Consider the following 57671-nt stretch of genomic DNA (forward strand, 5'->3'; position numbering starts at 1 on the left):
TTATTGCATAGACTTGAAATAATTATGATCTCATGATATTTTGAGGTTTGATTATACAAATTAAGGGATTTATTCCTGCTGTTTTCTTGAAGAGAGGGATGCGATGCCAAGTTTTATATTCCAAGCTCACAGAAAACGTTAAAGTACAGTGTTTAATTTCCGCTTACATCTCAAAATTTTTCTGACCTCAGAATGAGCCAACGCCAAAATCAGATAGTAACATCTAAAAACTTCTAATTTCCTGTGTATTCACTCTCCAAGCCACTTCATGCTTCTGGGTTTAGAACATCTAAAACACTCTTCATAGCTTAAGACCGTGATAATATTTCGTCTCATTAAACAAACGATTTAAAATTAAAAAGGAGGTAGTTAGAAGTGAAAAAATTTATGAAAATAACAATTGGTATGTTACTAACTGTGTTTATGGTTAGTAATATCTATATTGGTGTGGATGCGTATGCAACTACAGGCTATGGTCTACCAAGCAAACATGAATTTTTGAATATGGTAAAAAATGATGCTCATTATATTCAATACAAAGATAAATTAATTACTGCTGTACCCAAAGTAGTGAATTACCTACGCGATGAAAATAATACACCGTACGGGTATATTGCTCAGTTCGAATTTGAGTATGGGTATAAAGTAAATGAAACAATCCAATTAGCTTCGTTATTGACATTTATTTATGATGAAAAGAAAAAGGAAATTGAAACTGTGGTTATTGATTATAGTAAAGCGTATTCGGATGGGAAAATATATATAAGAGACAATATCGGAAATGTCCTCTATTCTTACGTACTTAATGAAAATGATACTCTAAAAAAATACCTTTCCACACTTACTGAAGAAGTTGAGGAATTAAAAACAATGAAAGAAACAACTGGTTATGAATCTACCTTAGCAAATCGAATCTGTTGGACGTGTACAAAATATGAGAACCGCGGAGATGATTATGATAGTAAATGTTCTTTATTGATTGGAACAGCATGTTCATTCGGAGATAAAGTACCTATATATGGAAGAATTTTATGTGCTGGAGCCTTAATTGTAGGATGTTATATTCCACCATATAAGGTTTGTGTTGATGGATACTGGGGAGACATATGCCCCGAAACTGAACTGTAAAAATAACGATTAAGAATAAGTAGAAACAGATGTATTTTTATCTGTTTCTACTTATTCTGTATAATCCACTTATATGTATAAAGGAAGTGGGGATTTGATAAAAATCTTCTCAAAAAGGGAGAGCAACATGAATATTCGAGAAATGGTGCAGTCCATTGTTATCCACGGCTTTTTAGGTTATTTGTGGGTTCTTTTCATCACCCATATCGTAAACGTTGCGAATTCAATGGACTATATGATAGCACGTTCTCTTCTCATCCTGGCAGGTACACTTTTGTTTTGGTGGATCGTTAACCGGATTACTCCATTTCACAGTTATAAATTTACGCACCCTGCCAAAATCGCAGGTATTATCTCCTTTGTCTTGGTTGTCTTGCTGCAAGTGTTCGGACTCACTATTGTATAAACCGGCCGGAAAATCCTCAAAAAAAGAGACGATCGCACCAGATCGTCTCTTTGGCCGTCTTGGTGATCATACTGCATCCCGATTTCGATGTCATCAATGGATGCCGTGCCGCGAGCTCCTGAATTTTGGCGATAATGAGCGCTTCATCGTCTCCCTGGAGCGGAATGTCTTCCGTCGCATAGGCGGCCAGCTCCGGATGATGTCCGATCATGACCGCATGCCCGGCCGTCCGGAACATCGGGATATCATTCGCATCGTTGCCGAAGGCGATGTAGCGGCCTTCCTTGACGCCGAGGCGCTGGAGAGCGTTCCATTTATGAATATTCGGCGGGCTGAGATCGATGACGTCCTCGTGGCGGTGACGATGCACGACGACCCCGAGGCGGGACAGCTTTTCCGCCAGACCTTCCATATCGCGAGCGGATAGAATTAGAATTTTTACTATCGTCTTCAGCTCTTCGAGGGCAATGCAGCGCGCCAGCCGGGACGGGTCGAGATTGTTCCGAATCGGATGGTCGTCCGGACCGGTATAAGCATAGTCCCAGTCGCTATCGATGAGGTAGGCGGCTTCATGCTCGGCGATAAGCGCAAGCAGTGTCGAAGCTTGCTCTGCCGTGAAGGCTTCGGTGTGCACGACCCGGCCTTCCTTGGCAATCATGGAGCCGTTCCCCCCGATAAGCGAACCGCCGTGAAGAGATTCAGGCAGCACAGGCAGCATATCCCGAATCGGGCGGGCGGAGGCGAAGATGACTTCATGGCCCGCTTGGCGCAAGCCCTCCAGACATTGCACAATCGGCTCCGTCAGCGGCTTCCCGCGGAAGCATATGGTACCATCCAAATCAAACACGAATTGCAACAGGATCCCCTCATTTCCACAGATGTAAATCTAATATGATGATAGATGTAACATAACGTTTTCTTGAATTTCCCGCTTTCATCCAGTAGCATAATCATTATCGCAGAAAAGAGAGCTTCTCTCAATTCGTCGGCGACACGATGTGACGAGATTCTATCAATTACAACATTTTCTTCCTATTACGATAACTCCACAAGCTACAACCCGCAGCGTTCCCATCCATCTAGCGTTGCTTCCATAACGGCCGTTCCCCTCTGCATCTATCAGCGGCAAAGGGGGAGAATTCTCCTAGTCTGTTTCTATTCGTTCCTTAGTTTATATAGGTGTTTGGAGAAGTATCCCAGATTATACGGACAGACCGTAGAACGTTCGTTATTTGAATATAAGTAAATATTTGAAAATTTAAAGAAGGAATTGGCTCTCTTTTTGTAGAATTATTGCGAAATGGGGCAAATATGGCGAAACCAAGAGAAACGTGTAGGGGTGTGCGATGAGTGTGCGAAGATACATAACCGTTTTCTTCTTATTCCTGGTACTGTTCGGGTGGCTTGTGGACCCTGCCATCGCCCGAGCGGAGCCGGAGCCGCAGAGCATCAAGTTGCACGAATGGGAAGTGATGTGGGAGACGAGTCCTAGGACGTGGGAGGACATCGCTTCCGCCCGGGAGGGCTGGGAAAAGGTTGATAGCAGGATACTGGTTCCGAAGCTGCCGGAGGGCGTGAAATCGGCATGGATTCGGATTCAGTTGCCGGAATTGGATTTGAACTACACGACGTTATATTTTAAGAAGCTATATGCCAATTCGGTGGAAGTATGGGGAGATGATGGGAGAAGGCTATTTCACGATGCAAGAGAATACTTTTATGATGTTTACCATATCCTTCTGCCATTAGATCCGAACTGTAAAACGGTATACATTCATATGACCGCAAGCATTGATCGAATCGGCATACAGCTTCCGGTAGTTATAGGTGAATACCAACTAGTTCAAGCGGAGTATGCCAAAGAAGGAATTTTAGAAATCGTGCTAGGCAGTGCTATGATTCTTATTGCTCTCATAATGTTGCTATGCGCAATTTTTCTACGCGGAATTGAACTGCCGAGTTGGCTATCGCTGACACTTGTCATATTATCACTAGGCGTAATATCAATTACGTATTCCAAGTTTACTTATATGTTTTTTGATAATTTTGGACACATCAGCGTCATGTTATTTGATTTGGCGATGATGCTTTTGTTTCCTTGCCTGACATACTTTTTTATGAGATTTTTAGGAAACGGTCCTTACAAAATAATTTGGAAATTCTTTATTTTCCAGGTTGTCTTTTCTGGAGTTTGGCTCCTATTATTTTTGTATTTCTTTATTATCATAGAAGAGCCTGCCCATCCTTTATATGCCTTTTTTTCATTTGAAGTATTCAGTGTCTATATGATTATTCAATTTACTCTATTGATAATGTTCTCAATTAGCCGTGCCATTCGAAAGAACAAAGATGCTATTTTATTTGCAGTTGGTTTTAGCTTGTTCTCCATTATGACAGTTGCAGAAGTCATTTGGTATATTTTTGTTTCCCGTGATTACGAACTGTATTTATGGAAATGGGGCCTTCTCAGTTTTGTTATCTGTCTTATCCTTATACTGGGTCGTAAAATTGCGGAAAATCATCGCCGTGTCATCTCCTATGCCAAGGAGCTGGAGCTGTTCAACGGCAAGCTGCAGCAGTCCGAGAAGATGGAGATATTAAGCGAGCTGGCAGCATCGGTTGCGCACGAAGTAAGGAATCCGCTGCAGGTGACCCGTGGATTCCTGCAGTTGCTCGGTGGCAAGAGTGGAACGAAGGAACAAAAATATTTGAACCTCGCCTTGACCGAGCTGGATCGGGCCTCCGAAATCATTACCGATTTCTTAACGTTTGCGAAGCCGGAGCTGGATGAGATTCAAGTCCTCGATGTAGCTGATGAGTTGAGGCATATCGAAGGCATCTTGATGCCGATGGCGACAATGCATGGGGGCGCGATCGAACTGGATGCTGATCCGGATCTCCGGATTCAGGGAAACTCGTCCAAGTTCAAGCAAGCCTTTATTAATATGATTAAAAATAGCATTGAGGCATTTACCGAGAAAGGGTTGATTCGGATCGAGGCTTATGAGCGGGGAGGTCAGGTTATTATCCGGATTGAGGATAACGGCATCGGGATGGACGAAGAGGAGCTGAAGCGGCTTGGAGAGCCGTACTTCTCTAACAAGACGAAGGGAACTGGTCTCGGGCTGATGGTTACGTTCCGCATTATTGAAGTGATGCAAGGGAAGCTGCATTTCGCAAGCGAGAAGGGAGTAGGAACCGTTATTACCGTTTCTTTTCCCGCTATACCAATATAAATAAGGAAAGAAGAGGGCTTCAAAAAAGCGCCTCTTCTTTTTTCGAATCAATGCCACACGCCTTTTTTTGCTACTGGAGTATCTTTCACAACTTCGGATGGATTCGGAGGCAGGACCAGTACATACTGATTCAGCTTTTCTTCAATCGTGGTCAATTGAATATGGTCAGGGATAGAAATGCCTAATAATTCCTTGATAGCGGCCTTCGGATCAGCAAGCAGCTTCTCTTTGAACGTGGCGTCTTCCCATGCTCTTTGCACGATTTGGTTCATATGCATTTGATTTATAGACATAAAACGTATCCCTCCATATTTGTAGAATCAGATGATTATAGGATAGATTATCATTGATAGATTCCGACTTACCAGTTCTATTTTGCTAGATTAGACAATATATATGAAAATCCGCCCGACATCAGCTTATTTCTTTCTTCATATATGTACTCCGCTTCTTGCCTCAGACTATCAACCATCGCCTGATGGAAGGCGAGCAGGTGCGGGGAGGAGACAGACAGCCGCTGAAGACGGGCATGGTTCTCTGCCGCGATGGCAGCATAGCCCTGCAAGGCGTCGGATACCGTGATGGCCTGGCTCACCTCGTCGGGCGTTAGCGGAGCGTCCGACGGCCTGTTCATCATAGAGCGGACCCAGGACAATAGGGAATTGTAGCTTCCTTCCCGCAAATCCTTCTCCCAGTCCTCTGCATCATCGGACATTTGCAGTGTGACCAATACAATCTCAATCGCGTCCGTGATGTCGGTCAGCAAATGTTCCGTTCCCCCAAGATAAGCGGCTCCGACTGCGGACAGCTTGACGGGCGACGCTTTGTGCGCGATTTTAAGCCGCTCGTTCAGGAAGAAGTCCTTCTCCTGCTCCATGCTGACGGCCTCGGCCCATTCGGCGCTGCACCGGCTGAAGGCATGCCAGAACGGCGAGAAAGCAGGGAATAGTTCACGGTAAACCCTTTCATATTCGATGTAGCACAGATGTCCGAGCGCTAATGTCTTATGCCGTCCTCCATGCTGAGGGTTGTCCATGACATTGTCGAGCAAGCAATAATGCAGCATCATGAAGACGCCAGCCAGTCCCAATCGGCGGCACTCGCCTCGCTTTGCTCCGGTTGCCTCCTGCAGCCAGAACGGAAGCAAATAGCAGATATAGTTATTGGACTCGAACTTTTCCAAATAATGAAGCCCCATCTCCTGCAACGGTGCCGGGAACGATGAGATAAGGCACGCCGCCTCTGCAAATATCGCCTCCATTTCCTGCTTGTAATCGTCGAACCATTCCATATTACCGTCCTCCTGGGTCGTAATCGGACTTTTTGCTGGATCCTGCGACAAAATTCCTGCATTCTTAGTACCCCTATTATAGAAGCCATCGATCATCGGAGCAACAACATAAGAAACGGAATGTCGAAAAATAAAAGCCGGGGAAGGGATTCATGGCGGATAGAGCAGGAAATTAGCGATAACTGTCGAAATAGTGCCTGTGTAGGATTGCGGCTCACCATCGCATTATAAATTGGAACGGACAGAGGTGCCTCATGAGAACAATTTTTAAATATTCAACCGTGTCGTTCATGCTTCTCATGGCGGCCATTCTTCTGTACCCTTCTCTTCTGCGGGCGGAAGCGGAGCAGGGAGAACTGCGGGTGACGCAATGGCAGGTGCTGTGGGAAACGTCGGCCCGGGATTGGAAAGACATTTCCTCTACGGATGAGGGGTGGACAGATGTCGATATTCGCGAAGGTGTGCCCGGCAAGCCCGAAGGGGCTCAGTGGGCCTGGTTTCGTTTTAGGCTGCCGCCGCTGCAGTGGGACAAGCCCGGGCTCTGGATTGAACAGGTATACGCCTGCGAAGTAGAGGTATTATCGGAAGAAGGGCGAAGACTGTTCCGGTCTTCGCGGATGTTCTCCTTCGACATGAATCCGGTGCTTATTGCGCTGGATCGCAGCGCCGAGGAGCAGGTCATCTATATACACGTAAAGACGCCTTTCGAGCAGTTGGGCATTCACGATACGGTCCGGATCGGAGATTATCAAGAACTGCTTCCCGAGTATGTGAAAAAGGGACTCGTCAATGTCGTCATGGGGAGCGCCCTGATACTTATTGCGATTGTCATGCTCATTTGCACGCTGTTTCTCCGGAACATATTTTTCTCAAGCTGGCTGTCACTCTGCGTGCTCATTCTATGCGCAGGGATTATGATCTTTACGTACTCATCGTTCACCTATACGTTTTTTATCCATACTGAAGTATGGTCGCTCGTTATTTATGATTTTGCGATGCTGGTCTTTTTCCCGCTGCTTACCTATTATTTCGAATTGATGTTCGGCCCGGGCCCGTATCGGATCATCCGCAGGCTGCGACAATTCCAGACGGCGTATTCCATACTGTCCCTGGCCGTTCTGTTCCTTAATCTTTTGGCGGATAATCGCTTTTACGATATGTACTATTTCCTGTCGGTTCGCGTGCTTGGCTTCCTGGTCCTGATTCAGTTCGTCGTGCTGATCTCAGCGTCCATCCGTTACGCATTCCACAAAGATAAAGACGCCGTTCTGTTCTGCGTCGGATTTGTCGCCTTTGCGCTGATTACCGGATTCGAATTAATCTGGTTCCTGCTTCATCCCGGCTATTATTATATGGTGTACTGGAAGTGGGGGATCCTGCTGTTCGTTGTTGCGCTTATCATTATATTGGGCCGCAAAATCGCGCGTAATCACGAGCAGGTCGTTCAATATTCGAAGGAACTGGAGCTGTACAACCACCGGCTTCAGCGTTCGGAGAAGATGGAGATCATTAGCGAACTGGCCGCTTCCGTTGCCCATGAAGTGCGGAATCCGCTGCAGGTAACGCGGGGCTTCCTTCAACTGCTGGAGAAGCAGTCCGGTCCAAAGGAGAAGGAATACTACCATTTGGCGCTGACCGAACTGGATCGGGCATCCGGTATTATTACCGATTTCCTCACTTTTGCGAAGCCCGAGCTAAATGAGCTCGCCCTGCTGAATGTAGGGGAGGAATTGGAGCATGTCCAAGGGGTCCTCCTGCCGTTGGCCAACATGCAGGGGGCGGAGATTACGCTCGACGTGCCGATGCATCTCACGATCGAAGGGAACTCGTCCAAGTTCAAGCAGGCATTTATCAATCTGGTCAAGAACAGCATTGAGGCTCTGCACAGCAACGGATGGATCCGGATTGCCGCTCATAAGCAGGACGGGAAGGTCCTCATCCGGATTCGGGACAACGGGGTAGGAATGAACAGGAAGGAGCTGGCGCGGCTGGGCGAGCCCTATTACTCGAACAAGACGAAGGGTACCGGACTTGGGCTGATGGTGACCTTCCGCATCATTGAAGTGATGCAAGGCAAGCTGGAATTCCACAGCGAGAAAGGCGTCGGAACCGAGGTTACCGTAACCTTTCCGGCCGTGGAGAAGGAACAGAACTAACCAAAAAGAGAGGGAGAGCCCCTCTCTTTTTGCATCTTCAAGGCATTTGAAGTCAGCATAACCGATTGCCTGAAGGGGCCAGACTCCTTACTGAAATTTGTATGTTCGTGGTATAATAGTGATAAAACTGGAGATGAAGACGATGGAATTGCTTGATCCCCGAAATGATTTTATCTTTAAACGAATATTCGGAAGCGAAAGCAACAAAGATGTACTGTTGGCATTTCTGAACAGTACCTTCGTCGAGGCAGGAGAGCCGCCGTTGACTGAAATCATTCTCATGAATCCGTACACGGAAAAGGACGCGCCTCACGATAAACAATCCATTCTCGACATCAAAGCAAGAACAACCGAAGGCAAGCTGATTAACATAGAAATGCAGTTATTCAACCCTTATAACATGGAAAAGCGGACGCTGTTTTACTGGAGCCAAATGTACTCCCACCAAATTAAGGAAGGCGGCAACTACGGAGAATTAAAGAAATGTGTGACGATCAATATTTTAAACTATTCGTGCCTGCCGAATGAACGATACCATAATGTATTTCATTTGCGCGAAGATCATTCACTTATTCCGCTTATTGATGATATTGAAATCCATGTCATGGAACTGCCCAAGCTGAATCAATACGAGGTTCCATCGAAGGGGGGGTTAGTGAACTGGTTATTGTTTTTGAAAGGTATAGACAAAACGAAATGGGAGGTGTTGACAATGAACGAACCAATGCTGAAAAAGGCGATGACGACCTTGGAATTTTTGAGCCAGGATGAACAGACGCGGATGGAATACGAAGCCCGTCAGAAATATTTGCTTGACGAAGCATCCCGAGTCGCAGGGGCTAAGGCGGAAGGAATAGCCGAAGGAATGGCCAAAGGAATGGCCAAAGGCAAGGTGGAAGTGGCCCGGAAACTGCTTGCTCTTGGCGTGGACATCGCTCTTATCTCCCAAGCCTCGGGACTGTCCGAAGAAGAAATAAAAAAGCTGAGTCCGCTCCATTAGAGGGAAGCAGGTGCATGCGATGAACGAACCAATGTCGAAAAAAGCGATGACGACCGTGGAATTTTTGAGACTGGATAGACAGGCGAAGATGGAAAACCAAGCCCGTCAGAAATATCTGCTTGACCAGGCGTCCCTAATCGCAGGGGCTAGAGCGGAGGGAATAGCTGAGGGGAGAGCCGAAGCTATAGCGGAAGTTATAGCCGAAGGAAGAGCTGAAGGCAAGAAAGAAATGGCCCGGAAACTGCTTGCTCTCGGCGTGGACATCGCTCTTATCACCAAGGTTTCGGGGTTATCCGAAGAAGAAATAAAAAACTAGGGCCGCTCCATAAAAAGGGCGGCAGGTGCATCCAATGAATGAACGTACAGAAGAATCGAAGAGCCGAAGATCAATTGCGGTTTGATCTTCGGCTTTTTGCGATCTGAGGCCATTTGCCTCTGAGAAGGTATTACAGTAATACGCTTGCTCCCCGCTCTATTTGATAAATACGCCCCCGAACGGGATGACCTCGCGCAGAATGCGCTTGAACAGCCCTTCATCGTTCATCTCGTGCACGAGTGATTGATTCTGCCGCCCGGCCTGGATCAGGACGGTACCCCTGCCGGTCATCTTCCAATGATAATTCATATGTTGGCTGGCCAGATGATTGCCGTATACGCATAGTTCCAGCTTCGCGTTCTCGGGGTAGGCGATAACGCTGCCTGCGTCCACGTAGAGCGGCTGATCCGGGTGGAGCTCGGCATCGCAAGCGGTGCCTTGGGTCAGGATGCCGATCTGCCCTTCGCCGGAGAACTTCACCTTGACGACATCCTGCGTGATGAGCATGTTCTTCATGCTCAAGATGCGGGTCTGCATCGTGATGCCTTCCGTATAGAACAGCAGATGCCGCACGTCATAGAGCAGGTCGCTCTCCCCGGTCAACGGAACGGGCTTCATGCTGAACCCGGGGGGCAGCGCGGTCAGAAATTCGCAAGGCCCGGTGAAGCGAGCCTGGATAAGCTTCTTCTTGCGGTACATGCCCTTGGCGGTCATGAGCCGATCGGAGCGTCCGTCGGGAGCGCCGCGATAGGCGATAATCTGCTGCGGATGGAGCACGTTCACCTGCTCTCCCTCTTGAACCCGGAAGGTGACCGCTTGTCCGTTCGTATGGTTCTCGTGTTCTAATATGATGTCCATCCGGAACTCCTCCTATCTTGCGCGGATCCGCATCCAGACACGCAGGCCGCGCAGCAGCACGAAATACCCAATCAGAAGGCCGGCCGCCGTGAGCAGCAGCGCCCTCATCTTGCGGTAGCTCGCCTGGCGTTCCTCTTCGAGCTGCTTCAACTCGGCAACCATGCGGGTGAGCTCCTGGTTCTGCTCGATTAATTTTTGGTTTTCCTGCCGGTATATCTCCATATTTTGATGAGCTTGCTCTAGTTGGTCGACGGTCTGGCGGTAATTTTCCTTCAATTCATTGACTTCGGCGGGCAGTTCGGAAATATCCTTGATGGTGCCCCACCACCCGGCATGCGCCGCGGGCTGGCCGGAGAGAAGCAAGAAGCAGAACATCGATACGATAAGTGCACTGCGGCGGAGCGGCTGCGCTATGTATGGCTTGTTCATTCCCGATGCCCCCTTGTATGCGAACAATGGCTTCATACCAAGCAATACGAAAATAATGTCGAATCGTTTCCTATTTTGGCCAATCTGAATCATAAAAGCAAGTATTTATTGCAGGTTGCCGCAGGAGGAACGTTGACTCTTGGTAACGGACTCCGGTACACTGAGGAGATACAAATGATGATAAAAGAGGAACGGGATATATACATATGGATAGATTCGCTACGGCCCCGCCAGCGGGAGGAGCGGGCAGCACCATGCCTCCGCTGGTCAGCGGTGCCCCCAACATGCATCCGGAGGCGCCAGCCAATGTGCGCAGAGCCGGGGGAGAATATCAGGAACAACCGGCTCAGGCTGTCCGGAGACAAGCCTCCCGCAACCCGGGCACGATCGGACTGTTCATTATCCAGGACGCCAGTCACAACAGGATCTATGAGGATGATTTGTTCTACGGCGCGATCGTGGGCGCCATTATCAGCCAATGCGCGGAACGGGGGTACCAGACGCTGATCACGATACTGGACGTGTCGGACGTAACCCCGCTGCTTCGCTTGTACGAGCAGAAGCGTATCGATGCGGGACTCCTCATCAGTTGGTCCGATGTGCAGGACATCGTCGATCAAGTCAGCCAGGCGGGGTTCGTGATCGGGGTGATCAATCAGAACAACGTCACGCAGTCCGCGACCGTGCTGCCGGCTCCTTATTTGGACAACCGGAGGAGCGCCTATGAGGCGACCCGTTATTTGCTTGAGCTGGGCCATCGTGACGTGGCCATTATTACCGGTCCGACCGGACAGCCCTGCTCGTCCGAACGCCTGGCCGGATTTCTCGACGCGGCACTCGGTCAAGGTCTGGAGGTGCCGGATTCACGCATATGGTGCGGAGATTTCACCGAGGAGGCCGGGGCGGCCGCCGCGATTCAATGGCTGGCGGCAGACGATCTCCCTGCTGCGGTGTTCTGCTCCAATGATCTGATGGCGTACGGGCTGCTGAAGGTGCTGCGGCAGCATCAGGTAGCGGTTCCTGACCGTCTGTCCGTCGTTGGCTTCGACGATCTCATTATCTCGCGGTATACTTGTCCGCCGCTGACAACGATGTCCATCCCGCGGACAGAGATGGCCGCGTACGTGACGAACCGGCTCATCCATCAGTTGGAAAATCCGGAAGACGCATATCCGCTGCCGGTCTTCCGCGCGAAGCTTATTGTGCGGGAATCGTGCCGGGCCGTTCGCATTCCAGATTTCGCATAGCCGTGCCCCTTCCAATGAAGCAGGCTGCTCCGTTCACGGAGCAGCCTGCTAACGATCGGGCGGAACGGCGGGGGGAGAACTCTGCACAAAGTTTTTTGTCATTTTGTACACATTCCGCGTTTTTTTAGTTTATTTTCAGGTTGATGAGATACAATGGGGGTTCACATCACCTTGTTGACGGAGGGGAGAGGAACTGGCCATGGAAATGAATCGATCTCACGCCGCTCCGAGGAAGGAACGGATTGACGAAATCACGATCTTGCGCGCGTTCGCGTTCTTCGCCATTGTGCTCCAGCACTGCATTGGTGAGTATATTTACCGGCCGGACATTCCGGCGGAACAAGCGATTTTTCTCGGGATGATCTATCATTTTACCCGGTATGGGACGTTGACGTTTGTTTTTTTGTCAGCCGTTATTCTATTCTACAATTATGATTATACCGTACCCTACGGGAACTTCTTGAAGCGCCGGGCGGCAGCCATACTGGCGCCGTTCGCCATCTGGACCGTCATATACGGGATATATACGCTGCGCGGGCAGCTGCTGGAGCCCGAAGGATGGAGGCTGCTGGCGAGCCAATTCATTACCCCGACCTACGGCTATCAGCTCTGGTTCGTGCTGATGATCTTCCAGCTGTATCTTATCTTCCCATGGCTCGATCGGGGGGCGCGCGCTATCGGACGTCGGATTCGGTCCCGTTCCGCCGGGCAGGGCCAGATCGGAAGGCGCGTCGTCCTGCTGTTGGGCGCATTGGCGGCAGGCTATGCGGGCTTGATGTACTGGTCCTACAGCGTGGCGCCGGCCTGGGATGCGCCAGTCTGGCTGCAGCCGCTGCTCGGGCACCGGACGATGCTGCTGCCGTTCTATTTCTTCTATATCGCGCTGGGCATTGTCTGCGCATGGCATGTGCAGCGCTGGCGCGATCTGATGCGCCGAAGCGTGCCCTGGAGCCTGCTGCTGTTCATTATTTTCTACACCTATGCCGGATATCGGCTGCTGGAGGCCGGGGTAGCGCCCATTAATTTGAATATTTCCACCTATCTCAAGCCGTCGGTGTTCCTTCTTATCCTCGCTCAGCTGCCGCTGATGTATGCTTTTGCGCTATACGTATGCCGGCGGAAGGGAAGAGCTTACCGCATTTTGCACAAGATCGGCACCTATTCCTTCGGCGGCTATCTGGTTCACGCGCTTGTCCTGGGACAGATTGCCCGCTTTACCCGTGAAATCCCGCTTGCAGGCATGCATGCAGCATTGACGTTGATTACGTGGGTTGCCGTCGCCGCCTTGTCGATTGGGATTACGATGCTGCTGGGTCGGCTGCCGTTCGGCGTCTGGCTGACAGGACCGATGGGCCGCCGTCAGGCAGCTTCAGCCAAGCAACTGGGCAGCAAGCCGGCCCCGCTGCCCTACCGATAGCAGAAGCAATAAGACCGCAATTACGAATTGCGGTCTTGCTGCTCTGTCAGGAAATGCACATAATCCGCACCTGTCTGCAGGAAGAAGGCATACGCGTCCAGCGGATGATCGTCGGAAGCGAAGGAGATGCAGATGCTGTAGTTGCATTTGGTCTTGACTTCATTATACGTGAAGGCGATCAGGCGAAGCAGTACGGCTGGATTTATCACGGATGGCTGTAGGGCGGCAAAGGCGGAAGGGTATCCATGCTGAAGCATCCGTGAACGGGCGTGGCTCAACGGCTGCAGATAACTGTATGGGGCGCTGTCCACGATGACAAATCCGTACAGATTCTCTTCGCGCTGCAGCATGACGATATGTTCTTTGTTGAGCATGTACAGCCCTTTGAATTGGTACCAGAGATGCTCGTTCCGTTCGTTGCACAGCACGACGTCTTGAACGTTGTGGATTTTGACATTCACGTCATCACCTCGCAAAAAACATAAATAACTTCATATAGAACATAATAACATTTATAAATTTTAAAAACAATAAAAGCATCTATATGGGTATTTTGCTTCCCGGAAGTTTTATATAAGCTTAACTGTGAGGTGACGGGCATGTCGGACTTGAAAATATTTTTGGGCGCACGGATTCGCGAGCTTCGGAAGCAGAGAGGCTATACGCAGGCGGAGCTGGGAGAACAGTGCGGAATGAAGGCTTCGTATATCGGCGGCGCTGAACGCGGCAGCTTGAATATTTCGCTTGATTCGCTGGAACGGATTATTCGTGCGCTGGATGTCAGCATCGAACAATTTTTCTCGTTTGATACGGCAAGCGTAGATGCGGAGCGTCTGGGCATCGCCGGCACCCTTGAACTGCACGTAAAGCTGTTGAAGGGCCGGGAAGCAGAGGATGTGAAGCTGGTCCACCGGATTGCGAAGGACATGCTGGAGACGTTCGACCGGAGATTAAACAATAACTAGAGTAACGAAGAGAATTGAGAGCGGGGAAGCGCGCCATTGGCGAAGCTTCTCTTTTTTTTATTAACAAGCATATGCGAACAGAAATAGGTATTAACCTATGTGTGCCTAAGTGAATATCTTATTGTTAAAGCCATTTTTATTTATGTGGGGGAATCGGTGTGGGATACTATATTACTGTAGAACCAGGTGTAAATTTATATGTGGAGGATATCAATCCAGGGGGCAGCAAGACGATTGTGTTTCTACATGGTTGGCCGCTAAGCCATAAACAGTTTGAGTATCAGTTTGATCTTCTTCCTGCAATGGGATACCGCTGTATAGGAATTGACTGGAGGGGCTTCGGCAAGTCGGATAAACCAATGAGCGGCTACAACTATGACCGATTAGCAGATGATATTCGCTCTGTTGTTGATGCACTACAATTGAAAAACGTTACACTAGCGGGTCACTCTACGGGTGGGGCTATCTCTATTCGTTATATTGCTCGGCATAATGGTTATGGCGTATCTAAACTTGTCCTTATAGACGCTGCAGCTCCTATAGGCTTTACTGCAGAAACTGCGAATAGATTACTTACTCAAGCGTTAAATGACCGTCCTAAGATGATGCGGGAAGTAACAGACACCTTTTTCTTTCAATATATAACAAGTCCATTCTCTGAGTGGTTTTTTCAATTGGGGCTACAAGCAGCAGGTTGGTCAACAGCAGCAATCATCATGACGCTAAGAGATGAGAAGCTTTATGCGGATTTGCAAAAAATACTTGTCCCAACCTTAATCGTTCACGGCGTTCACGACAAAGTTATTCCATTTGCACAAGCTCAGGAACTAAATCAAAAAATAAGAAATTCACAGCTTGTTCCGTTTCATTACAGCGGTCATGGTCCTTTCTGGGAAGAACGTGACAAGTTTAACCAGCTATTGAGGCAATTTATTGGCTGATAGTCCCTATTGTTTAACAGAGTCTAAGAAAATGGAACGGAACTTATGTTATTACTGGAAAATTTCCATCGGGACATGACCCGGCCTATTTCTCTCATCGCGCTTCCGGCCACGCAGCCACGCTGTCTTCGCAGAATAAATTTCTCTCTCTTATCCATACTTAATCTTCCGAGTAAGACTTATTTATCATTATCACTAATGAGTGTATAATTCTATTTACCTATTACGTTTTCTTCTCTTTTTCATCAAAAAGTGACATATATTGAGTTGCAATGTCGAATTTTGCTCCGTATTATTAAGGGGTGGCGTTAATCAATCGACATATAATTGCCGATATTCTGAATAGAGCCTGAGAAGGATCTATTCGGTACGATAGAGCACATAGCCGGATGAGGTGTACTTAAGACCTAATCTGCGCAGCATATCCCGAACGCCCGTCCGCGTCATATGCACCTGGAAATGCTTCTCCAGCAGATCCTGGATGTCACGCATCGACCAGCCCGCAGATGAGCCGCTAGAAGGCATGCGGCTGCTGATGATGCCGATCAGTTCTTCCTCCTGCTCCGGAGTCAGTATTCTTGGCTTCCCGGGAGAAGGAACGTTGGTTAGCAGCTGTTCGAGGCCGCCCTTGTTGAAGATTTTTACATAATTCGATACCGTCTGGCGGTGAATGCCCAGCTGCTGCGCGACATCCTTAGCGGTGTGTCCGGACATGACAAGACGGACGGCCTCCACCTTGATCCGCTGCTTCGGATCTTGGATGGTGGACGTCAAGCGGCTCAAGGAATAAATATTCCATCCATGACGGTTCGTAATTAACAGTTTTCGCATTATCGGCTCACGCTCGTATCTATACTTTTATTCGTAGTATGGGTATTGAAGCATGACGCTATACAGAGAGAGCTACTGCCGCGGAGAGAGAAGCAACCGTACCGTTTACATACAACAAAACTTGATAAAGGCAAACTTGTCGAAAGGCAAGGACGCAAAGCCTCGGGCCTAACTCTCCTTCATGGAGCTATGGCGGCCGGGTTGCCATGTTGAATAGGGGATCCATTCACGTTCTTTATGGTGATGAGGCTATTGCTGAAAGTAGCCTTTTTTCTTTCTATAGAGGATGTTGAAGCCTATGAAGATTGCTGCTCTCCGCTGGGACCGCCATACCGATGATCGCATTGTTCAACGTCTTGTTCCGTTCCTGTCTGCCGAACAGCAGGAGCGGTACGCGAGGCTGAGCCAGCGTGCGGACGGTCATCGCATGGTTATCGCCGAAGTTCTCGTCCGATGCCAGATTTGCCGTCTGACCGGGAGGAGGAATGACGAGATCGCATTCATCCGGAACCGGTTCGGCAAGCCGTATATGGCCCCAAGCAGTTCCATATTTTTTAATATATCGCATTCGGGTTGCTGGATCGTGACGGCTATCGATCGCTGCGATGTCGGCATCGATATCGAGCGGATCAGGCCACTGGAGCCTGAGGAGGCCCGCAATCTGTGCACGCCCCGGGAATACCGGATCGCTTCCGGCCTGGACGCGGATGCGCGCGCCCGCTTTCTCCATTGGCTGTGGACGGCCAAGCAGAGCTATCTCAAAGCCCGCGGAACCGGACGATACGGTCCGCTGGATGAACTGGAGATACTGCCGGACGGAGTTCACCCGTGGCGGCTTCCGTCGGTCTGGCATGCGCGGGGATATGTCTTTACCCGGATTGAGAGTCTGGATACCGGGTATTGTGTGACGGCATGCGGTGTCGATTCCAAGATTGCGCCCATAGAGCATTGGACATTGGAACAATTATTGGATAGGTTCCAACCCTATTGTTCGTCAATGATAAGGAGCTGAATCAATTTGTCTGCCATTCCATTTACTACCGAACAGCTTACGGGCTATGACGCCCATACATTCGAGATTCCTTCTGCCATCGTGGATGGTCTGGAACAGTTGACACGCACCCGTTCGGTCACATTGGAGGCTGCAGTGGGCGTGGCATGGAGCGGTCTGGTTGCGCGATACGATAACGCAGGGGAAGTCGTTCTTCATGCGATGGCCAGCCAGAGCCGGGAAGGCGTGCTGGTGGCGGTTCGTCCGGAGGAGACGCTGTGGAGCGCGGCGGAGGCGCTGTGCGGCCAGTTGCAGACCGGCGGGGAGGACCCGGGTCCTGGCGGCGACATCACGACATGCTGCTGGTGCCAGGATGCCGAGGTGCCCGGCAGGACGAGAGCCGATATTTCGGCCGGAGACCTGCATGCCCGGATTTTGGGTAAGGAAGCGGCTATCCGCGCCCCCTATTTATTTACGATTTATTATCGGCCGGAGCGCTTCAGCCTGGATGCCGCCAAGCAGATGGGGCAGCAGTTCAACCAGATGCTGAGCGAGGCGGTGCAAGCCCCGGATAAGCCGATCGGAGAGTGGGATCTCCTGACGAAGGAGGACATTCAGCGCTTCATCGAGCGGCACAACCGGACGCAATATCCTTATCCGAAGCACCGGACGGTGCCTTCCCTGTTCGAGGAACAGGCGGCCCGCATTCCTGACGAACCGGCCATTATCGAAGAAGGCCGCCAATTTACATACAAGGAATTGAATCAAGCCGCGAACCGGCTTGCCCATTATTTGCGCAAGCAAGGGGTCGAACGCGAGCAAGCGGTAGGCATCCTCGCCGAGCGGACGGCGGAGATGGTCATCGGTATTCTCGCGATCATCAAGGCCGGCGGCGCGTACGTCCCTATCGACCCGGATCATCCGCAGGATCGGATTCAATATTTGCTGGAGGACAGCGGGGCCCGGCTCGTGCTGACGAGCGCCGGGCTGTCCGGACGGTTGCCGGCGGAAGCGGAGCAGGTGCCGTTGGAAGGGACGGCCTGGGCCGATCAGCCGGATCATAATCCGGAACCGGCCGGCGGCGCGGAGGATTTAATTTATATTATCTACACCTCGGGATCGACCGGCAGACCGAAGGGCGTCATGGTGACCCATCGCAACGTGGTCCGGCTCGTCAAAAATACGAATTACGTCGATTTTCAGGCGGGAGATCGCATCCTGCAGACCGGATCGCTCGTGTTCGATGCGTCCACCTTTGAAATCTGGGGCTCGCTCCTGAATGGAATCGGCCTCGTGCTGGTCGACAAGACGACAATATTGGACAGCCGCCAATTGGAGGAAGCGCTGCGCCGCTTCGGCATCACGACGATGTTCCTTACGACGGCGCTGTTCCTGCAGCTGATTGACCGCAACCCGGCCATTTTCAAGCCGGTGCGCCAATTGTTCGTCGGCGGCGAATTGATGTCGCCGAAGCATTTCTACCGGGCGGCGCAGGAGTGCGCGCCGATTCGGCTGTCGAACATCTACGGCCCGACGGAGAATACGACCTTCTCGACTTGCTATGAGCTGAAGGAGGAGCGGGAGGGCCCGATTCCCATCGGGACGCCGATCGGGAACTCGACCGTATATGTCGTCAATGCGCACGGCAAGCTGCAGCCGGCTGGAGCAACCGGGGAGCTGTGGGTCGGCGGAGACGGCGTGGCGCGCGGTTATTTGAACCGTGACGATCTGACGGAGAAAATGTTCATCGACAGCCCGTTCGTGCCGGGGGAACGAATCTACAAGACCGGGGATCTGGTCCGCTTATGCGCGGACGGCCAGCTGGAGTTCGTCGGCCGCAAGGATCATCAGGTCAAAATTCGCGGCTACCGCATGGAGCTCGGCGAGATTGAGGCCCGCATCCACAGCCACAGCCAGGTGAAAGAGACGCTTGTCACCGATTTCGAGGAAGCCCCGGGACAGAAGGCGTTGTGCGCCTACGTCGTCGCGGAAGGCGGGCTGGACGCTGCCGGGTTGAGAGCATACCTGGCGCAGCTGCTGCCGGAATATATGGTTCCCGGCTATTTCATGTTCCTGGAGCGGATGCCGCTGACGATCAACGGCAAGATCGACCGGGCCAAGCTGCCCCGGCCGGAGAGACAAGAGCGGGCGGCCGTGCAGTATACGCCCCCGACGAACGAGACGGAGCGCAAGCTGGCGGCCATCTGGCAGGAGCTGCTTGGCATTGAGCCGATCGGTATCGACGATCATTTCTTTGAACTGGGCGGACACTCGCTCAAGGTGGCTCAATTGCAGGCGCGAATCTATGAGACGTTCCAGGTGACGCTCTCCTTCAAGCTGCTGTTCGAGATGCCGCATATCCGTTCGCTCGCCTCGCTAATCGCCCAGTTGGAGCAGGGCGGCTTCGAAGCGATCGAGCCTGCGCCGGACAAGCCGCATTACCGGCTCGCCCCGGCCCAGCAGCGGATGTACGCCTTGCAGCAGCGGACCGCTATCGGCATGGCGTACCATGTGCCGCTTCTCTACCGCCTGCCGGGGGACTCTGATCCGGAACGGCTGGAGCAGGCGCTGCGGAAGCTGGTGGAGCGCCATGAGGCGCTGCGCACGTCCTTCCATTGGGAGGACGGCGAAGTCGTCCAGCGGGTGCATCCGGCCGTAGACTTCGCCATGCAGCGGCTGGAGGCCGATGGCCGCACGGCAGAGGAGGCAGCCGCATCGTTCCTGCGTCCGTTCCGGATGGAGGAGGCCCCGCTGCTGCGGGCGGCCTGGATCCGGTTGGCGAAAGGCGAGGCGGCGCTGCTGCTTGACGTTCACCATATCGTCTTCGACGGAACGTCGCTCAGCCTTCTGGCCGAGGAATTGGCCGCCCTGTATGCGGGCCGGGCGCTTCCGGCGCAGACGCTGCATTACAAAGATTACGCCGAATGGCAGGCGGAGCGGGAGAACCGCGAGCAGGAAGCGGAAGAGGCGTATTGGCTGCGGATGCTGGAAGGCGAACTGCCGGTGCTGGAGCTGCCGACGGACTTCCCGCGGCCTCCAATGCAGACCTTCGCGGGGGACATCGTCCGCGCGACGCTGCCGGTAGCCGATGCCGCTGCGCTGAAGAAGCTGGCCTCGGAACGGGGGACGACGCTCTATATGGCGCTGCTCGCCGTGTACAACCTGCTGCTGGCCGCTTATGCGGACAAGGAGGATATCATCGTCGGCTGTGCCGTCGCGGCGCGGACGCATCCCGATCTGGAGCGGATGATGGGCATGTTCGTCAATACCTTGCCGATTCGCAGCTACCCGGAAGGGAGCAAGCCGTTCGCGGACTATCTGGCCGAGCTGAAGGAGAGCTTGCTGGCGGCGTATGAATACCAGACGTATCCTCTGGACAAGCTGGTCGACCAGCTGTCCTACCCGCGGGATATGAGCCGCAACCCGCTGTTCGACACGGTATTCGTCATGCAGAACATGGGCGATACGACGCTCGAGCTCGACGGCGCGGCCTGCGAGGCCATTCCTTATCATAACGGCTCCTCGAAGTTCGACGTGACGCTGGAGGCCGTGGAGCGGGAAGATGCCGTCTTGCTTAACTTTGAATACAATACGGCCCTCTTCCGCCGGGATACGATCGAGCGGTTGGCGGGGCACTTCCTGCAGCTCGTGCAGGAGGCGGTACGGAAGCCGGAAGCGTTCATTGGCGAATTGGACATGATTACGGCGCAAGAACGGGAGCAGATCGTCGCCGAGTTCAACCGGACCGAAGCGGACTATCCGCGTGAAGCGACGATTCACGGCCTGTTCGAGGAGCAGGCCCGCCGCACGCCGGATCGCACGGCGGTCACCGATCCGCAGCGCTCGCTTACCTATGCCGAGCTGAATGCGGAAGCGAACCGCCTGGCCCATGAGCTGCGGCGCCGCGGCGTCAGCCGGGAGCAAGCGGTCGGCGTCTTGACCGAGCGGACGGCGGAAATGATCGTCGGCGTGCTGGCCATTATGAAGGCGGGCGGCGCGTATGTGCCTATCGATCCGGATTATCCGGCGGATCGCGTCGATTACTTGCTGGAGGACAGCGGCGCGAAGCTCGTGCTTGCGAGCGGCTCGCTGGCGGGGCAGCTGCCGCCGCACATCGCCCGTGTCGGGTTCGAAGCGGCTGCCGCTGGGGCCGGCTCAAGCGGTGAAGAAGAGGTAGCGATCGATCCGGACGGCGTGAATGAGGCGGAGGATCTCGCCTATCTGATGTACACGTCGGGATCGACGGGCAAGCCGAAGGGGGTTATGGTGACCCACCGCAATGTCATCCGGCTCGTGCAGAATACGAACTTCGTCTCCTTCCGGGAGGACGACTGCATTCTCCAGACGGGCTCACTTGTGTTCGACGCTTCGACACTCGAGATCTGGGGAGCGCTGCTGAACGGCCTGCGCCTGGTGCTCGTCGACAAGATGACGATTCTGGATGAGAGCGCCCTGGCCGAAGCGATTGCACGCCACGAGGTAACGATGATGTGGCTGACCTCGCCGCTGTTCACCCAGCTGGCGGAGAAGAATCCGGAGCTGTTCCGGCCGGTGCGCACGCTGCTTGTCGGCGGCGATGTGCTGTCGCCGAAGCATATCTACCGGGTGCGGGAAGCGAGTGCGCCAATCACGATTATCAACGGGTACGGGCCGACGGAGAATACGACGTTCACGTCCTGCTACGAGATTGCCGGCGAGCGGCCGGGCTCGATCCCGATCGGGAAGCCGATTGCCAATTCGACGGCTTATGTCGTCAACGCGTTCGGCAAGCTGCAGCCGATCGGCGTTCCGGGCGAGCTGTGGGCTGGCGGCGACGGCGTCGCCCGCGGTTACTTGAACCGGAGCGACTTGACCGCCGAGAAGTTCATCGACAGCCCGTTCCGGCCGGGGGAACGGATCTACAAGACCGGCGATCTGGTGCGCTGGCTGCCGGATGGCAATATCGAATTCCTCGGGCGGAAGGATCATCAGGTCAAAATACGCGGCTTCCGCATGGAGCTGGGCGAGATTGAGGCGGAGATCCGCAGTCATCCGCAGGTGAAGGACGTGCTCGTGTCCGTCCGCGAGGAAGCGCCGGGGCAGAAGGCGCTTTGCGCCCATATCGTGGCGGAAGGCGGGCTGACGGCGGCCGATGTCCGCGCCTATGTGCTGGCCAGCCTGCCGGATTATATGGCGCCGGCCTATTATGCCTTCCTGGAGCGCATGCCGCTGACGACGAACGGCAAGATCGACCGTTCGAAGCTGCCGGAGCCGGAGAAGCTCGAAGGCGTATCCGGCAGCATGGCGGCGCCGGAGAACGATATCGAGCAGAAGCTGGCCGACGCGTGGCAGGAGGTGCTCGGGCTGACGGCGGTCGGCGTCGAGGACAACTTCTTCGACATCGGCGGCCATTCCTTGAAGGCGATCACGCTGGTCGCCCGGCTGAAGCAGGAATTCATCGTCGATGTCGCAGACATCTTCGCTTATCCGACGATTCGGCAGCTCGCCCGTCATATCGAGTACCGGCCGAATCATCTGCAGGAGAAGCTGGCGCGCATACGCGAACGGTATGCCGCGGCCCCGGACGGGGAAGCGCCGGCGGTCGCGGAAGCGCGCCGCCGCTACCGCAGCGGCATCGAAGGCCAGATACATCCGGAGGCGCAGCGCCGGACGGAGTACCGCCATGTGCTGCTGACGGGATCGACCGGCTATCTGGGCGCCTATTTGCTGCACGAGATCATCTCGCGCACCGGCAGCGAGGTCAGCGTCATCGTGCGGGGGCGAACGCCAGACGAGGCGCGCGGGCGCTTGGCGGACAAGCTGGCCTACTATTTCGGCCCGGACTGGTTCCCGATGCATGCTGCGCGTATCCACCTCGTGAACGGCGAGCTGTCAGCGGAACGGTTGGGCCTTGAGGCCGAGGACTATGAGCGGCTCGCCGGCGGGATCGACTGCATCGTTCACGCGGCGGCGAACGTGAAGCATTACGGCCACTATGACGAATTCGTGCAGAGCAATGTGACGGCGACGGAACGGTTGATTGAGCTGGCGCTGGAACAGACTCCGAAGGCGTTCCATCATGTGTCGACGATGTCGGTCGGCATGGGCTCCATCGACGGCCGCGCCGAAGTGCTGTTCACGGAAGATGACGGCGATCTCGGCCAGCAGCATCATAACGTCTATGTGAAGACTAAGTTCGAAGCGGAGCTGCGCATTCAGGAAGCCCGCGCCCGCGGCCTGCAGGCGAGCATCTATCGGGTCGGCAATATCGTCTGCCATTCGGACACGGGCCATTTCCAGGAAAATATCGCGGACAACGCTTTTTACAATACGATTAAGTCTTATCTTGGCCTGGGAGCCGTACTGGCGTCGGAGCCGGATACCGATCTGTCCTTCGTCAATCAGGTGAGCGCGGCCATCGTTACGCTGTTCGACAAGCCGGCGCTGTACAACGGAACGTACCACGTGTACAACCCGCATCTAATCAGCTTGTCCGAGCTGCTGGCCGCCCACCCTGGCATCGCGGTGAAGCCGCTGGCTGCGGGTCCGTTCTTCGATGAACTGTACGCCCGCTTCGAGCGGGAAGAGAACCGGGAGGCGGTCGAGAGCGTGCTGCTGCACAACGGCTGGATGGATGAAGCATCCGGAGGGACCGTCTTCGTGCATACGGCGGAACGGACGGCGGTGCTGCTCGCTCGCTTGGGCTTCGCGTGGACGAAGCCGGCTGAGGCGGAATTCCGGCGGCTGCTTGAGCATGCCGAGGCCGTCGGCTTCCTGCCGCCAGCATCAAGCCAGGAATAGGCGGTTCGCCTGTCCGGCCAAGGACGGTCTGATACGGCCTGATTTGGCCTGATACGGTCTGCCCCGCTTGGCGCCCGCGAACCGGTTCGCGCCGCAGAGTCAGGGGTAGACCACGTCTGGGAGGGGATAAGACAGAACAACATAGAGATTGACATCAGGAATGCAAGGCGCATCCTGGAATGGCATGATTTTTACGACCAACTACGACTACATTTTAGGAGGACTTACAACTATGTTTAACGTAAAATACGACGCAGCGAAAAACCGGATTTATATCAAGCTCGAAGGCATGATGGGCATGGACGAGGCGAAGGAGTATGACAATACAACTCGCCAACATGTTGACAAGGCGAAGGAAGGCTACACGTTCTGCATCGATATGGCGGACGCTCAGCCGGCTCCGGCCGACGTAAATGAATATTTGGCGGGCCTGCGCGAATATATGGCCAAGAAGAACATTCTCGGCTCGGCCATGATCGTCAGCTCGGCGCTCACGAAGCTGCAGCTGTCCCGGTTGATCAAGGAGCTCGGCGGCGACAACGGCGTCTTCCAGAGCTACGAAGAAGCGGACAAATATCTCGACAGCTTTAAATAAGAATGCGGACTGACTGCGAAAAAGACTTGCCCGCGATGCGGGGAGTCTTTTTCCACATAGATGCCCGTAACGAATAAAGAATGGAATGACTTGTGTTCAACGAATACAACCCGAAGGTGAGAAGACAATGAACGCTCAAATTACATCCGTGACCAAACGGCTGAAATTCATGGGCAACTGGTGGCATAAGTCGCTGTTGGCGCGAATCCTCGTTCCCATGACGCTGTTGACTTTGCTTATCATTGCAGCCACAAGCATGGTCAATATCAATTTTTTGAAAGAAACGATAACGGACCTGATGGTTAAAGATACGGAGCAAGACGCCGCCCATGTCGGCAATTTGATTGAACGCGGCGGCAACATGACTCCGGCAGAGTTGCTGGAGAGCATCGCGCTCAATAAACACAGCTACGCGCTCATTGTCGAGGGCGGGGAGATTGCGGCGGTCGCAGGCGCCGCAGACAAGACGAAGCTGGCCGATTATCCGGAGTTGAAGCCGCTGCTGGAGTCGCCAAAGGCAGGCATGTTCCTGGATAATCAACTGGAGTATGGCGTCTCCCGACAAGCCGGGAAGTATCGCGTCATCGTCGTGTCCAGTCTGCTGGATTTCAGCGAGGGGATCGGATACTATCAGCTGACGCTGCTTGCGGTCGCGATCGCTTCTATCCTGGTGATTTGCGGAACGGTATGGCTGCTTGTAAAACAGTTCATGGTGAAGCCGATCCATGAAGTGGCCGAGACGCTGGACCGGATCGGAGGCGGCGATTTGACGCAGCGCCTCTCTATGGATGTGAACCGGCAGGATATATGGGGAATGGTCGCCCGCGGGGTAGACAACATGACCTCGAATTTGCGGAATCTCATCGAACAGGTCGTCACGACAAGCGACAAGGTTACCGTCACCTCGGGAGACTTCGTCCACAGCGCGCAGGAGACGAGCAAAGCCTCCGAGCAAGTGACTCTCTCCTTGCAAGATATCTCGCAGGGCGTGGACGAGGAAGCGCGCATGCTCCGCAATATCGGCGGCACAATGGAAGACATTACGATGGCTATCGGCGAAGTCGAGCAGGTCGTCAAGTCGATGACGAGCGATTTCACGAGCGCCAGCGAGCTGGTATCGAGCGGCAGCGTCATGGTCAAGGACACGGTGAGCCAAATGAACGAGTTGGCTGAAAACGTCGGCTCCAGCTCCGTCGTCATCACCGAATTGGAGCATCGTTCCGGCAAGGTCGGCGAGATTATCCAGATTATTACCGAGATTGCGGGACAGACGAACCTGCTCGCCCTGAACGCGGCGATTGAAGCGGCCCGAGCCGGAGAGCACGGTCTTGGCTTCGCGGTTGTCGCCAATGAAGTCCGCAAGCTGGCCGATCAATCGAATCAGGCTGCGCTGGAGATCCAGGAGATCATTTCGCTCGTCCAGGCTGATACGCTCCAGGCCGTCGAGTCGATGAGCAAGAGCACGCAGCTGGTCGAGTCGGGAATGGAGAGCGTGAACCAGACCGGGCAAGTGTTCGAAGCGATCGTCAAGACGATCCGGGAAGTGTCCGGCAATGTGGAAATGGTCGATGCGATCGTGCAGGAGGTCAATCTGAACGCCAAGGAAATTTGGGAGCGGGTCCAGGGAATTATCCAAATTTCCGAGGAGTCGTCGGCCAATGTGCAGTCGATCGCGGCCGCGACCGAGGAACAGAATGCGATTATGGAAGAATTGGCCCTCTCGTCCGAAGAGCTCAATCGCTTGTCGGGCAATCTGCGGGAAGCCTTGACCAAATTCACCGTGTAATGCAACAGGATATGCGTATCATCGGCAGCGGCCGTGTTCTCTTCATGAGGGCACGGCCGCTGGCGCATTTGGAGGGCGGGCTTTCAGCAAGCCGTAGATAGTGTAGATAGGCACAAGGGGGTGTTGGGACAAAAATCAAGTGAACAATTCGTAAACAAATAGATTGAACCGTTATTCCAATTGTTTTATTATCTATATGTTGACATATTGGTCCTGAAAGGAGGCGAGCATGCCGATGAGAGACATGGATGGATCCGTTCCACCCGCCTTCAAGGACTGCGGATCCGATCACGATCTCTGACGGCGCCGGACTCGATAACGGTACGGGATGTGAGAGAGAAGATGAAAGGAAAGTCATTGTTATTCGGTCATGTTCGGGCTCACTGGTTCTTTTATGTGACGGCGGTGCTGTTCATGGCGGCCGCCAACGTTATCAATGCATTCTATCCCGCTCTGCTCGGCCAGTTCACGGACGAATTGCAGCAGAACGGGCTGACGCGGGCCGCGGTCATTCACTACAGCCTCTGGCTCGCGGCGATTGGCATCGGGTATGGCGTGCTGTTCGGCTTGGGACAGTACATGAATCACCGTCTCGGCCGGCTGTTCGAGTTCAACACGCGGCAGCGGCTGTTCGGGCAATTCACCCGGTTGAGCGAGCATTATTATTCCAAAAACGGGGTCGGCAAGCTGCTCAGCTACTTCATGAATGATGTGCGGGCTGTCCGGGAATCGATCGCCAACGGCGTCAACCAGATGACGAATGCCACGATTCTGCTCGTGTCCGTCCTCGTGATGATGATGTTGAGCCATATTCCGGTGCATCTGGTCTTCATCTGCGTCCTGCCGCTGCTCTCCATTCCGCTGTTCGTCATCTACTTCGGCCCCCGCATTCGCATGCGCTCCCGCGCCGTGCAGGATGCGCTTGCCGGGATGACGGAATCCGCGGAAGAACAATTCGGCGGCATCAAAGTAACGAAAACATTCGCGGTGGAGCATATCGCCCAATCCCGCTTCGACGGAACGGTCGACCATATTCGCGACAACCAGCTTCGCCTCGTGCGGATGACGTCGCTGTTCCAGGCGCTCATCCCGTTCGCCGGCGCGCTGTCGCTGGCGTTAGCGATCACATACGGAGGGATGATGTCCATCCGCGGGCAGTTGTCGCTCGGGAACTTCGTTACATTGACGCTTTACCTGCGCATGATCATGACGCCGCTGCAGCAGATTGGCAACGTGATCAATACGATGCTCCGTTCCCGCGCGTCGCTGGACCGTCTGAACCGTCTATTGGAAGAGGAGCCGGACATCCAAGAGACGGAAGAGGCGGTAGCGCTGCGTCCGGGGGAAGCGGAGCTGGAGCTTCGCCATCTGTCCTTCGCTTATCCGGATAGCGATACCTCCTCGCTGGAGGATATCAGCATTCGCGTCGCTCCGGGCAAGACGCTTGGCATCGTCGGCAAGACGGGAAGCGGCAAGACGACGCTCGTCAAGCTGCTGCTGCGAGTATACGATCCGCCGGAGGGAAGCGTCTTTATCGGCGGCGACGATGTCCGGCATCTGACGCTGGAGAGTCTGCGCACGCAGATTGCCTACGTGCCGCAGGACGGATTTTTATTCAGTACGACGATTCGCGACAATATCGCTTTTTATAACCGCGAGATTGATGACGGGCCGGTTCATGAAGCGTCGAAGCTGGCGGACATTTACCGCAATATCGAAGATTTCCCCGACAAATTCGGCACGAAGCTGGGCGAGCGGGGACTTACCTTGTCCGGCGGGCAGCGCCAGCGCACCAGTCTGGCCCGCGGGCTCATCAAGAACGCGCCGATCCTTATCCTGGACGACAGCGTCAGCGCCGTGGACGTCGTCACCGAGTCCACTATCTTGGCGAATCTGCGCCGCGCCCGCAAAGGCTTGACGACGCTCATCATCGCTCACCGCATCAGCGCGGTTCGCCATGCGGACGAGATCGTCGTCCTCGATGAGGGACGGATTGTGGAGCGCGGCACGCATGCGGAGCTGCTCCGCCAGGGCGGATACTATGCTTCGCTCTATGCGATTCAGGAGGAGGGGATGCTCGATGCGTGAATCAGCAAGCGAGAAGCCGAATGCCGCGCAGGACATCTCGCGCGAGGATCGCATGCGCTCCTTCGCGGCGATGCTGGCCTACGCCAAGCCGTACCGGCTGACCTTCCTCGCGGTGTTCGTCTGCACCTTCTTCGCCATCGGCGCGGATCTGCTGCAGCCGTATCTGGTTAAGGTGGCGATCGATGAGAATATGCTGACGGGCGCGCACGGGACAGATACACTGCTGCTGCTCGGCGGCTGCTACTTCCTGCTGGCGGCGGTCAGCCTGATCTTCTCCTACGTCCAGGCGAATCTGCTGCAAAAGGTAGGGCAAGGCATCGTCGGCCAGCTTCGCAAAGATCTGTTCCGCCATATCTCGAAGCAGTCGATGTCTTTCTTCGACCGCCACCCGATCGGCAGTCTCGTGACGAACGTCTCCAGCGATACGGAGACCATTAACCAATTTTTCACGCAAGTGCTCTTGAGCCTGGTGCGCGACGGCTTGTCACTCCTGCTGGTGGTCGCCTTCATGTTCTCCCTGGATGCGCAGCTGGCGCTGTACTGCCTGCTGCTGTTCCCGGTCATCTTCGCTATCGCGGCCGCCTTCCGTTCGCTGCTGCGCTCGGCGTACCAGCGGGTGCGGGGGGAGCTGTCGCGGCTTATCGCTTTTCTGGCGGAGAACTTGGCGGGGATGAGCTTGATTCAAGCATTCCATCAGGAAAAAGAGCAGACCGACCAGTTCACCAGCCGCAACCGCAGCTATTTGCGTGAAAATTTGCGGGAAGTGCGCACGAGCATTTTGTTCAACCGCTCGTTCGATATGCTCGGCAACCTGTCCGTTGCCTTCGTCGTCTGGCTGGGCGGCATGGCTGTGCTGGACCAATCGCTGGAATTCGGGGTGTTATACGCCTTTATCAATTATATTCGCCAATTTTTCCAGCCCATCAACCAGATTACCCAGCAATGGAACACACTGCAGTCGACGACGGTGTCGATGGACCGTCTATGGCGCATTTTCCGCGTCGAGCCGCAGGTGACCGACCCGGAACCCGGGCATACGGTTGCGGTGGAGCCGCAGGAGGTTCTCGGCCAGGTGGACTTCAACCATATCCGCTTCGCCTATGTCGACGATCGCGATGTGCTGCATGATCTCGATCTGCATATCGCTCCCGGGGAATTCATCGGGATTGTCGGCACGACCGGCGCGGGCAAAAGCTCGCTCGTCAGCCTGCTGGCGCGGTTCTACGATGTCCGCCAGGGCAGCGTCGAGATCGATGGCGTCGATATTCGCCGGATGAAGCAGGAGACGCTGCATCGGATCGTCGGCCTGGTCCAGCAGGACCCGTATCTCTATTCCGGCACGATTGTGGACAATGTCCGCCTGTTCCAGGAGGAGGTGCCGCGCGACAGGGTCATCTGGGCCTGCAAGGCGGTCGGCGCGGATAGCATGATCAAGCGGCTCAAGCACGGCTATGACACGCGCCTCTCGGAGCGAGGCAGCGGGTTGTCCGCCGGCGAACGCCAGCTGATCTCCTTCGCCCGGATTCTCGTGTTCGAGCCGCGCATCCTTATTCTCGACGAGGCGACGGCCCATCTGGACTCGCATACCGAGCGCCTCATCCAGCAGGCCTTGAATGTCGTCTCGAAGGGCAGAACGACGATCGTTATCGCCCATCGTCTCTCCACGATTCAACATGCCCACCGCATCATCGTCATGAGCGGCGGCCGGGTTATCGAGGAGGGAGATCATGAGGCGCTGATGAAGCAGGGCGGCAGCTACGCCGACCTGGTGCGCCACTCCCGCACCGGCGCCACGGAGCTGCAGGCGTCGATGTAGCGCGCCGGATTCTTCGCTCTGCCCATTCTCCGCTATGTCCCATACTTGAAATCGTTGCGAACCCGCATGGACGGCATCCATGCGGTTTTTTTTATATCCCGGGCGGGCGGCTCGATTCCTGCATGGGTGCAGCATTTTCCCCTCCAGAGGGAAGATTCGGCTGACATTGCTGCACAGCTGCAGCTTTTCGCCCCGAATCCCTTCCAACCCAGCCAAAACGGAGGAAATTGCTGCGCCTCTGCAGCAATTCCTTTTTCCCGATCGGGCGTCAACAAAAAAGCTGCAGAATTGCAGTATTGGGCGCAGTAGCTGGATGGCGGGACAAGCCCCTGCTTCCGCCGGGCGAGAAATGTTCACGCGATTGCTACATTTTATATTTTCTAGGGCTCGATTCCTGCATGGGTGCAGCATTTTCCCCTCTAGAGGGAAGATTCGGCTGAAATTACTGCACAGCTGCAGCTTTTCGCCCCGAATCCCTTCCAACCCAGCCAAAACGGAGGAAATTGCTGCGCCTCTGCAGCAATTCCTTTTTCCCGATCGGGCGTCAACAAAAAAGCTGCAGAATTGCAGTATTGGGCGCAGTAGCTGGATGGCGGGACAAGCCCCTGCTTCCGCCGGGCGAGAAATGTTCACGCGATTGCTACATTTTATATTTTCTAGGGCTCGATTCCTGCATGGGTGCAGCATTTTCCCCTCTAGAGGGAAGATTCGGCTGAAAATACTGCACAGCTTCAGCTTTTCGCCCCAAATCCCTTCCAACCCAGCCAAAATGGAGGAAATTGCTGCGCCTCTGCAGGAATTCCTCTTTGCCGATCGGGCGTCCAGAAAAAAGCTGCAGAATTGCAGTTTTGGCCGCAGTAGCCGGATGGCCAGGACAAGCCCCTGCTTCCACCGGGCGAGAAATGTTCACGCGATTGCTACATTTTATAGCTAGATGGAGTCATGTCAGCCGTAAGCAACTCGGTTACACTGTGGGAACGTGATCTAAATCACATTTTCGTAACGGAAAGGTTGGGATATGTATGAAAATGAAAAAAGCCGCCAGCGTACTGCTGGGCACTCTGCTGTCTGTAACGCTCGCCATTCCGGCGTTCGCGCATGACGGATGGTCGCAGACGAACAGTCCCGTGATTGGCGCAGGCGAGGTCGCCTATGTTGACATGATGCTCGGCAATCATTCCAATGAGCACCGCAGCTACCGCATCGCCGGCCAGTGGAGCACCGATTCCTCGAAAGTATATGTCGTGAACCCGGCAGGCAAAAAGATTGACATTACCGATACGCGTTTCTATACGGGCGAAGCGGCGACAGAGACGGAGCCGGCGCTCAACAACTATTTTGTCTCTTCCTTCTCTTCTTCCCAGCCTGGAGCCTATATTGTCTCGGTCGAGGGAGACAGCATTTTCAAGGGAGCCGATACGGCGAGCCGCACGTTGCGCAGCGCCAAATCGTTCGTCGCCGTCATGGATATCCCGACGATGAAGCGGGCCTCGATGCTGAACGGCTTCCAGCGTCAAGTGAGCCCGGACCGCGCCGAGCTGGTGCCGTTGTTCAATCCGGCAGCGGCGCAGGCCAATACCTCCGCAGAAGTCCAATTGCTGCTGAAAGGCAATCCGTTGGCCGACACCGAAGTATCGCTTATCCGCCGCAGCAATTCGGAGGCAGTAACCGTGAAGACGGATGCGAAGGGCATCGCCAAGTTCAAGCTGGGCGGCGCCGATTATTATTTGCTGCGCGCCAAGCCGGCTACCAATGAGAAGCGCGAGGGCGAGTATGATACCGTCAGCTATGAAGCGACGATGACCTTCGTGGTCCAGAACGGCACCTACGAGCTGTCGGGCACCCCGGCTGAAGCGAAGCCGCAGGTGTTCCTGAACGGCAAGGCTCAACCGGATGCCTCGTTCTCCTTCGCGAACGGAACGCTGATGGCGGATGCGTCCTGGGTGAACAAGGCCCTTGGCAGTAAGACCGCCGCATCGCCGGTAGCGCTGCGGGACGCCGCTTCCGAGGCGGGGGCCGTGCTGGAATATTTGCCGGCGGTTGGAGCGAACCGCGCCGCCATCTATTTGTACCTGACTAAATAACCTGCTTCCTCTGGGCGGGCCGCTGCATGAGCTGGCGGCCTGTCTGCTGTTCAGGAATAGAAGCACGTCAAAAAAGTCAGGAGGAACGTTGATGGGACAATTGCTGGGAAATTCGAGACAACCCGTCTATTTGCTGGGTATAGCCGCCTTGCTGCTCTCCCTTCTGCTTCATCCGCTGACCGCATCCGCCCATGCGAACCTGGCGTCATCCAAGCCGCTGGCCGATGCGCAGCTGGACACGGCGCCGTCGGAGATACGCATCACGTTCACCGAGGGCATCGATGCGAAGCTGAGCTCGATGACGCTGTGGGACGAGGATGGGCGCGAGATCGGCGGCGCCGTGAGCGGGGAAGGCGACGACACGCTGGTCAAGGCTCTTCCCGAGCTCAAGAACGGCATCTATAAGGTGAAGTGGCAGGTGCTGTCGGTGGACACGCATGTCACCGAGGGCTCGTACCGGTTCGCGGTCGGGACGACGCTTGACAAAAGCGGGCCTGCGCCGACCAAGTCGCTGGATGACGACGAAGAACCGCATCCCAAGCCGGACAACGGCTCTCCGGGTGAGGACGGGAAGCCCGCTTCCGTCAAGCCCGGCACTCCGGCAGAGGGGGCGACGCCACCGGACCGGAGCGGGCCGAAGCCTTCGGCAGGCCAGGCGGAGCAGCCGAAGCCTCCCGCAGAGAAGCCGGCCGGCGGCGAAGCGGACGCGGGAGCATCCGGCGCAAGCAAGCCGGGCACGCCTCAGGCGGCTGCCGATCAGGCGAAGGAGCCGAAGGCGCAGCCAACTGCGCCCGCTTCGTCCGGCTCCGGAAGCGGTGCTCCCGGGGAAGCCGCCGCATCGCCGGCCGAGGAGCCTGGCGGTGCGGACCCGGCTAAGGGGGAGCAAGCTCCGTCCGTCCAGGCTCCAACAGAGGAAGCTGAACCATTGGACGGCCAAGAGAGCGGAAGCCGGGAAGGGAATGCCGCTTCCCTGAAGTCGTCCGATCCACCCGGAGCGGAACGTGATCAGGGAAGCGCGGCGGACGGAGAAGAAGCCTCTGCACCCGGCGGTCAGGACGTCCGTTCAGCGGATGGGGCTGCGCCTGAGGCCGATCACGCCCATCTTCATCATGATCATGCATCCGGCCATACGGCGCACAGTACAGGCATGACCGATCGGTGGAATACCGTCATCCGGATTGTCAATGTACTGACGACAGCCGCCTTATTTGCCCTCCTGTACCATCATTATGCGGTAGGAAGGGGAGGACCGCGGCTGGCGGACATGGCTGCACGGACGCATAAGGCGGCACAGGCTGTCGCGCTTGCGGCCGCATTCCTCTATGCGCTGACCTATGCGGCGCATATGCTGCTGCTTGCCGCGCAGCTTACGCCCGCCGGCTCCGGCGCCAGTTCGATGGTCTCCACGGCATGGACACTGGCCGTATCGACGCGCGTCGGCCTGGCGGACGGATTGCGCATCGTGCTGGCCGCCGGATTATGGGGGACGCTGCTGGCGGGGCAGCGGGCGCCTCATTGGCCGATGGCCGTCCTGCGGTGCCTGCTGCTGCTCGGCCTGGCGCTGACCTTCCCGCTGACCGGCCATGCCGTCTCGGGTTCCCCGCTGCAGGCGGCGGCCGCTGTCGTCTCGCATGCGCTGCATTTCGCGACGGCAGGCATCTGGTTCGGCGGACTGGCCGGGCTGCTGCTCGTCACCCGGAGCTTGCGCCGGAAGCCCGATGCGGACGCCTTCACGGAAGCCGGCGGCCTATGGTCGCGCTTCTCTGCCGCCGCCCTGCCATTGACGGTCATCACGGTGCTGACCGGCTTGGTGCTGGCCGTCATGCATGTCGGCAGTTGGGAGGGGCTGTACACGTCTGCGTATGGACAGACGCTCCTCGTCAAGAGCGCGCTCTATGCAGGCGTGCTCGTGATTGCCGCCTTCCACCGCTTCCTGTGGCTGCCTGCCTTCGTGAAGCAGGAAGGCGACCCGGAGCGGGTCCGGGTCTTTCTGCGCGGAGTCAGTCTGGAGGCGGCTTGCGGAGCGGCTATATTTATCATAGCCGGAATGTTGTCCACCGGAATGCCGCCGGGCTTGGGATAAATGACACCCTTTTGACTTTGGAATGAACTTTCATCGTCAAAAGGGTGTTCTTTTATTCATTTCCAGAATATAATAGATATTAATTTAGAATTATTATTGAATGGCTCCGTTGGATGTGTTACATTAGTTAATGAAAATGATAATTATTATCATCTAATAGTGGTTAAAGTTTACAGGACTGACGGAGGGGATTTGATGAAGGAATCTAATTTTATGACTACCAATCAGGGTGCGCCCGTTGCCAATAATCAGCAATCGAAAACCGCCGGAACGCGCGGTCCCGTGCTGCTGGAAGATTACCATCTTATCGAGAAGCTCGCTCACTTCGATCGGGAACGCATTCCGGAACGGGTCGTGCATGCGCGCGGAGCAGGGGCGTTCGGCGTGTTCAAGCCGTACCGGAGCATGGCGAAGTACACGCGGGCGGCCTTTCTGCAAGACCCCGAGGCAGAGACTCCCGTGTTTGTCCGGTTCTCGACCGTGATTCATGGCGGGACCTCCCCGGAGACCGTGCGGGATCCGCGCGGATTCGCCGTCAAATTTTATACGACGGAAGGCAACTACGATCTGGTTGGCAATCATCTTCCGATTTTTTTCATCCGCGACGCCATCAAATTCCCGGACATGGTCCACTCGCTGAAGCCGGCCCCGCATACGAACGTGCAGACGCCGGATCATTACTGGGACTTCATGTCACTGTCTCCGGAATCGACGAATATGATGACCTGGCTCTTCTCGGATCTCGGCATTCCCGCCAGCTACCGCGAGATGGACGGCTTCAGCGTCCACGCGTTCAAATGGGTCAATGAGAAAGGCGATGTCGTGTACGTCAAATACACATGGAAGTCGCTGCAGGGCGTGCGCGGCTTGAGCGTGGAGGAAGCGGAGCGGATTCAAGCCAAAGATTTCAGCCATGCGACGCGAGATCTGCATCAGGCGATTGAAGAGGGCCGCTACCCGGAATGGGAGCTGTGCGTTCAAATGCTCGAGCCGTCGCGGTTGGACGATTTCGACTTCGACCCGCTCGATCCGACGAAGGTATGGCCCGAAGCGATTATCCCGATGATGAAGGCAGGCCGGATGACGCTGAATCAGAACCCGGATAATTATTTTGCCCAGGTCGAGCAGGCTGCGTTCTCCCCTAGCGCGCTTGTGCCCGGGATTGAACCGTCCGAGGACAAATTGCTCCAAGGCCGTCTATTTTCTTATCCGGATACGCAGCGGCACCGTCTCGGTCCGAATTACTTGCAGATCCCGGTGAATTGCCCGTTCGCGCGGGTAAGAAATCATCAACGGGATGGCTTTATGACCATGAAGCAGGACACGTCTCCGGTGAATTACGAGCCGAACAGCCATGCCGGGGCATATGCTGAAGCGGGCGAGACTTATGCCGAGAGCGACACGGTTGTAGAAGGAACGACGATGCGCCGCTCGATAGACAAGACGAATAATTTCGGCCAGGCCGGAGAGAAATACCGTGAGATGTCGCCAGAAGAACAAGATCGGCTCGTGCAAAACCTGGTGAACGATCTGAAGCAGGTACGCCCCGAAGTTCAAATGCGGGCGTTATGCAACTTCTTCCGGGCCGATGCGGAGTATGGAATGAAGCTTGCGGCCGGACTCAGCGTGGATATTAGCGAATATTTGCAGCAAGTACCGCGTTCATAGCGCGATGAAATAGAAGTTTGGACAGTCTTTCAAAATTCTTTGAGGAAGGGAATGGGGCACGTGAATCATAACAATGTGGAAGCTTCGGTTGTTCGGCAGGGCAAGGACAAAAAAACGCATATGACGCAGCAAAGAGAGGCTGTCTATGCTTGTATCCGTCAAGCGGCATCCCCTATGACCGCGATGGACGTATTTCTGGCTTTGAAGTCGGGCGGGCAGCGGATTTCCCTCTCTACCGTCTACTGCAGTCTGAAGTATTTCGTCAAAAAAGGACTTGTTCACGAGCTTCAAGACGATCAGCTCTCCAAGCGTTACAAGCATGCTTGCCCCATATGCCGCGGCGCGTAACCTGCCGTTCATTATGTTCATCTTGAGGTTCCTCGAACCCTATGCGATAGGAAACCCTTTGCAGAACCGCTGCAGAGGGCTTTTCTTCTGCTTGCAGCCGAACTCGATTCGCCATGACGCTCTGCCTCGACCGATGCCGTGAACAACAATCTGTTTGAAATAAAATATTATATTTATTAGAACATATTTAAAAAAATATTTCAATTACGTATAATAAAGCTAACTTGGCCATTCTTCATTTATCCACTTTTTATATAACCCCGCAACAATCGTATGCCCCTGCAAAACGAATGTGCTAAACTCCACTTTTACTTGATATGGTTACTATGAGTGTCGATTGCATCGTGCTGCTTTGATTTTCGAATGGGGAGGGGGAGACAACGATGCGGATTGTAATGCCGAACCGCCCTTATCGGACCATCATTGGCCTGATGTCAGGCACGTCGCTGGACGGAATCGATGCCGCCGTTGTCCGGGTGCAAGGAAGCGGGACCGGAACGGAGGTCGAGCTGCTGGAATTTCATTGTATCGAATATGATGCTGAACTGCGCGACAGGATGAAGCGATTATGTGGAAAAGAGCATTCCCATGCTGCCGACCTCTGCATGATGAATGCCTATCTTGGCCAGCGGTTCGCGGCGGCCGCCCGGGAAGCGGCAGCAGCGGCCGGGCTCCCGATGGAAGACATCGATCTGATCAGCTCCCATGGGCAGACGGTCTGGCACCAGCCGGAAGCGGACATCGAAGATCGCTACAGTGTTCCGTCCACGCTTCAGATCGGGGATTTGTCCGTTATCGCGAAGCTGACAGGGCGGCCCGTGGTCGGAGATTATCGCCCCGCCGATATGGCCGTCGGAGGCCAGGGGGCACCGCTTACACCGTATGCGGATTATATCTTTCACCGCCATGAGCGCATGGGCCGCATTGCCCAAAATATCGGCGGCATCGGGAATTGCTCGATCGTGCCAGCCGGGGCCGATGCGGATCAAGTGGCTGCCTTCGACACCGGTCCGGGCAATATGCTGATTGACCAGGCTGTGTGCCGGCTGTCGGAAGGGGCGCTGGCCTATGACCGCAATGGCAGCTGGGCCGCACAAGGCCAGGTGAGCGAAGCGTGGCTGTCTGAGCTGCTGGAGCATCCTTACTATGCCCAGAAGCCGCGGAAGACGACAGGCAGAGAAATGTTCGGCGAGGCTTATGCCACGACTTTGATAGAGGCCGGTATGGAACGCGGCTTGCCGGCTGCCGATATCGTGGCTACCTTCACGATGCTGACGGTTCAGACCATCGCCGGTGCATACCGTGACTTTATATTCCCGGAGCATGACATCCATGAAGTGATCGTCAGCGGAGGCGGGGCCCGCAACGAGACGATGATGCGATGGCTCGCGGCAGAGCTGCCCGAACAGCGGGTACAGCGCTCGGATGAGGTTGGCTTGCCTGCCGACGCGAAGGAGGCGATTGCCTTCGCCGTGTTGGCGAATGAATTTGTGCACGGGATCGCGAATCAGCTTCCTTCCGTGACCGGAGCGTCGCGTCCAACCGTTATGGGCAAGCTTGCCCTTCCCTGAACTTTCCGTGGAGCATGAATGTCATTCAGAAGGGCTTGAATCCAATACGACAAGAAGGCGGTTTTTCCATGAAAAAATGGGATCTGTCGGCAGCCGGGCAGCTTGGCCTGAGCGAGGAAGGATTACAGGCCGCCTGGTCGCTGCTTGATAAGGCGGCTGAGCAGGGAATTATCCCCGGAGGCGTGGCTCTCATTGGGCGCCGCGGCCATGCGGCGGCTTATGCCGCCGGGCATGCGTTCCTAAGCGAAGAGCGCTCCATTCCGGCCAGCGTGGATACGATCTATGACTGCGCGTCATTAACGAAGGTCGTCATTACGCTGGCACTCATGCTCATCTTGCTGGATCGCGGCCAAGTGCGGCTTACCGATCCGGTGGCACAGCATATCCCCGCATTTGGCGCCGCGGGGAAGGCAGAGGTTACGATCGGGCAGTTGCTGGCCCATACCTCGGGCTTGCCCGCGCATCGCGATCTGTATTCGCACGGATGGACGCCGCAGCAGATCCACGAGGCGATCTGCGCGATGGAACCGGACTATCCGCCAGGGACGCGCTGCGTCTATAGCTGCCTAGGATATATTATCCTCGGGCACATTATCCGGCAGCAGTTCGGGCGTCCGTTGGAGGAAGCGGCCTGGAGCGAGGTACTGCAGCCGCTTGGGATGACGGCGAGCCGGTACAACCCGCCGCCGGAATGGAAGCCGCGCATCGCGGCGACGGAATACGATGCGGCGCTGGGCGAGTACCGCTGGGGCTTCGTGCACGATGAGAACGCGTATGCGCTTGGCGGCGCGGCAGGCAATGCGGGGCTGTTCTCGACCGCATCGGATCTGCTGCGGTATGCCCGCATGTGGCTGGCCTTGGCAGGCAGCGCAAGTTATACGGCCGGCGCGGCCGACGCCTCCTTGAGCCACTCCCGGCCCGGGGACGGCCCGGAGGCCTTGCTCTTGTCGCGTGAGGCCGTCAACGAAGCGCTGCGAAGCCATACCCTTGACATTCCGGGAGCGCACCGGGGGTTGGGATGGGTGCTTCGCGGCGACCCGGCCGATGTTGGCAGGGAGGGGCTGTCTCCATTCCGTTTCGGCCATACGGGCTTCACCGGAACAAGTCTCTGGATCGATCCGGCCCAGGATCTGATCTTAATTCTGCTGACGAACCGCGTTCATTTCGGCCGGGGCAACTCGATCGCGGCGCTCCGCCGGCAGTTCCACGAAGCAGCCGTAGCGGCTATACAGAAATAAGTCTAACTCAAATCCTTGGCAAGCGTCTCCGATCGGATGCCGGCCAGGGATTTTTTTGTTGGCAGACAGGCTCTGCCGAAATGATTAAACAGCTAGGCTTGAACACATAAGAGTTCGCATCTATTTCGGAAGCTTGCATATTGCGTCTGTTCACCAGAATGTGGTTGCTCAACAGAAGGTGGCTGTTCAATAGAATGGGGCTTTCCAGCAGGAGGTGGCTGTTCAATAGAAGACCGCTATTCAGTAAAATATGGCTCATCAACAGAATTTGACGGTTCACCAGAATGTGGTTGTTCAGCAGATTGCGGGAGGGAAAATGCAGCAGCGGAGAAAATGGTGGAAGTTGGAATTGGCGCACGTCGTGACCAATGGCAAAGTGGCCTGTCGAATCCAGACAGCAGTGTATCTGTCAGGTCTTTGATCCACTCTCCCCTTGGCTCAGAGAGAGAAAGCACACGTCGGCACGGCAAGCGTCAGGAGGCGGAGCGAGCCGCTGAAGCAATCAGGCGAGCAAGCAGATGGACCAAATAGTTGAATCTAGCAGACGGAATAGCAACCATGTGATGCCAACGACTTGTCCCCTAAACGCGCCCCTGAGCCGATGGGAGATTGCTTATAAGGCAGCCGAGGATATGCCCCGACTGGCTTCTGAATCAATGGGATAGTGACGCTAAGAAGAAACCGAAGCATGTACCGGGCGAGATGCTGATTCGATGGGATAGCGCCCCTAAGGGAAAAGAGGCACCATCCCCGCCGGCGTGCCCTTGAGCCGATGGGAGATTGCTTATAAGGCAGCCGAGGATATGCCCCGACTGGCTTCTGAATCAACGGGATAGGGTGGCGTTAAGGAAGAAAGCGAAGCATGTACCGGGCGAGTTGCTGATTCGATGGGATAGCGACCCTAAGGGAAAAGAGGCACCATCCCCGCCGGCGTGCCCCTGAGCCGAAGGGAGATTGCTTATAAGACAGCCGAGGATATGCCCCGACTGGCTTCTGAATCAACGGGATAGTGACGCTAAGAAGAAACCGAAGCATGTACCGGGCGAGATGCTGATTCGATGGGATAGCGACCCTAAGGGAAAAGAGGCACCATCCCCGCCGGCGTGCCCCTGAGCCGAAGGGAGATTGCTTATAAGACAGCCGAGGATATGCCCCGACTGGCTTCTGAATCAACGGGATAGTGACGCTAAGAAGAAACCGAAGCATGTACCGGGCGAGATGCTGATTCGATGGGATAGCGCCCCTAAGGGAAAAGAGGCACCATCCCCGCCGGCGTGCCCTTGAGCCGATGGGAGATTGCTTATAAGGCAGCCGAGGATATGCCCCGACTGGCTTCTGAATCAACGGGATAGGGTGGCGTTAAGGAAGAAAGCGAAGCATGTACCGGGCGAGATGCTGATTCGACGGGATAGCGACCCTAAGGGAAAAGAGGCAACCTCCCGGCCTGCACCCTGAACCAGGGGCTCGGGCATCCTCACAGGCTTTACATCAAATGTAAGCTATGTGCTTCCATAATATACATATGTCCACTACGAAAGGACGCATTAACCGCAGTGTCCGCATGTCAAAAACAAGAAAAAATAGTTGTTGATCTTTCGTTGGCATCGTTTATAATGATGAAAAATTATTTATAGAAACAGTGTATCTATTATCGGTACAGAGGCCTTGCTGAATAAAAAAGGGGAAGAGGTGAGGAAGTGTCGCTCAAGACGCTGGCCAAATCGCTTGAATTGCTTGATTGCTTTACATCGGATCATCCGATATGGGGGGTACGTGATTTAGCGAAGAAGCTGGGAATGCACCACTCGGTCGTGCATCGCATCGTAACGACGTTCGAGCAGCACGGCTTTCTCATTCAGAACAGAGAGACGCAGAAATACCATCTTGGCTTGAAGCTGCTGGAGTACGGCAAGGTCGTCACCGATCAGCTCAACATTCAGCAATATTTTCAGCCGATTTTGAAGGAAATTGCGAATTCGACTGGGGAATCGGTGTACCTGAATATGCTGGAAGGGAAGGAGGGCGTCTGCGTATCCATCGTTCTCAGCTCGAAGGATATTCAATATCTGATTCCGGTCGGCGACCGTTCGCCGCTGTATGCCGGAGCTTCGCAGAAGGTCATGATGGCTTACGTATCTGAGGAGCTTCAGGAGGAGATTATTCAGGAAGGCTTGACGGCCGTCACTTCTCGAACGATAACGGACTCGCTCCGCTTGCGGGCCCAATTGGCGCAAATCAAGGAGGAGGGCTGGTGCATTTCTGTCGGTGAATATACGGAAGATGTCGTCGGTATATCCGTTCCGATGCTGGACAGTCATCGCCGCATTCTTGGCTCCATTACGATTGCCGGACCAAGATACCGGATAGACGACGAGAGATGCGAGTCGTACTTGCGCATTTTGCTAGACCAAGTCCCTTTAATACGTCAAAGCTGCAATATTATATCGCATATGTGGTAACCAGGGTTCATATTTTTACACAGCTGCACTTTATTTAGATAATGAGATACCGCTTTAAAGGGGGAGGGGTTGCTTTGCTACAATTCATTACTCGACGTCTGTTATACCTCATTCCAAGCTTGCTCGGCATCGTGCTCATCACGTTCATTCTGTCCAGAGTGCTGCCGGGCGACCCTGCTCTGATGATTGCCGGAGAGCAAGCGCCGCAGCATGTGGTGGAGAACATTCGCGCTCAGCTCGGGCTGAACGAGCCGCTGTACGTTCAGTTCGGCGCTTATATCAAACAGCTGGCGCAAGGGGATCTGGGGATCGCTTGGCACACGGGACATACGGTGGTAGAGGATTTCGCCGTCCGTCTGCCGGCCACGATTGAGCTTGGCTTCGCCAGTCTGTTGATTGCGTTATTGGTGGCCATTCCGGTTGGCATCGTGGCCGCCACGAAAAAAGAATCGATCGTGGATCACATCTCCCGCGTTTTTTCACTTATCGGCGCCTGCATGCCGGTTTTCTGGCTGGGACTGCTGCTCATCCTGTTCTTCTATTCCAAGCTTGGCATTGCGCCTGCTCCTATGGGCCGAATCGGCGGAGATATCCTCCCGCCCACGCATATTACCGGATTATTTCTTGTGGACAGCTTGCTTACGGCTGATTGGGTGGCCTTCAAGCAATCCTTATCGCATCTTATCCTTCCGGCCATTTGCCTTAGCGCCGGCACGATGGCCATCATCGCCCGCATGATGCGTTCCAGCATGCTGGAGGTCATCGGCCAGGATTATATCCGGACGGCCCGCGCCAAAGGGCTCAACGAACGTTCCGTCGTGTACAAGCATGCTCTGGCCAATGCTTCGATCCCGACGATTACAATGGTCGGCCTCCAGATTGGTTACCTGCTCGGGGGCGCGGTCATTACGGAAACGATCTTCGCCTGGCCCGGCGTCGGAAGCTATGTCACGGAGTCGATTCTCGCGACGGATTATGCCCCAATTCAGGCGTTCACGCTGCTAAGCGCCGTCGTATACAGCGGCATCAATTTGCTGGTCGATCTCATATATGGCTTGATCGATCCACGCATTCGCTATGAATAATCCATCTCTCATGTCATGACATCTTAGGAGGTGCAACCGTGATGAAAGCATCAACCTCATCGTCCGCTGCAATCGCGGCGGCGAGCGACACGTCCATGCTGCAGGAGTTCTGGTATGGGCTGCGGCAGTGGAGCAAGCTGTTCCTTCGCAACAAGCTTGCTGCGCTCGGCCTCTTCCTGATCGTGCTGTGGACGCTCCTGGCCATCGCCGCGCCGCTGGTCGCGCCCTATGCGCCGGATGCCACGCAGTTGGATGCGAAGCTGCAAGGTCCGAGCGGGGAGCATTGGTTCGGGACCGACCAATTCGGCCGGGATATTTTCAGCCGTGTGGTGTACGCTGCACGCATATCGATCTGGACCGGGCTTATCGCCGTCGGAATTTCCTTCTTCATCGGCGTTCCGCTCGGCGGCATCGCCGCTTATTACGGCGGCTGGATCGGGAATGTGATTATGCGCGTCATGGATATTTTTCTGGCGTTCCCTTCGCTCATTCTGGCGATGGCGATCGCGGCCGCCATGGGCCCTGGCCTCATCAGCGCGATGATGGCCGTTGGCGTCGTCGGCATTCCGGAGTTCGCCCGTCTCATGTACAGCCAGACCATCTATTTGAAGGAACGCGAATTCGTGGAGGCGAGCCGCTCCATTGGCGTCAAGGACGGCACCATTCTTGTCCGGCATATTTTCCCGAATGCGCTGGCGCCGCTGCTCGTTCGCATTACGCTCGGGATGGGCTTCGCCATCTTGACGGCGGCGAGCTTGAGCTTCCTCGGTCTCGGCGTGCGTCCGCCGCTGGCGGAGTGGGGGGCCATGATATCCGAAGGCCGCGAGTACATTATTACCGGCGAATGGTGGCTGGTCACGTTCCCGGGGCTTGCCATCGCAACAACGATTCTTGGCTTCAATCTGCTTGGCGACGGACTGCGCGACGTACTTGATCCGCGGCTGCGCACAAGCCGGAAATAAGCGAAATTTTTCAGTCGAATATTCAGGGGGAGGAAACAATGATGAAACGAAGCAACTTGACGATGGCCCTTGTATTGACACTCATCTTGGCTCTGGTTGCGGGCTGCGCGCCGAAGGCGAACCAGTCCGGGGGAGACAGCGCCACCGGCTCTGGCGAACAAACGAACGCGACCGGCAGCAAAACGCTGACCGTAGCCTATTCCGAAGGCGGGCAGACGCTCGATCCGGCGGAAGCGAACGATCTGACGTCGGATACGCTGGTGCTGTCCACGTATGATCAGCTCGTCACGTATGGCGTCAAAAACGTAGATGGCGCGGATATCGCCGCCACCGAAGAAATCAAGCCGATGCTAGCTGAGTCGTGGGACGTATCCGATGACCAGAAGACGTATACGTTCAAGCTGCGCCAGGACGTGAAGTTCCATAGCGGCAATCCGCTCGATGCGGATGCGGTCGTGTTCTCGCTCGATCATATCAAAAACTCGAACTCGGGCGGATTCCTGTATCAGCAAGCCTCCATCGAGTCGTACCGCAAGGTGGACGACCATACGGTGGAAGTGAAGCTGGAGCGCCCGAACCATATGTTCTTGCAAATTTTGGCGATGTATTCCTTCTCCGTCATCGACCCGAAAGCGATCGAAGGGGATGCGAATGAATTTCTGAAGACGAAGACGGCAGGATCCGGGCCATTCAAGCTGGAGAAATGGGATCCTTCCTCTGAGGCGGTATTCGTGGCGAACGACGATTACTGGCAGGAGCGCGCCAAGCTGGACAAAGTCGTCATGAAGTTCATGAAGGAAGCTTCGTCCCGCACGATGATGCTGAACAAGGGCGATATCGACCTGGCCATGGAGATTCCGCCGAAGGATGTCGATACGTTGAAGCAGAACAACGGGCTCACTGTACGCTCTGATGCGAGCAACCGCATTTTGTACATGGGTCTGAACAATAACATGAAGCCGTTCGACAATCCGAAGGTGCGCCAGGCGATCGCCTACGCGATTCCGCAGGATGCGCTCTTGAAGGATGTCATGTACGGACAAGCCAAGCAAATGAAGAGCATTGTGGCAAGCAATACGCCGGGCTTTTCCGATAATGGCTACGAGTATGAATACAATCTGGACAAAGCGAAGGAGCTGCTGAAGGAAGCGGGCTACGAGAATGGCTTCTCCTTCGACTTCACGCTCGGCTCCGGGTTCAAAGACTGGGAAGATGCCGCTACGGTCATTCAAGCGGAGCTGAAAAAGATCGGCGTTACGATGAACATCAACAAGCTGGCGCGCGCGCAGTTCCTGGAGCAGCTTCGCACCGGCAACGTGCAATCCTTCATGTCGAAATGGACCTCTTTCGTCAACGATCCGGAATATCATCTCGGATTCCTGGTAGATAGCGAGAGCTCGTCCAACTACGTTCATTACGATAATGCGAAGGTCAATGAGCTGTTGGATCTGGCAGCCGTCGAGACGGACATGACGAAGCGCAATGCCATGTATGATGAGATTCAGGGCTTGATCAATGCGGACATGCCTTATGTGTACATGTACGAGTACAACCGTCTCGTAGCGTTCAACAACGACGTGAAGGGTTATATTTTCTTCCCGGATGAATGCTTGCGTTTTTACCCGCTTTCCAAATAAAGAGATAACGATCGCAATGGATATGGATACAGGAGGGGATTACGGTGAACGAATGGAAGCAACGCTGGATAGACGAAGTGGAACAACGCCAGGACGAATTGCTGGGATTATGCTCGAAGCTGATTCAATTCCCGACGGAAAATCCGCCTGGAGACTCGCGTGACATCAGTCAGTTCATTATCGACTACTTGGCCGAGGTTGGCATCGAGACCAAGGTGTATGACGCTGGTGACAACATGCTCAATCTCATTGCTACGATTGGCGATGAATCGGCATCGGAACGCCATTTGATCTATTGCGGCCATACCGATGTCGTGCCGGCAGGCGACCGCTCCCGCTGGGACTTCGATCCGTTCTCCGGCGAAGTGCGGGACGGCTATGTGCTCGGACGCGGGGCCAGCGACATGAAATGCGGCCTGGCCGGGCTCATCTTCAGCGTCAAGCTGCTGAAGGAGCTGCAGATTCCGCTCAAAGGCAGACTATCGCTGCTTATCGTGCCGGATGAAGAGACCGGCGGGCATCTCGGCGTACCGTGGGTGTTCGATCGGAAGCTGATTCATGGCACGGCGGCGGTTATCGCCGAGCCGTCGCATCCGCTTCATCCGACGATCGGGCAGAAGGGTAGCTGCTGGTTCAACTTCACGGTGACAGGCACGCCGGGCCACGGCAGCCTGTCCCCTATCCTCGGGGACAATGCAATTATGAAGGCGGCCGCAGCCGTTCAGGCGCTGCAGCAGCTGCATCAGTATCCGGTCGAGCTGCCAGAGGAAGTGAAGGATATTATCGAAGTGACGAAGCGTTATATCGCGGAAAAAGAAAATGCCGATTTCTCCGCCATCATCGATCGCGTGTCGGTCAATGTCGGCTTGATCGAAGGTGGAACGAAGACGAACGTCGTGCCTGACCGCTGCACGGTCAGCGTCGATACGCGCCTTCCGTTCGGCGTCGAGCCGGCCCAGGTGCTGGCTGAGGCGAAGCAGCTGCTGTCCGCTATCGGCATCGAGACAGAGCTTCATCCGGAAGGCTTCCAGGGGCTGGCGAACTGGACGCCGCCGACGGACCCGATCGTGGAGGAACTCGTGCAGCATATCTGCGACGTGAAGCAGGAAGAAGGCTACGGCGTCCTGCAATGGGCATCCAGCGATGCGCGGCATTTCCGCCGTGCCGGCATTCCGGTGCTGCAATACGGCCCTGCCGAGCTGTCCACCATTCACGGCTTCAATGAGAAGGCGCCGGTGCAGGACGTGGTGGACGCGGCCAAGGTGTACACGCTGACGGCGCTCAGCTACTTGGGTGGTGAGTAACATGGAACCGGTGCTGGCAGTCGAACAGCTGGAAACGGAATTTGTTACGAACGGGGGCGTCTTTAAGGCGGTGGACGGCGTAAGCTTCCACGTGCACCAAGGGGAGACGCTCGGCGTTGTCGGCGAATCGGGCTGCGGCAAAAGCGTCACTTCCTTGTCCATCATGGGGCTTCTCCCGAAGAAAATCGGCCGGGTGAAGGGCGGACGCATTCAGTTCCATGGGAACGACCTGCTGCAAGTCCCGGAAAAGAAAATGAGGTCCATTCGCGGCAACCGGATCGCGATGATCTTCCAGGAGCCGATGACCTCGCTCAATCCGGTGTTCCGGATCGGCGATCAACTGGCCGAGTCCATCCAGCTTCATAAGAAGCTGAAGCGCAAGGAAGCGATGCGGCATGCCGTCGACATGCTGCGCAAGGTCGGCATTCCGCATCCCGAGTCGGTGGCGCAGGAATATCCGCACCAGCTCTCGGGCGGGATGCGCCAGCGGGTCATGATCGCGATGGCGATGTCCTGCAATCCGGAGGTGCTGATCGCGGATGAGCCGACGACAGCGCTTGACGTGACCATACAAGCGCAAATTTTGGATTTGATGCGGCAGCTGCAGGAGGAAGAGAAGACGTCCATCCTGCTCATTACCCACGACCTCGGGGTTGTCGCCGAGATGTGCCACCGCGTCGTCGTCATGTACGCGGGGCAGGTCGTGGAAGAGGCGGATGTGGACACGCTCTTCGAATCGCCGCAGCATCCGTATACGCAGGGGCTGCTGGCCTCGCTGCCGCAGCTTGCCGGGGAGCAGGAGCGGCTGGAGTCGATACCCGGCACCGTGCCGAGTCCGCTGCAGATGCCGCCGGGCTGCCGCTTCGCCCCGCGCTGCAAATACCGGACGGAAGCATGCGATCAGGCTCAGCCCGCGCTGACGGACCTGGGCGGCGGGCACCGCTGCCGGTGTCTGCTCGTCGAGAAGGGGGTGGCGCGATGACGGCATTGCTGCAAGTTCGCAATCTGAAAAAGCATTATCCGATTCGCAAAGGGCTGCTGAATAAGCAGGTCGGCTCCGTGAAATCGGTGGATGGCTTGAACTTCGATATCTATGAAGGCGAGACCTTCGGCATCGTCGGTGAATCCGGCTGCGGCAAGTCGACGACAGGCCGCTCCGTCTTGCGCCTGATTGAACCGACGGAAGGCGAAGTCTGGTTCCAGGGACGCAATATTATGGCTCTCTCTCCGAAGGAGCTGCGCCTGCTGCGCCCCGAGATGAGCATGATCTTCCAGGATCCGTACGCGTCGCTGAATCCGCGCTGGACCGTTCAGCGCATCCTGGAGGAGCCGCTGCAGACGCATCAATCGACGATGCGGTCCTCGGATCGGAAGCAGCGCGTGCAGGAACTGATGGAGCGGGTAGGACTGTCCGCATTTCAAGCGAACCGATTTCCGCATGAATTTTCGGGCGGCCAGCGGCAGCGCGTCGGCATCGCCCGCGCCCTGGCGCTCAACCCGAAGTTCATCGTCTGCGACGAGCCGGTCTCGGCGCTGGACGTATCGATTCAGTCGCAGGTGCTTAACCTGATGCAGGATTTGCAAGAGCAAGAGAAGCTGACCTATATGTTCATTTCTCATGATTTATCGGTCGTGAAGTTCCTGTGCACGCGGGTCGGCGTCATGTATCTTGGCAAAATGGTCGAGCTGGCGCCGAAGCGGAAGCTGTATGCGAATCCGCTCCATCCTTATACGAAGGCGCTCATGTCGGCGGTGCCTGTACCGAACCCGAAGGCGAAGAAGGAGCGCATCGTCTTGTCCGGCGAAGTGCCGAGCGCCAAAAATCCGCCGCAAGGCTGCGCCTTCCATCTTCGCTGCCCGATTGCGTCGGAGCGCTGCCGCACCGTCCAGCCGGAATGGCGGGAGGCGGATGAAGGGCATTGGGTGGCCTGCCATCATATCTAAGGCAGGCCCGTCTAAGGCAGGTCGGGCGAGGCAAACAGGTTGCGCTGCAATGTAACTATGATATCGACAACTATGACATCGAGCGGAAAGGAAGAGAGAATCATGGCTTTACTGCAAACGTTGCGAATCTATGAAGCGGTAGACAATGCATTTACATCCGGCGAGGCGGTGAAGGAGCTGTTCAAGCCTTATCCGCTGGCTGACGTGAGCGTCCAGCGGGTTCATGGCGAGAAGGGATTTACGGATTTCATCCGCATCCTTATCCCGGGGACGGAAGGCAAGCACGGAGGCGGACAAGCGCCGAGCTTCGGCATCGTAGGCCGGCTGGGCGGCTTGGGCGCCCGGCCGCAGCGCATCGGGCTCGTCTCCGATGGCGACGGCGCGATTGCGGCGCTGTCGGCCGCATTGAAGCTGGCCGACATGAGCGTGAAGGGCGACCGGTTACAAGGGGATGTATACATTACGACCCACATCTGCCCGGACGCGCCTACCTTGCCGCATGAGCCGGTCGATTTCATGGATTCGCCCGTGGATATTGCAACGATGAACGAATACGAGGTGCTGGACGAGATGGAAGCGGTGTTGTCCATCGATACGACCAAAGGCAACCGCGTCATCAATCATAAAGGAATCGCCATTTCCCCGACGGTGAAGGAAGGCTATATCTTGCGCGTCAGCGATGATCTGCTTCGCATCATGGAGATGACGACCGGACAGCTTCCGGTCACGTTCCCGGTGACGATGCAGGACATTACGCCGTACGGCAACGGACTCTATCATATTAACAGCATCCTGCAGCCTTGCGTCACGACCGCTGCGCCGGTCGTCGGCGTCGCGATTACCGCGCAATCGACAGTGCCCGGCTGCGGGACAGGGGCAAGTCATGAAGTCGATATCGCGCTCGCCGCGCGCTTCGCGGTGGAAGTCGCCAAGGAATTCACGAATGGAGTCTGTTCCTTCTATAATAAGGAGGAGTTCGAGCATATGCTTAACCTGTATGGGCCGATGAATGCGCTGCAGACGTTGGGAAAAACGGTGCAAGCTTAACCCTGCGAGGTCATTCGCCGTGTGGCTTAAGGCCCCGCCGCAAGAGAGAAAGGAGGCAGCCGGGATGGAACGAAGCGACAGCCGGCAACGCGTTACAATAGGTCTCATTACGATAGGACAAGCGCCGCGAACGGATGTGCAGCCATTGATTGAGCGCTGGCTGGCGCCTTGTGCGGATGTCATCCAGCTTGGCGTGCTCGATGGCATGGCGGTGGCGGAGATCGAGCGCGAGCTTGGCCCGCAACAGGGCGAATTCGTCCTGACGACACGGCTGGCCGACGGCGAAGCCGTCGTCTTGTCCGCGGCCAAAACGGAATTAGCAATGCAGCGCTTGATTGACGAGTGCGAGCGGCAGGGCTGCCAAGTGATCATTCTGCTCTGCACCGGCGCCTTCCGGCATCTTGCCGCTGAACGGGCTTTATTGATTGAACCGGAACGGATACTGACGCCCGCGATTGCGAAGCTGGCCGGCGGGACGCAGATTGGACTGATCATTCCGCTCGCGGAGCAAGCGGAGGAGATGCGCCAGAAATGGGGCGCGTTCGGCGCGTCGATTACGACGGCAGCCGCTTCTCCCTACACGGCGACGCGGGAGCGGCTTGCGGCCGCCGCACAGGAACTGAGAGCTGCCGGCGCCGGAATTATCGTGCTCGATTGCATGGGATACACGTTAGAACATCAACAGATCGCCAGAGAGGCGAGCGGATGCTTCGCGCTGCTGTCGAGCAGCTTGCTGTTCAAGCTGATAACAGAATTGTGTGAGTAAAGGTTAGAACGATGGCAATTTAACAGATGATAACCGCCTGTTGCTTGCGGATGCAAGCAGCGGGCGGTTTTTAAGTTTTGGCCGGCCTTTACCTGCTCTGAGGCCGCTATTTTTGGAGAGGATGTACCTCCTTCTCCCGCCCTTAGCTTCACTATCCCATCGGTTCAGACTGATCGGGCAGTGCGTGATAACTACACTTCTAAGTATAGGTTGCAAGGCATCCCTATCCTGCTGCCATAATGGGAGCGTTGAAGCTCCCGCCGCTGGGAGATCGGAGAGCCCTCGGCAACTTCTGAACGAATGGGAGAGTGGATATAAGGAAGAAAACAGCGCCTGTACCCGGTGCTGAGTCGATGGGATAGTGTGCCTAAGGCCTAAGGAGAGAAGGACTGAAGCATGAAATTGCACCCTTGGCTCTGCCCGAACATTTGACTCTGCCCCCGTAGAACAACAAGGGACGTTCCCCTAATCATGTTACAGGGTAAGATGGGGCAACTCGAAGGGCAAGAAGGGCAGCAGGGAACATTGGGACGTAAAGACCGCGGCGGGCAAAGATGCGGAAGAGAGAGGTGGCAGTGAAATCCTGCAAAAGCGCAGGATTTTTCGTGATTTGAGCGCTATTTGATGAAATTCCTGCATAAGCGCATCAATTTTCCTAATTTTCAATGGAAATCCATTGTTATGGCTAAAATTCCTGCAGTTTTGCAGGAACCCCGGTAACGGAGTAAACGTCACAAGGAAAAACTGCATTCTCGCAGTTTTTTCGGCAAGTCGAGTCTGTGATAAGAAAGTTCGGCAAATCGAGCTGTAAGAAGAAGGGGGGGCTGTCGCCCTGCAGCTGCAAACTACTTTATGGGACAGCCCCTAGAAGATGCGTTCAAGTTATGGCGTCCACCAGTTGCCGGAGACGACGATCAGGCTGAGCAGGCGGATGCTGTTGCCGAAGTAAGTGTCGCCGTTGGTCGACTTCGAGGTCGTGTTGCTCCATAAGGAATTGAGCCATGCCTGATTGCTGGAATCGATCATGGCGCTGACGGCGAACGGAGTGGAGAACGGAAGATCATAGTAGGACACGAGCGGGCTGCCGTTCAGCTTATATCCCGCGCGGATATTCGCCGGATTGCTGCTGGTGCTGCTCTTGATCCAGCTATTCAGCTTCGTGAGCTGCGCCTTGGCGCGGGTATCTCCCGTCAAAATGTAGTCGGTCGCGATTCTCCAAGGCGTCCGGCTGGAGTTGTAATAGTAGTTGCCGTCATTCGGCGTCTCCAGGTAGGTTCCGACGGCCGGTTTATAGCCGCTGGATTCTTTGGTTGCGAAATCAGGCATCAGTCCGGTTGAACTCGAATATCCGGAGAACAGCTGCTGAATGATGGTGTAGGTCTGGTTCAGCACATTGTCCCAACGCGAATCTCCGGTCGCTGCCTTGAAGGCGCGGAGATGATTGAGCATAAAGTCGGACGGCCGCGTTCCTTTGCCCCACTTCGAGTCCGAATCGGACGCCCAGTCTCCGAGCTTCAGATGCCACGATTTCTGGTTGACCTCGCTTTGCATGATGGCGTTGATGAGGTTGACCGCTTCCGCGCGGTAATTGATGCCGCTGGAGCTGCCCCATTGCTTGTCGGCCAGCAGGAGCGCATAGGCCATATCCATGTCGCCGTCGGTGGCGGCATCCGATCCGGCCTCCGTGTTATTCACGATGGCGGAGCCGTTATCGATCTGCTGCCAGGCCATCAGCTTCGAGTTAATCTCGCTCGGGTGCGCCTTGTAGAAGCGGTACAATCCGTCAAAATAGGTTTTTGCATTGGCGTCATGCCCTGCCATATAGGCGGTAATGAGCATGCCGTATCCATTCGCTTCGCTGGTTGTGACGGCATTTGGATACTCGTCATCGGATTCGCCGTTTAAGTTGTAATGAACGAAATATTGATTGCTGACATACGGGTTTTTCTTTAAGTATCGGGCCTTCCATTCGTCGTACAGCCGCTTCACTTCGTTGTCCATCTGGCTCTGGCTCACGTTATTCGGCTTAATGACCCCTGAAGCGTACGATTGGTGCTGCGGGAACGGACGATTGACGGTCGCGGCAGACACCGTCTTCTCGGACATGACCCACAGGGTCTGAACCGAACCGATAAGCAGGGTAAGGCAGAGAAACCATTTTACTGACTTTCGCAATGCGATACGACTCCTTTCAATTTATAAAGTTGAAGCGACTCAATTTTCATACAAGAAAATTAAATCGGTTTCACTTTAACCTATGCCGATGGCGGTAAGTTCATGATTGCAGAATGAGGTATGAGGAAATCCATCTGGGCCCGAGAGGAAAGGGGAAAGTCAAGCAACTCAGACAAATCAGGTAATCATGCATGTCTGAAAATCAGGCGGATCAGATCATCATTTCGAAGCAGGCAATTGCGGTCATGTATGAAAATATAAGCGATTTAACCTTTTGGGGCCGAAAACAAGAGCGTGCATGAATCAGGAGGCATTTTTTTCAATTATAATACGGGCCCGGGCAAAAAGAAAAGAGAAATTTAAAGCGCTTACAGACCCTTAAAAATGTTACGCTTTTTTCCGAAATTGCGTCCGAAAAAACCAAGATTAACGACATAAATCCCTAAATTTTGAAAAAACGATTTCATGTTATAGAATATAATGGAAAATGTTTGTATAATTAAGGAGGAATTGAATTCCTTCTCCGAAGGAAGCTGTTATGATGACAACACCGATTTTGTATATGGTTGTTCCTTGCTATAACGAAGAGGCGGTGCTTCCCCTCACGATGCAGACCTTGACCGGCGTCCTGTCCCGCTTGGTTCAGGACCGCGTCGTCTCCGCCGAGAGCCGGATATTGCTGGTCGATGACGGCAGCAGAGATGCGACCTGGCTGACCATCGTACAGGAGCGGGAACGGAATCACTGGATTGCCGGATTGAAGCTGTCCCGCAATGCCGGGCATCAGAAGGCGCTGCTCGCCGGGCTGATGTATGCCAAAAATTTTGCCGATTGCGTCGTCTCCCTTGACGCCGATCTGCAGGACGATGTCGCCGTCGTGAGGCAATTCGTCGAGCAGTTCCGCGACGGCTGCGATATTGTGTATGGCGTAAGGGACAACCGGGATAACGATACGTATTTCAAGCGGTGGAGCGCCGAATTTTTCTATAAGCTGATGCGGCGGATGGGCATTCCGCTTGTCTACAATCATGCCGATTACCGGCTGATGAGCCGCCGTGCTCTCGACTACCTGAGCCAGTTCCCCGAGTCCAATCTGTTCCTGCGCGGCATCGTGCCGCTTATCGGCTTCCCGTCTTCCGTCGTGCCTTACCGGAGACTGGAGCGGGCAGCGGGCGTGACCAAGTATCCGCTCCGCAAAATGCTGTCGTTCGCCTGGGACGGCATTACGTCATTCAGCATGAAGCCGATGCGGTTCGTCACCACCCTTGGCTTCGTCAGCCTGGGCGCAAGCGCGCTGGCGGGCCTCTACGCCCTCCTGTCCAAGCTGCTGGGACAGACCGTATCCGGATGGACCTCCCTAATGCTGTCCGTATGGTTCGTCGGAAGCGTTCAATTGCTCGGCCTGGGGGTGGTCGGGGAATACATCGGCAAGATCTATTCCGAGGTCAAGCGGCGTCCGCCTTACATTATTGAGCAGGTGCTGGCGGACAAGCCCGTGATCGAGCAGCCGATCCGGGCATATGGAACGGGGTGGGCGGAGTGAGCGGCGCGAAGCTGGCCGTACGGGGCGGCGACCGCCTGTTCGGCCGCTATGCCGCCGTCGGAGCCGTGAACACGCTGGTCGGGCTCGGCACGGCGTATGTGCTGCTGTATGCCGGATGGAGCCATTTTCATGCGACATTCGCGGGCAATTCGGTCGGCGTAGGGATGAGCTATATTTTGAACCGCCGCTATACGTTCCGCTACCAGGGGCAATGGCTGGCAAGCTTGCTCCGGTTCATCGCCATCGCGCTGCTCTGCTACGCGCTGGCGTATCAGGCGCTGCATCCGGCCATGTCTGCCCTGGCAGCCCTCCTGCTGCCCGCTTGGGCCTCGCCTTGGGAGCCGTATGCGGCCATATTGGGGGAAGCGGCGATCTATACCGCCGCCTCGTTCCGGCTTCACCGGGGCATCACATTCGCCCGGACCAGCGGCGGGGAGGACGACACCCCGCCTATCGAAGCCGGCGTCAAATAGCAAGCAAGCATAGCGATTTCCACACGGGAGAGTGATTCATGCATGAAGCAGAAAGACTGGGTAACGTGGGGAGCCATGGGAATAGGCGCGCTTATTCTCATCGTAATTCTGTTCATTCCCCCGTTCATCGGAGTCGCGAACAACGGCGACTTCGAACGGATTGTGGGCAGCGGCGGCATTGCTCCGCTGAGCGACAAGTTCACCTATGAACAAAAATATTTCGGATACAGCCACTCGCGCCATGACTACGGCCCCTTCTCCTTGAACTATTGGTCATCTCAAGCACTGTTCGTCTTCCTGGCCGGGCTGCTCGGGCGGGCATGGAGTTCCGCTTCGTTCCCGCTGGAAGCGATGGGAGCGATCTATGCCGCCCTGCTGCTGGCGGTGCTGTTCCTTATTGTCCGGCATGCCTGTTCCGGACAGCGCTGGCTGCAGTTGACCGTCGCGCTCTGCCTGCTGTTTGTCTTCTTCGATATTGGCTATGTGGCGTATTTTCAATCTTTTTTCGGCGAGCCGGTCTCCCTTATCTTCCTGCTGCTCGCATCCGGAACGTCCTTCGTGTTAGCGTCGCGGCGCAAGCCTTCCATCGGCTGGCTCGTTCTGTTCTTCGTCTCCATCCTGATTCTATCCGCATCCAAGCTGCAGAATGCGCCGATCGGCCTTATCTTCATCCTCTTCGCCTTCCGGATCTACCAGAAGCGTCCGGAGTGGAGCTGGAGAAGCACGGTTATTGCCGGCTCGGCCTCGATACTGGCCGTGTCCGTATTGATGTATGCCAATGCGCCGCAGGAGCTGAAGCAGATTAACCTGTACCAGACGATATTTTACGGAATATTGAAAGACTCGCCTCATGTGGAGCAAGATCTGACAGAGTTGGGCATCCCGGAGAAATTCGCCCCGCTCGCCGGAACGAATTACTTCCAGAAGGATGTGCCGATCCGGCAGGACGATCCGGAATTGACGGAGCATGTCTATTCCCGGCTCGGACATGTCGATGTGGCCGCATACTATCTGCGCCACCCCGGGCGGATGATCGATAAGCTGGAGGCCGCCTCCTCTCAGGCCGCAATGATACGGCCGTACTACCTGGGCAATTACGAGCAAGAGGCCGGCAAGCCTCGGGGCGCTTTGTCTTATACATACAGCGTGTGGAGCGAGACGAAGAAGGACTTGCTCCCGCAGCGCTTCGCTTTTTATCTCGTTTTTTTCCTTCTATATATAGGTGTGGCGCTCAGGGAGTACACCCGCAGACGATACGCGAAGCATGTGGTCGACGCGGCGTTGATCATCGGCTTCGTTGCGATTATCGCGGTGGCGGTGCCGCTGGTGGGGGACGGCGAGGCGGATTTGGGCAAGCATTTGTTCCTGTTCAACGTCAGCTTCGACATGATGATGATCGTATCGGTCGTCTGGGTGATAGCCCAGATTCGCAGAATCTTCGACCGATCCCCCGAATTGCATTGATGAAGTGCAGACGATATGACGATAAGGGCCGTATGCACCCGCCGGCATATGACCTTGTTCCTAGCGAATCATTCAAAAATAAGGATATTGTAGATGGGACAGCCGGTAACGCCGGCCACATCTACAGATGAAGGGGGCATAGCCTATGAACCTTGACGTGAGAGACATCGCCCGCCATCCATTCACTGGTGTCATGTGGAAGACCGTGTCCGAGGATTGCAATCTGGCATGCGACTACTGCTACTACAGCTCATGCCAGGGACGGCCCGGCCACACGATTCAGCGGATTGACGACGATATGCTGGACACGTTCATCCGTCAATGGATGGAGCAATCGCAGGGGGTGGCCTCATTTGCCTGGCAAGGAGGGGAACCGCTGCTCGCCGGCAAGCCCTTCTTCGAGCAGGTCGTCCGGCTGCAGGCGGCCTATGCGCCGCCGCGCACGGTGATCAGCAATGCGCTGCAGACGAACGGCACCCTGCTCGATGCGGAGTGGGCGGCCTTTTTCAAGCAATATGCCTTCCTGATCGGCGTCAGTCTGGACGGTCCGCAGCCGATTCACGACAAGCATCGCGTCACCGGATCGGGAGCCGGCTCCTACCAAGCCGTCATGCGCGGAATCGAACATTTGCGCAAGGCAGGCGTGGACTATAATATATTGACCGTCATCCACGAGGACAATGTGGGCGAGGCGGCCGCGCTGATGGATTTCTTCGCGGCGGAGCGGTTTACGCATGTTCAGTTCATACCGTGCATGGATTTCCGCTCTCAGAACGTGGACGCGCCCGGCATCTATACGATCACGCCGGAGCTGTACGGACAATTTCTATGTGAAGCTTTCGATAAATGGTACAACGGTGGGGAGCCGCTTTTCTCCGTCCGCATGTTCGACAATGTCCTTCAGGCCGAATTGGGCCTGGAGCCGGAAATGTGCACTCATCGCGAATCCTGCCCCTCGGCGCTCGTGCTGGAGCCGAACGGGGATGCCTATCCGTGCGATTTCTTCCTGCACGACCGCTACCGGCTCGGCAACGTCGGCACCGACCGGCTGGCCTCCTTGTCCCGCCATCCGAGCTGGCGGCAATTCCATCAGATGAAGAAGGATGTGCCGGACGCTTGCCGCGCATGCGAATATTGGCGCTACTGCCATGGCGGCTGCCCCCGCAACCGGATCGGCCGGGACGGCTTATGGGAAGGCCATACCGACTATTTCTGCGAGAGCTACCGGATGCTGTACGCGCATGCAGGGGAGCGCATTGCCACGCTCGGCCGGAAGATCCGCCTGCAGGAGCTGCTGCGGCTCCGGGGGAGCGGCCGCCCGCTGCCCGGCCGCAATCAACCTTGCGTATGCGGCAGCGGACGCAAGTTCAAGCAATGCTGCGGGCCGCTGCTCCCATAGCGTGCCCGCATTTTCAAGTACAAGAGGCGATGCCCGGATGGCATCGCCTCCTATGTATGTTACCACTTGATCCACAAGTCGCCTTTCCAGGTGAACACCTTGCCCCAGCGCTGGTTATTCCCGTCGTAGCGAACCTCTGACACG

The 57671-nt window shown here is 55.3% G+C and carries 45 protein-coding genes and 1 riboswitch (1 of these 46 running past the window's edge); of the genes, 36 read left to right on the top strand and 9 right to left on the bottom strand.

Features of this window, described 5'->3' with window-relative positions; all coding sequences use genetic code 11:
- Window positions 1–375 precede the first annotated feature (375 nt).
- Both NNL35_RS08385 and NNL35_RS08390 read left to right on the top strand, forming a co-directional pair.
- The gene (locus tag NNL35_RS08385) at window positions 376–1128 is read left to right on the top strand and encodes a hypothetical protein (RefSeq protein ID WP_006677185.1); all 753 of its coding nucleotides are present in this window, start codon (window positions 376–378) and stop codon (window positions 1126–1128) included.
- 127 nt (window positions 1129–1255) lie between these two features.
- Window positions 1256–1534 (top strand): hypothetical protein, encoded by a 279-nt coding sequence (locus NNL35_RS08390; RefSeq protein WP_050979417.1) that lies wholly within the window; start codon window positions 1256–1258, stop codon window positions 1532–1534.
- Between the two features lie 16 nt (window positions 1535–1550).
- On the opposite strand, the gene NNL35_RS08395 is transcribed toward NNL35_RS08390, so the two are convergent.
- Window positions 1551–2390, bottom strand: coding sequence for an HAD-IIB family hydrolase (locus NNL35_RS08395; protein ID WP_006677187.1), 840 nt, complete (start codon window positions 2388–2390; stop codon window positions 1551–1553).
- A gap of 490 nt (window positions 2391–2880) precedes the next feature.
- Here NNL35_RS08395 and NNL35_RS08400 point away from each other — a divergent pair, with 490 nt between their 5' ends.
- The gene (locus NNL35_RS08400) at window positions 2881–4770 is read left to right on the top strand and encodes a sensor histidine kinase (RefSeq protein ID WP_006677188.1); all 1890 of its coding nucleotides are present in this window, start codon (window positions 2881–2883) and stop codon (window positions 4768–4770) included.
- A 47-nt stretch (window positions 4771–4817) separates the two neighbouring features.
- Here the strand turns inward: NNL35_RS08400 and NNL35_RS08405 are convergent, their stop codons facing one another.
- Together NNL35_RS08405 and NNL35_RS08410 are read right to left on the bottom strand one after the other, a co-directional pair.
- Window positions 4818–5063, bottom strand: a complete 246-nt coding sequence (locus tag NNL35_RS08405) for an NHLP leader peptide family RiPP precursor (protein WP_006677189.1) — start codon at window positions 5061–5063, stop codon at window positions 4818–4820.
- 77 nt (window positions 5064–5140) lie between these two features.
- Window positions 5141–6061 carry a hypothetical protein gene (locus NNL35_RS08410; protein WP_006677190.1) on the bottom strand — a complete coding sequence of 307 codons (921 nt, stop codon included), beginning with the start codon at window positions 6059–6061 and terminating at the stop codon, window positions 5141–5143.
- A 254-nt stretch (window positions 6062–6315) separates the two neighbouring features.
- Between NNL35_RS08410 and NNL35_RS08415 the strand changes: the two genes are divergently transcribed.
- The 3 genes from NNL35_RS08415 (at window position 6316) to NNL35_RS08425 (ending at window position 9533) form a co-directional block, all read left to right on the top strand.
- Complete coding sequence (locus tag NNL35_RS08415; protein ID WP_254553307.1) at window positions 6316–8217, top strand: sensor histidine kinase; 1902 nt, start codon at window positions 6316–6318, stop codon at window positions 8215–8217.
- 142 nt (window positions 8218–8359) lie between these two features.
- The gene (locus NNL35_RS08420) at window positions 8360–9217 is read left to right on the top strand and encodes an Rpn family recombination-promoting nuclease/putative transposase (RefSeq protein WP_006677192.1); all 858 of its coding nucleotides are present in this window, start codon (window positions 8360–8362) and stop codon (window positions 9215–9217) included.
- 19 nt (window positions 9218–9236) lie between these two features.
- Window positions 9237–9533, top strand: coding sequence for a hypothetical protein (locus NNL35_RS08425; RefSeq protein WP_006677193.1), 297 nt, complete (start codon window positions 9237–9239; stop codon window positions 9531–9533).
- 156 nt (window positions 9534–9689) lie between these two features.
- On the opposite strand, the gene NNL35_RS08430 is transcribed toward NNL35_RS08425, so the two are convergent.
- Window positions 9690–10391, bottom strand: coding sequence for an AIM24 family protein (locus NNL35_RS08430; RefSeq protein ID WP_006677194.1), 702 nt, complete (start codon window positions 10389–10391; stop codon window positions 9690–9692).
- A gap of 12 nt (window positions 10392–10403) precedes the next feature.
- A complete protein-coding gene (locus NNL35_RS08435; protein WP_006677195.1) occupies window positions 10404–10820 on the bottom strand; it encodes a hypothetical protein in 417 nt (138 codons plus the stop codon).
- A gap of 206 nt (window positions 10821–11026) precedes the next feature.
- Between NNL35_RS08435 and NNL35_RS08440 the strand changes: the two genes are divergently transcribed.
- Both NNL35_RS08440 and NNL35_RS08445 read left to right on the top strand, forming a co-directional pair.
- The gene (locus NNL35_RS08440; protein WP_040731448.1) at window positions 11027–12067 is read left to right on the top strand and encodes a LacI family DNA-binding transcriptional regulator; all 1041 of its coding nucleotides are present in this window, start codon (window positions 11027–11029) and stop codon (window positions 12065–12067) included.
- 199 nt (window positions 12068–12266) lie between these two features.
- Window positions 12267–13484 (top strand): acyltransferase, encoded by a 1218-nt coding sequence (locus tag NNL35_RS08445; protein WP_006677197.1) that lies wholly within the window; start codon window positions 12267–12269, stop codon window positions 13482–13484.
- A 20-nt stretch (window positions 13485–13504) separates the two neighbouring features.
- On the opposite strand, the gene NNL35_RS08450 is transcribed toward NNL35_RS08445, so the two are convergent.
- The gene (locus NNL35_RS08450) at window positions 13505–13945 is read right to left on the bottom strand and encodes a hypothetical protein (protein WP_006677198.1); all 441 of its coding nucleotides are present in this window, start codon (window positions 13943–13945) and stop codon (window positions 13505–13507) included.
- 138 nt (window positions 13946–14083) lie between these two features.
- Between NNL35_RS08450 and NNL35_RS08455 the strand changes: the two genes are divergently transcribed.
- Together NNL35_RS08455 and NNL35_RS08460 are read left to right on the top strand one after the other, a co-directional pair.
- Window positions 14084–14449, top strand: a complete 366-nt coding sequence (locus NNL35_RS08455; protein WP_006677199.1) for a helix-turn-helix domain-containing protein — start codon at window positions 14084–14086, stop codon at window positions 14447–14449.
- 158 nt (window positions 14450–14607) lie between these two features.
- Window positions 14608–15390, top strand: a complete 783-nt coding sequence (locus tag NNL35_RS08460) for an alpha/beta fold hydrolase (protein WP_006677200.1) — start codon at window positions 14608–14610, stop codon at window positions 15388–15390.
- Between the two features lie 360 nt (window positions 15391–15750).
- Here the strand turns inward: NNL35_RS08460 and NNL35_RS08465 are convergent, their stop codons facing one another.
- The gene (locus tag NNL35_RS08465) at window positions 15751–16221 is read right to left on the bottom strand and encodes a helix-turn-helix domain-containing protein (RefSeq protein ID WP_006677201.1); all 471 of its coding nucleotides are present in this window, start codon (window positions 16219–16221) and stop codon (window positions 15751–15753) included.
- Window positions 16222–16340: 119 nt separating this feature from the next.
- A riboswitch (cyclic di-GMP riboswitch) is annotated at window positions 16341–16430 on the top strand.
- 89 nt (window positions 16431–16519) lie between these two features.
- Between NNL35_RS08465 and NNL35_RS08470 the strand changes: the two genes are divergently transcribed.
- The 22 genes from NNL35_RS08470 to NNL35_RS08575 all read left to right on the top strand — a co-directional run bounded on the left by NNL35_RS08470 (window position 16520) and on the right by NNL35_RS08575 (window position 50473).
- The gene (locus NNL35_RS08470; protein WP_006677202.1) at window positions 16520–17233 is read left to right on the top strand and encodes a 4'-phosphopantetheinyl transferase family protein; all 714 of its coding nucleotides are present in this window, start codon (window positions 16520–16522) and stop codon (window positions 17231–17233) included.
- 6 nt (window positions 17234–17239) lie between these two features.
- Window positions 17240–23992 carry a non-ribosomal peptide synthetase gene (locus NNL35_RS08475; protein ID WP_006677203.1) on the top strand — a complete coding sequence of 2251 codons (6753 nt, stop codon included), beginning with the start codon at window positions 17240–17242 and terminating at the stop codon, window positions 23990–23992.
- 232 nt (window positions 23993–24224) lie between these two features.
- Window positions 24225–24587: a hypothetical protein gene (locus NNL35_RS08480; protein WP_006677204.1), complete on the top strand. Its 363-nt coding sequence runs from the start codon at window positions 24225–24227 to the stop codon at window positions 24585–24587.
- A 127-nt stretch (window positions 24588–24714) separates the two neighbouring features.
- A complete protein-coding gene (locus NNL35_RS08485) occupies window positions 24715–26373 on the top strand; it encodes a methyl-accepting chemotaxis protein (RefSeq protein ID WP_006677205.1) in 1659 nt (552 codons plus the stop codon).
- 342 nt (window positions 26374–26715) lie between these two features.
- Window positions 26716–28461: an ABC transporter ATP-binding protein gene (locus NNL35_RS08490; protein WP_006677206.1), complete on the top strand. Its 1746-nt coding sequence runs from the start codon at window positions 26716–26718 to the stop codon at window positions 28459–28461.
- Window positions 28454–30277: an ABC transporter ATP-binding protein gene (locus NNL35_RS08495; RefSeq protein WP_006677207.1), complete on the top strand. Its 1824-nt coding sequence runs from the start codon at window positions 28454–28456 to the stop codon at window positions 30275–30277. The genes NNL35_RS08490 and NNL35_RS08495 overlap by 8 nt, the downstream gene beginning before the upstream one ends.
- Before the next feature lie 1022 nt (window positions 30278–31299).
- A complete protein-coding gene (locus NNL35_RS08500) occupies window positions 31300–32361 on the top strand; it encodes a DUF4198 domain-containing protein (RefSeq protein WP_006679506.1) in 1062 nt (353 codons plus the stop codon).
- 91 nt (window positions 32362–32452) lie between these two features.
- Complete coding sequence (locus NNL35_RS08505) at window positions 32453–34444, top strand: copper resistance protein CopC (protein ID WP_254553308.1); 1992 nt, start codon at window positions 32453–32455, stop codon at window positions 34442–34444.
- Between the two features lie 195 nt (window positions 34445–34639).
- A complete protein-coding gene (locus tag NNL35_RS08510) occupies window positions 34640–36112 on the top strand; it encodes a catalase (RefSeq protein ID WP_006679508.1) in 1473 nt (490 codons plus the stop codon).
- Window positions 36113–36163: 51 nt separating this feature from the next.
- Window positions 36164–36460, top strand: a complete 297-nt coding sequence (locus NNL35_RS08515; protein WP_006679509.1) for a Fur family transcriptional regulator — start codon at window positions 36164–36166, stop codon at window positions 36458–36460.
- 383 nt (window positions 36461–36843) lie between these two features.
- Window positions 36844–38031, top strand: a complete 1188-nt coding sequence (locus NNL35_RS08520; RefSeq protein ID WP_006679510.1) for an anhydro-N-acetylmuramic acid kinase — start codon at window positions 36844–36846, stop codon at window positions 38029–38031.
- Between the two features lie 68 nt (window positions 38032–38099).
- Window positions 38100–39269, top strand: coding sequence for a serine hydrolase domain-containing protein (locus NNL35_RS08525; RefSeq protein WP_254553309.1), 1170 nt, complete (start codon window positions 38100–38102; stop codon window positions 39267–39269).
- A 250-nt stretch (window positions 39270–39519) separates the two neighbouring features.
- A complete protein-coding gene (locus NNL35_RS08530) occupies window positions 39520–39690 on the top strand; it encodes a hypothetical protein (RefSeq protein ID WP_254553310.1) in 171 nt (56 codons plus the stop codon).
- A 1276-nt stretch (window positions 39691–40966) separates the two neighbouring features.
- On the top strand, window positions 40967–41728 hold the full coding sequence (locus NNL35_RS08535) for an IclR family transcriptional regulator (protein WP_006677167.1): 762 nt from the start codon (window positions 40967–40969) through the stop codon (window positions 41726–41728).
- Window positions 41729–41802: 74 nt separating this feature from the next.
- Window positions 41803–42813 (top strand): ABC transporter permease, encoded by a 1011-nt coding sequence (locus tag NNL35_RS08540; RefSeq protein WP_006677166.1) that lies wholly within the window; start codon window positions 41803–41805, stop codon window positions 42811–42813.
- A 41-nt stretch (window positions 42814–42854) separates the two neighbouring features.
- The gene (locus tag NNL35_RS08545; protein ID WP_006677165.1) at window positions 42855–43775 is read left to right on the top strand and encodes an ABC transporter permease; all 921 of its coding nucleotides are present in this window, start codon (window positions 42855–42857) and stop codon (window positions 43773–43775) included.
- A 41-nt stretch (window positions 43776–43816) separates the two neighbouring features.
- A complete protein-coding gene (locus NNL35_RS08550; RefSeq protein ID WP_006677164.1) occupies window positions 43817–45412 on the top strand; it encodes an ABC transporter substrate-binding protein in 1596 nt (531 codons plus the stop codon).
- Between the two features lie 44 nt (window positions 45413–45456).
- Complete coding sequence (locus NNL35_RS08555; RefSeq protein WP_006677163.1) at window positions 45457–46716, top strand: M20 family metallopeptidase; 1260 nt, start codon at window positions 45457–45459, stop codon at window positions 46714–46716.
- A gap of 1 nt (window position 46717) precedes the next feature.
- Window positions 46718–47698 carry an ABC transporter ATP-binding protein gene (locus tag NNL35_RS08560; protein WP_006677162.1) on the top strand — a complete coding sequence of 327 codons (981 nt, stop codon included), beginning with the start codon at window positions 46718–46720 and terminating at the stop codon, window positions 47696–47698.
- Complete coding sequence (locus NNL35_RS08565) at window positions 47695–48660, top strand: ABC transporter ATP-binding protein (RefSeq protein ID WP_006677161.1); 966 nt, start codon at window positions 47695–47697, stop codon at window positions 48658–48660. The genes NNL35_RS08560 and NNL35_RS08565 overlap by 4 nt, the downstream gene beginning before the upstream one ends.
- A gap of 102 nt (window positions 48661–48762) precedes the next feature.
- Window positions 48763–49707: a DUF1177 domain-containing protein gene (locus NNL35_RS08570; RefSeq protein WP_006677160.1), complete on the top strand. Its 945-nt coding sequence runs from the start codon at window positions 48763–48765 to the stop codon at window positions 49705–49707.
- A gap of 64 nt (window positions 49708–49771) precedes the next feature.
- Entirely contained in the window at window positions 49772–50473 is a 702-nt protein-coding gene (locus NNL35_RS08575; protein WP_006677159.1) for an AroM family protein, read from the top strand.
- An 882-nt stretch (window positions 50474–51355) separates the two neighbouring features.
- On the opposite strand, the gene NNL35_RS08580 is transcribed toward NNL35_RS08575, so the two are convergent.
- Window positions 51356–52648: a family 8 glycosyl hydrolase gene (locus NNL35_RS08580; protein WP_254553311.1), complete on the bottom strand. Its 1293-nt coding sequence runs from the start codon at window positions 52646–52648 to the stop codon at window positions 51356–51358.
- Window positions 52649–53189: 541 nt separating this feature from the next.
- On the opposite strand from NNL35_RS08580, the gene NNL35_RS08585 reads away from it, so the two are divergent.
- The 4 genes from NNL35_RS08585 to NNL35_RS08600 all read left to right on the top strand — a co-directional run bounded on the left by NNL35_RS08585 (window position 53190) and on the right by NNL35_RS08600 (window position 57527).
- Window positions 53190–54191 carry a glycosyltransferase family 2 protein gene (locus NNL35_RS08585; protein WP_254553312.1) on the top strand — a complete coding sequence of 334 codons (1002 nt, stop codon included), beginning with the start codon at window positions 53190–53192 and terminating at the stop codon, window positions 54189–54191.
- The gene (locus NNL35_RS08590) at window positions 54188–54664 is read left to right on the top strand and encodes a GtrA family protein (RefSeq protein ID WP_006677156.1); all 477 of its coding nucleotides are present in this window, start codon (window positions 54188–54190) and stop codon (window positions 54662–54664) included. The genes NNL35_RS08585 and NNL35_RS08590 overlap by 4 nt, the downstream gene beginning before the upstream one ends.
- A gap of 42 nt (window positions 54665–54706) precedes the next feature.
- Window positions 54707–56128, top strand: coding sequence for a glycan biosynthesis hexose transferase WsfD (gene wsfD / locus NNL35_RS08595; protein WP_006677155.1), 1422 nt, complete (start codon window positions 54707–54709; stop codon window positions 56126–56128).
- A 145-nt stretch (window positions 56129–56273) separates the two neighbouring features.
- Window positions 56274–57527, top strand: coding sequence for an anaerobic sulfatase maturase (locus NNL35_RS08600; protein ID WP_006677154.1), 1254 nt, complete (start codon window positions 56274–56276; stop codon window positions 57525–57527).
- A 59-nt stretch (window positions 57528–57586) separates the two neighbouring features.
- On the opposite strand, the gene NNL35_RS08605 is transcribed toward NNL35_RS08600, so the two are convergent.
- A protein-coding gene (locus NNL35_RS08605) for a hypothetical protein (RefSeq protein ID WP_006677153.1) crosses the window boundary here: on the bottom strand, window positions 57587–57671 show its final stretch. The gene runs 572 nt beyond the window's last position; the window shows 85 of its 657 coding nt (coding positions 573–657); its start codon lies off the right edge, out of view; the stop codon is at window positions 57587–57589.

Source organism: Paenibacillus dendritiformis (assembly GCF_945605565.1).
Taxonomy (GTDB): domain Bacteria; phylum Bacillota; class Bacilli; order Paenibacillales; family Paenibacillaceae; genus Paenibacillus_B; species Paenibacillus_B dendritiformis_A.

Bases quoted from the DNA above. Each gene is read 5' to 3' on its own strand.
- NNL35_RS08420 (WP_006677192.1), top strand. From the start codon at position 8,360: ATGGAATTGCTTGATCCCCGAAATGATTTTATCTTTAAACGAATATTC.
- NNL35_RS08440 (WP_040731448.1), top strand. From the start codon at position 11,027: ATGGATAGATTCGCTACGGCCCCGCCAGCGGGAGGAGCGGGCAGCACC.
- NNL35_RS08505 (WP_254553308.1), top strand. From the start codon at position 32,453: ATGGGACAATTGCTGGGAAATTCGAGACAACCCGTCTATTTGCTGGGT.
- NNL35_RS08470 (WP_006677202.1), top strand. From the start codon at position 16,520: ATGAAGATTGCTGCTCTCCGCTGGGACCGCCATACCGATGATCGCATT.
- NNL35_RS08530 (WP_254553310.1), top strand. From the start codon at position 39,520: ATGGCTCATCAACAGAATTTGACGGTTCACCAGAATGTGGTTGTTCAG.
- NNL35_RS08435 (WP_006677195.1), bottom strand. From the start codon at position 10,820: ATGAACAAGCCATACATAGCGCAGCCGCTCCGCCGCAGTGCACTTATC.
- NNL35_RS08415 (WP_254553307.1), top strand. From the start codon at position 6,316: ATGAGAACAATTTTTAAATATTCAACCGTGTCGTTCATGCTTCTCATG.
- NNL35_RS08425 (WP_006677193.1), top strand. From the start codon at position 9,237: ATGAACGAACCAATGTCGAAAAAAGCGATGACGACCGTGGAATTTTTG.
- NNL35_RS08600 (WP_006677154.1), top strand. From the start codon at position 56,274: ATGAACCTTGACGTGAGAGACATCGCCCGCCATCCATTCACTGGTGTC.
- NNL35_RS08445 (WP_006677197.1), top strand. From the start codon at position 12,267: ATGGAAATGAATCGATCTCACGCCGCTCCGAGGAAGGAACGGATTGAC.
- NNL35_RS08515 (WP_006679509.1), top strand. From the start codon at position 36,164: ATGGGGCACGTGAATCATAACAATGTGGAAGCTTCGGTTGTTCGGCAG.
- NNL35_RS08480 (WP_006677204.1), top strand. From the start codon at position 24,225: ATGTTTAACGTAAAATACGACGCAGCGAAAAACCGGATTTATATCAAG.
- NNL35_RS08565 (WP_006677161.1), top strand. From the start codon at position 47,695: ATGACGGCATTGCTGCAAGTTCGCAATCTGAAAAAGCATTATCCGATT.
- NNL35_RS08410 (WP_006677190.1), bottom strand. From the start codon at position 6,061: ATGGAATGGTTCGACGATTACAAGCAGGAAATGGAGGCGATATTTGCA.
- NNL35_RS08465 (WP_006677201.1), bottom strand. From the start codon at position 16,221: ATGCGAAAACTGTTAATTACGAACCGTCATGGATGGAATATTTATTCC.
- NNL35_RS08575 (WP_006677159.1), top strand. From the start codon at position 49,772: ATGGAACGAAGCGACAGCCGGCAACGCGTTACAATAGGTCTCATTACG.
- NNL35_RS08400 (WP_006677188.1), top strand. From the start codon at position 2,881: ATGAGTGTGCGAAGATACATAACCGTTTTCTTCTTATTCCTGGTACTG.
- NNL35_RS08430 (WP_006677194.1), bottom strand. From the start codon at position 10,391: ATGGACATCATATTAGAACACGAGAACCATACGAACGGACAAGCGGTC.
- NNL35_RS08560 (WP_006677162.1), top strand. From the start codon at position 46,718: ATGGAACCGGTGCTGGCAGTCGAACAGCTGGAAACGGAATTTGTTACG.
- NNL35_RS08525 (WP_254553309.1), top strand. From the start codon at position 38,100: ATGAAAAAATGGGATCTGTCGGCAGCCGGGCAGCTTGGCCTGAGCGAG.
- NNL35_RS08570 (WP_006677160.1), top strand. From the start codon at position 48,763: ATGGCTTTACTGCAAACGTTGCGAATCTATGAAGCGGTAGACAATGCA.
- NNL35_RS08495 (WP_006677207.1), top strand. From the start codon at position 28,454: ATGCGTGAATCAGCAAGCGAGAAGCCGAATGCCGCGCAGGACATCTCG.
- NNL35_RS08455 (WP_006677199.1), top strand. From the start codon at position 14,084: ATGTCGGACTTGAAAATATTTTTGGGCGCACGGATTCGCGAGCTTCGG.
- NNL35_RS08550 (WP_006677164.1), top strand. From the start codon at position 43,817: ATGAAACGAAGCAACTTGACGATGGCCCTTGTATTGACACTCATCTTG.
- NNL35_RS08510 (WP_006679508.1), top strand. From the start codon at position 34,640: ATGAAGGAATCTAATTTTATGACTACCAATCAGGGTGCGCCCGTTGCC.
- NNL35_RS08500 (WP_006679506.1), top strand. From the start codon at position 31,300: ATGAAAATGAAAAAAGCCGCCAGCGTACTGCTGGGCACTCTGCTGTCT.
- NNL35_RS08485 (WP_006677205.1), top strand. From the start codon at position 24,715: ATGAACGCTCAAATTACATCCGTGACCAAACGGCTGAAATTCATGGGC.
- NNL35_RS08390 (WP_050979417.1), top strand. From the start codon at position 1,256: ATGAATATTCGAGAAATGGTGCAGTCCATTGTTATCCACGGCTTTTTA.
- NNL35_RS08405 (WP_006677189.1), bottom strand. From the start codon at position 5,063: ATGTCTATAAATCAAATGCATATGAACCAAATCGTGCAAAGAGCATGG.
- NNL35_RS08490 (WP_006677206.1), top strand. From the start codon at position 26,716: ATGAAAGGAAAGTCATTGTTATTCGGTCATGTTCGGGCTCACTGGTTC.
- NNL35_RS08585 (WP_254553312.1), top strand. From the start codon at position 53,190: ATGACAACACCGATTTTGTATATGGTTGTTCCTTGCTATAACGAAGAG.
- NNL35_RS08545 (WP_006677165.1), top strand. From the start codon at position 42,855: ATGAAAGCATCAACCTCATCGTCCGCTGCAATCGCGGCGGCGAGCGAC.
- wsfD (WP_006677155.1), top strand. From the start codon at position 54,707: ATGAAGCAGAAAGACTGGGTAACGTGGGGAGCCATGGGAATAGGCGCG.
- NNL35_RS08520 (WP_006679510.1), top strand. From the start codon at position 36,844: ATGCGGATTGTAATGCCGAACCGCCCTTATCGGACCATCATTGGCCTG.